The organism is Pantoea sp. BS_8 (genome assembly GCF_041954965.1).
Lineage (GTDB): Bacteria > Pseudomonadota > Gammaproteobacteria > Enterobacterales > Enterobacteriaceae > Pantoea > Pantoea stewartii.
In genome coordinates, this window is the sequence record NZ_JAVAXU010000001.1 from 343,755 (window position 1) to 400,240 (window position 56,486).

Annotated in this window: 55 protein-coding genes and 2 pseudogenes (1 of these 57 only partly in view); 33 read left to right on the forward strand and 24 right to left on the reverse strand. The window is 54.0% G+C overall.

What is annotated here, in order from left to right:
• Positions 1-269, forward strand: partial view of a PfkB family carbohydrate kinase gene (locus RAC65_RS01585; RefSeq protein WP_058708172.1) — the 3' end only. It extends 592 nt beyond the left edge of the window; only the last 269 of its 861 coding nucleotides appear in the window; its start codon lies off the left edge, out of view; it ends in the stop codon at positions 267-269.
• A gap of 53 nt (positions 270-322) precedes the next feature.
• On the opposite strand, the gene RAC65_RS01590 is transcribed toward RAC65_RS01585, so the two are convergent.
• The 6 genes from RAC65_RS01590 to RAC65_RS01615 form a co-directional block, all read right to left on the reverse strand.
• Entirely contained in the window at positions 323-1,354 is a 1,032-nt protein-coding gene (locus tag RAC65_RS01590; RefSeq protein ID WP_033741384.1) for an NADP-dependent oxidoreductase, read from the reverse strand.
• Between the two features lie 361 nt (positions 1,355-1,715).
• On the reverse strand, positions 1,716-2,837 hold the full coding sequence (locus RAC65_RS01595; RefSeq protein ID WP_375096280.1) for an NAD(P)/FAD-dependent oxidoreductase: 1,122 nt from the start codon (positions 2,835-2,837) through the stop codon (positions 1,716-1,718).
• Between the two features lie 28 nt (positions 2,838-2,865).
• Positions 2,866-3,939 carry a Gfo/Idh/MocA family oxidoreductase gene (locus tag RAC65_RS01600; RefSeq protein ID WP_033741388.1) on the reverse strand — a complete coding sequence of 358 codons (1,074 nt, stop codon included), beginning with the start codon at positions 3,937-3,939 and terminating at the stop codon, positions 2,866-2,868.
• On the reverse strand, positions 3,939-4,685 hold the full coding sequence (locus tag RAC65_RS01605) for an amino acid ABC transporter ATP-binding protein (RefSeq protein ID WP_039340407.1): 747 nt from the start codon (positions 4,683-4,685) through the stop codon (positions 3,939-3,941). The genes RAC65_RS01600 and RAC65_RS01605 overlap by 1 nt, the downstream gene beginning before the upstream one ends.
• 1 nt (position 4,686) lies before the next feature.
• A complete protein-coding gene (locus RAC65_RS01610; protein WP_033741390.1) occupies positions 4,687-5,493 on the reverse strand; it encodes an amino acid ABC transporter permease in 807 nt (268 codons plus the stop codon).
• 75 nt (positions 5,494-5,568) lie between these two features.
• A complete protein-coding gene (locus tag RAC65_RS01615) occupies positions 5,569-6,390 on the reverse strand; it encodes an ABC transporter substrate-binding protein (protein WP_039340405.1) in 822 nt (273 codons plus the stop codon).
• 194 nt (positions 6,391-6,584) lie between these two features.
• Here RAC65_RS01615 and RAC65_RS01620 point away from each other — a divergent pair, with 194 nt between their 5' ends.
• The 3 genes from RAC65_RS01620 (at position 6,585) to RAC65_RS01630 (ending at position 11,224) form a co-directional block, all read left to right on the forward strand.
• Positions 6,585-7,694 carry a LacI family DNA-binding transcriptional regulator gene (locus tag RAC65_RS01620; protein WP_262959051.1) on the forward strand — a complete coding sequence of 370 codons (1,110 nt, stop codon included), beginning with the start codon at positions 6,585-6,587 and terminating at the stop codon, positions 7,692-7,694.
• Between the two features lie 294 nt (positions 7,695-7,988).
• Complete coding sequence (locus RAC65_RS01625; protein WP_033741394.1) at positions 7,989-9,311, forward strand: PAS domain-containing methyl-accepting chemotaxis protein; 1,323 nt, start codon at positions 7,989-7,991, stop codon at positions 9,309-9,311.
• A gap of 116 nt (positions 9,312-9,427) precedes the next feature.
• Positions 9,428-11,224, forward strand: a complete 1,797-nt coding sequence (locus RAC65_RS01630; protein ID WP_039340403.1) for an EAL domain-containing protein — start codon at positions 9,428-9,430, stop codon at positions 11,222-11,224.
• Positions 11,225-11,300: 76 nt separating this feature from the next.
• Here the strand turns inward: RAC65_RS01630 and iraP are convergent, their stop codons facing one another.
• Positions 11,301-11,645, reverse strand: coding sequence for an anti-adapter protein IraP (iraP, locus tag RAC65_RS01635; RefSeq protein WP_033741400.1), 345 nt, complete (start codon positions 11,643-11,645; stop codon positions 11,301-11,303).
• 167 nt (positions 11,646-11,812) lie between these two features.
• Entirely contained in the window at positions 11,813-12,307 is a 495-nt protein-coding gene (locus tag RAC65_RS01640) for a MarR family winged helix-turn-helix transcriptional regulator (RefSeq protein WP_039340401.1), read from the reverse strand.
• 250 nt (positions 12,308-12,557) lie between these two features.
• Here RAC65_RS01640 and RAC65_RS01645 point away from each other — a divergent pair, with 250 nt between their 5' ends.
• From RAC65_RS01645 to RAC65_RS01680, 8 genes are all read left to right on the forward strand, one after another.
• Positions 12,558-14,102, forward strand: a complete 1,545-nt coding sequence (locus RAC65_RS01645; protein WP_033741404.1) for a methyl-accepting chemotaxis protein — start codon at positions 12,558-12,560, stop codon at positions 14,100-14,102.
• A gap of 263 nt (positions 14,103-14,365) precedes the next feature.
• Positions 14,366-14,650, forward strand: coding sequence for a hypothetical protein (locus RAC65_RS01650; protein ID WP_375096281.1), 285 nt, complete (start codon positions 14,366-14,368; stop codon positions 14,648-14,650).
• Positions 14,651-14,674: 24 nt separating this feature from the next.
• Positions 14,675-14,875 (forward strand): hypothetical protein, encoded by a 201-nt coding sequence (locus RAC65_RS01655; protein WP_033741409.1) that lies wholly within the window; start codon positions 14,675-14,677, stop codon positions 14,873-14,875.
• Between the two features lie 150 nt (positions 14,876-15,025).
• Positions 15,026-15,301, forward strand: coding sequence for a hypothetical protein (locus RAC65_RS01660; protein ID WP_133745223.1), 276 nt, complete (start codon positions 15,026-15,028; stop codon positions 15,299-15,301).
• A 369-nt stretch (positions 15,302-15,670) separates the two neighbouring features.
• Positions 15,671-15,865: a general stress protein gene (locus RAC65_RS01665; protein WP_058702020.1), complete on the forward strand. Its 195-nt coding sequence runs from the start codon at positions 15,671-15,673 to the stop codon at positions 15,863-15,865.
• Between the two features lie 696 nt (positions 15,866-16,561).
• Positions 16,562-16,696: a hypothetical protein gene (locus tag RAC65_RS01670; RefSeq protein ID WP_375096282.1), complete on the forward strand. Its 135-nt coding sequence runs from the start codon at positions 16,562-16,564 to the stop codon at positions 16,694-16,696.
• A 274-nt stretch (positions 16,697-16,970) separates the two neighbouring features.
• Positions 16,971-18,635 carry a methyl-accepting chemotaxis protein gene (locus RAC65_RS01675; protein ID WP_324028445.1) on the forward strand — a complete coding sequence of 555 codons (1,665 nt, stop codon included), beginning with the start codon at positions 16,971-16,973 and terminating at the stop codon, positions 18,633-18,635.
• Between the two features lie 223 nt (positions 18,636-18,858).
• On the forward strand, positions 18,859-20,916 hold the full coding sequence (locus RAC65_RS01680) for an EAL domain-containing protein (RefSeq protein WP_058708163.1): 2,058 nt from the start codon (positions 18,859-18,861) through the stop codon (positions 20,914-20,916).
• A gap of 97 nt (positions 20,917-21,013) precedes the next feature.
• Here the strand turns inward: RAC65_RS01680 and RAC65_RS01685 are convergent, their stop codons facing one another.
• Positions 21,014-21,577 carry a DUF4142 domain-containing protein gene (locus tag RAC65_RS01685; protein ID WP_033741414.1) on the reverse strand — a complete coding sequence of 188 codons (564 nt, stop codon included), beginning with the start codon at positions 21,575-21,577 and terminating at the stop codon, positions 21,014-21,016.
• Positions 21,578-22,353: 776 nt separating this feature from the next.
• On the opposite strand from RAC65_RS01685, the pseudogene RAC65_RS01690 reads away from it, so the two are divergent.
• Positions 22,354-22,977: pseudogene (locus RAC65_RS01690) on the forward strand (DUF2268 domain-containing putative Zn-dependent protease).
• A gap of 266 nt (positions 22,978-23,243) precedes the next feature.
• A complete protein-coding gene (locus RAC65_RS01695) occupies positions 23,244-23,483 on the forward strand; it encodes an XRE family transcriptional regulator (protein WP_033741417.1) in 240 nt (79 codons plus the stop codon).
• Positions 23,484-23,758: 275 nt separating this feature from the next.
• Here the strand turns inward: RAC65_RS01695 and RAC65_RS01700 are convergent, their stop codons facing one another.
• Both RAC65_RS01700 and RAC65_RS01705 read right to left on the reverse strand, forming a co-directional pair.
• Positions 23,759-24,100 (reverse strand): hypothetical protein, encoded by a 342-nt coding sequence (locus RAC65_RS01700; RefSeq protein WP_235318765.1) that lies wholly within the window; start codon positions 24,098-24,100, stop codon positions 23,759-23,761.
• Positions 24,093-25,637, reverse strand: a complete 1,545-nt coding sequence (locus RAC65_RS01705) for a methyl-accepting chemotaxis protein (protein WP_058701927.1) — start codon at positions 25,635-25,637, stop codon at positions 24,093-24,095. The genes RAC65_RS01700 and RAC65_RS01705 overlap by 8 nt, the downstream gene beginning before the upstream one ends.
• A gap of 313 nt (positions 25,638-25,950) precedes the next feature.
• Between RAC65_RS01705 and RAC65_RS01710 the strand changes: the two genes are divergently transcribed.
• The 3 genes and pseudogenes from RAC65_RS01710 to RAC65_RS01720 all read left to right on the forward strand — a co-directional run bounded on the left by RAC65_RS01710 (position 25,951) and on the right by RAC65_RS01720 (position 28,447).
• A complete protein-coding gene (locus tag RAC65_RS01710; protein ID WP_160289418.1) occupies positions 25,951-26,127 on the forward strand; it encodes a hypothetical protein in 177 nt (58 codons plus the stop codon).
• 348 nt (positions 26,128-26,475) lie between these two features.
• A pseudogene (locus RAC65_RS01715) lies at positions 26,476-27,371 on the forward strand (alpha/beta fold hydrolase).
• Between the two features lie 446 nt (positions 27,372-27,817).
• Positions 27,818-28,447 carry a glutathione S-transferase family protein gene (locus RAC65_RS01720; protein ID WP_375096283.1) on the forward strand — a complete coding sequence of 210 codons (630 nt, stop codon included), beginning with the start codon at positions 27,818-27,820 and terminating at the stop codon, positions 28,445-28,447.
• 52 nt (positions 28,448-28,499) lie between these two features.
• Here the strand turns inward: RAC65_RS01720 and RAC65_RS01725 are convergent, their stop codons facing one another.
• Both RAC65_RS01725 and RAC65_RS01730 read right to left on the reverse strand, forming a co-directional pair.
• Positions 28,500-30,089 carry a rhamnogalacturonan lyase B N-terminal domain-containing protein gene (locus RAC65_RS01725; RefSeq protein WP_375096284.1) on the reverse strand — a complete coding sequence of 530 codons (1,590 nt, stop codon included), beginning with the start codon at positions 30,087-30,089 and terminating at the stop codon, positions 28,500-28,502.
• A gap of 24 nt (positions 30,090-30,113) precedes the next feature.
• The gene (locus tag RAC65_RS01730; RefSeq protein ID WP_058708157.1) at positions 30,114-31,331 is read right to left on the reverse strand and encodes a polysaccharide lyase family 1 protein; all 1,218 of its coding nucleotides are present in this window, start codon (positions 31,329-31,331) and stop codon (positions 30,114-30,116) included.
• 722 nt (positions 31,332-32,053) lie between these two features.
• Between RAC65_RS01730 and RAC65_RS01735 the strand changes: the two genes are divergently transcribed.
• On the forward strand, positions 32,054-33,715 hold the full coding sequence (locus tag RAC65_RS01735) for a methyl-accepting chemotaxis protein (protein ID WP_375096285.1): 1,662 nt from the start codon (positions 32,054-32,056) through the stop codon (positions 33,713-33,715).
• Between the two features lie 169 nt (positions 33,716-33,884).
• Here RAC65_RS01735 and RAC65_RS01740 read toward each other — a convergent pair whose 3' ends face one another.
• Positions 33,885-34,655, reverse strand: a complete 771-nt coding sequence (locus tag RAC65_RS01740; RefSeq protein WP_072193598.1) for a helix-turn-helix domain-containing protein — start codon at positions 34,653-34,655, stop codon at positions 33,885-33,887.
• Between the two features lie 99 nt (positions 34,656-34,754).
• On the opposite strand from RAC65_RS01740, the gene RAC65_RS01745 reads away from it, so the two are divergent.
• The gene (locus RAC65_RS01745) at positions 34,755-35,141 is read left to right on the forward strand and encodes a hypothetical protein (RefSeq protein WP_054687816.1); all 387 of its coding nucleotides are present in this window, start codon (positions 34,755-34,757) and stop codon (positions 35,139-35,141) included.
• A 187-nt stretch (positions 35,142-35,328) separates the two neighbouring features.
• On the opposite strand, the gene RAC65_RS01750 is transcribed toward RAC65_RS01745, so the two are convergent.
• Together RAC65_RS01750 and RAC65_RS01755 are read right to left on the reverse strand one after the other, a co-directional pair.
• A complete protein-coding gene (locus RAC65_RS01750; protein WP_054687746.1) occupies positions 35,329-35,625 on the reverse strand; it encodes an NIPSNAP family protein in 297 nt (98 codons plus the stop codon).
• A gap of 343 nt (positions 35,626-35,968) precedes the next feature.
• Entirely contained in the window at positions 35,969-36,700 is a 732-nt protein-coding gene (locus tag RAC65_RS01755) for an SDR family NAD(P)-dependent oxidoreductase (protein ID WP_058701921.1), read from the reverse strand.
• 99 nt (positions 36,701-36,799) lie between these two features.
• Between RAC65_RS01755 and RAC65_RS01760 the strand changes: the two genes are divergently transcribed.
• Positions 36,800-37,180, forward strand: a complete 381-nt coding sequence (locus RAC65_RS01760) for a winged helix-turn-helix transcriptional regulator (RefSeq protein ID WP_375092488.1) — start codon at positions 36,800-36,802, stop codon at positions 37,178-37,180.
• 291 nt (positions 37,181-37,471) lie between these two features.
• Positions 37,472-38,005, forward strand: a complete 534-nt coding sequence (locus RAC65_RS01765; RefSeq protein ID WP_054633783.1) for a GNAT family N-acetyltransferase — start codon at positions 37,472-37,474, stop codon at positions 38,003-38,005.
• A gap of 167 nt (positions 38,006-38,172) precedes the next feature.
• Here RAC65_RS01765 and RAC65_RS01770 read toward each other — a convergent pair whose 3' ends face one another.
• Positions 38,173-39,150, reverse strand: a complete 978-nt coding sequence (locus RAC65_RS01770) for an alpha/beta hydrolase (protein WP_375096286.1) — start codon at positions 39,148-39,150, stop codon at positions 38,173-38,175.
• Between the two features lie 12 nt (positions 39,151-39,162).
• On the reverse strand, positions 39,163-40,044 hold the full coding sequence (locus RAC65_RS01775) for an MBL fold metallo-hydrolase (protein ID WP_375092487.1): 882 nt from the start codon (positions 40,042-40,044) through the stop codon (positions 39,163-39,165).
• A gap of 116 nt (positions 40,045-40,160) precedes the next feature.
• Here RAC65_RS01775 and RAC65_RS01780 point away from each other — a divergent pair, with 116 nt between their 5' ends.
• The 6 genes from RAC65_RS01780 (at position 40,161) to RAC65_RS01805 (ending at position 46,812) form a co-directional block, all read left to right on the forward strand.
• The gene (locus RAC65_RS01780) at positions 40,161-41,072 is read left to right on the forward strand and encodes a LysR family transcriptional regulator (RefSeq protein WP_375096287.1); all 912 of its coding nucleotides are present in this window, start codon (positions 40,161-40,163) and stop codon (positions 41,070-41,072) included.
• Positions 41,073-41,705: 633 nt separating this feature from the next.
• Complete coding sequence (locus RAC65_RS01785) at positions 41,706-42,161, forward strand: hypothetical protein (protein ID WP_039340368.1); 456 nt, start codon at positions 41,706-41,708, stop codon at positions 42,159-42,161.
• A gap of 304 nt (positions 42,162-42,465) precedes the next feature.
• Positions 42,466-43,488, forward strand: a complete 1,023-nt coding sequence (locus tag RAC65_RS01790; RefSeq protein WP_058701917.1) for a LacI family DNA-binding transcriptional regulator — start codon at positions 42,466-42,468, stop codon at positions 43,486-43,488.
• 213 nt (positions 43,489-43,701) lie between these two features.
• Positions 43,702-44,625 (forward strand): TIM barrel protein, encoded by a 924-nt coding sequence (locus RAC65_RS01795; protein WP_375096288.1) that lies wholly within the window; start codon positions 43,702-43,704, stop codon positions 44,623-44,625.
• A gap of 11 nt (positions 44,626-44,636) precedes the next feature.
• Positions 44,637-45,806 (forward strand): Gfo/Idh/MocA family protein, encoded by a 1,170-nt coding sequence (locus RAC65_RS01800; RefSeq protein WP_375096289.1) that lies wholly within the window; start codon positions 44,637-44,639, stop codon positions 45,804-45,806.
• A gap of 115 nt (positions 45,807-45,921) precedes the next feature.
• Complete coding sequence (locus RAC65_RS01805) at positions 45,922-46,812, forward strand: sugar phosphate isomerase/epimerase family protein (protein WP_205950170.1); 891 nt, start codon at positions 45,922-45,924, stop codon at positions 46,810-46,812.
• Positions 46,813-47,019: 207 nt separating this feature from the next.
• On the opposite strand, the gene RAC65_RS01810 is transcribed toward RAC65_RS01805, so the two are convergent.
• Entirely contained in the window at positions 47,020-47,916 is an 897-nt protein-coding gene (locus RAC65_RS01810; RefSeq protein WP_054687742.1) for a LysR family transcriptional regulator, read from the reverse strand.
• 376 nt (positions 47,917-48,292) lie between these two features.
• On the opposite strand from RAC65_RS01810, the gene RAC65_RS01815 reads away from it, so the two are divergent.
• Genes RAC65_RS01815 through RAC65_RS01825 form a run of 3 tightly spaced genes read left to right on the forward strand, consistent with a single transcriptional unit; the run spans position 48,293 to position 50,557 of the window.
• On the forward strand, positions 48,293-48,976 hold the full coding sequence (locus tag RAC65_RS01815; RefSeq protein ID WP_375096290.1) for a nucleoside recognition domain-containing protein: 684 nt from the start codon (positions 48,293-48,295) through the stop codon (positions 48,974-48,976).
• Positions 48,969-49,436 (forward strand): YjiG family protein, encoded by a 468-nt coding sequence (locus RAC65_RS01820; RefSeq protein ID WP_033741638.1) that lies wholly within the window; start codon positions 48,969-48,971, stop codon positions 49,434-49,436. Before RAC65_RS01815 ends, RAC65_RS01820 begins: the two co-directional genes overlap by 8 nt.
• Before the next feature lie 17 nt (positions 49,437-49,453).
• Positions 49,454-50,557, forward strand: coding sequence for a M20 peptidase aminoacylase family protein (locus RAC65_RS01825; protein ID WP_039340360.1), 1,104 nt, complete (start codon positions 49,454-49,456; stop codon positions 50,555-50,557).
• A 120-nt stretch (positions 50,558-50,677) separates the two neighbouring features.
• Here the strand turns inward: RAC65_RS01825 and RAC65_RS01830 are convergent, their stop codons facing one another.
• Together RAC65_RS01830 and RAC65_RS01835 are read right to left on the reverse strand one after the other, a co-directional pair.
• Entirely contained in the window at positions 50,678-51,361 is a 684-nt protein-coding gene (locus RAC65_RS01830) for a GlxA family transcriptional regulator (RefSeq protein WP_375096291.1), read from the reverse strand.
• Positions 51,304-51,645: a hypothetical protein gene (locus RAC65_RS01835; protein ID WP_375096292.1), complete on the reverse strand. Its 342-nt coding sequence runs from the start codon at positions 51,643-51,645 to the stop codon at positions 51,304-51,306. The genes RAC65_RS01830 and RAC65_RS01835 overlap by 58 nt, the downstream gene beginning before the upstream one ends.
• A 134-nt stretch (positions 51,646-51,779) precedes the next feature.
• Between RAC65_RS01835 and RAC65_RS01840 the strand changes: the two genes are divergently transcribed.
• Positions 51,780-52,448: a cysteine hydrolase family protein gene (locus RAC65_RS01840; RefSeq protein ID WP_375096293.1), complete on the forward strand. Its 669-nt coding sequence runs from the start codon at positions 51,780-51,782 to the stop codon at positions 52,446-52,448.
• 275 nt (positions 52,449-52,723) lie between these two features.
• Here the strand turns inward: RAC65_RS01840 and RAC65_RS01845 are convergent, their stop codons facing one another.
• Positions 52,724-53,278, reverse strand: coding sequence for a GNAT family N-acetyltransferase (locus RAC65_RS01845; RefSeq protein WP_375096294.1), 555 nt, complete (start codon positions 53,276-53,278; stop codon positions 52,724-52,726).
• Positions 53,279-53,348: 70 nt separating this feature from the next.
• Between RAC65_RS01845 and RAC65_RS01850 the strand changes: the two genes are divergently transcribed.
• Complete coding sequence (locus tag RAC65_RS01850; RefSeq protein ID WP_205951871.1) at positions 53,349-53,741, forward strand: VOC family protein; 393 nt, start codon at positions 53,349-53,351, stop codon at positions 53,739-53,741.
• 135 nt (positions 53,742-53,876) lie between these two features.
• The gene (locus RAC65_RS01855) at positions 53,877-54,512 is read left to right on the forward strand and encodes an aspartate/glutamate racemase family protein (protein WP_054687738.1); all 636 of its coding nucleotides are present in this window, start codon (positions 53,877-53,879) and stop codon (positions 54,510-54,512) included.
• 27 nt (positions 54,513-54,539) lie between these two features.
• On the opposite strand, the gene RAC65_RS01860 is transcribed toward RAC65_RS01855, so the two are convergent.
• Both RAC65_RS01860 and RAC65_RS01865 read right to left on the reverse strand, forming a co-directional pair.
• A complete protein-coding gene (locus RAC65_RS01860; RefSeq protein WP_375096295.1) occupies positions 54,540-55,640 on the reverse strand; it encodes an NADH:flavin oxidoreductase/NADH oxidase in 1,101 nt (366 codons plus the stop codon).
• A 283-nt stretch (positions 55,641-55,923) separates the two neighbouring features.
• A complete protein-coding gene (locus tag RAC65_RS01865) occupies positions 55,924-56,235 on the reverse strand; it encodes a DUF1471 domain-containing protein (protein ID WP_058701906.1) in 312 nt (103 codons plus the stop codon).
• Between the last annotated feature and the right edge of the window lie 251 nt (positions 56,236-56,486).

Genomic DNA, 56,486 nt, shown 5'->3' on the forward strand with positions numbered 1-56,486 from the left:
TGTCGTCGGCACAGCAGGCGGCAACCCAACTGGCTGCTCGCTTTCCGTGCGTAGTGGTGACCGCCGGTGAACACGGTGTGGCGTTCAGCGAAGCCGGGAATACGCAAACGTTGCCAGCCCGAAAGGTGACGCTGGTCAGTACGCATGGCGCGGGTGACTGTTTCATGGGCGTATTGTGTCAGGCGCTGGCAGACGGTGAGGCGCTGGCGCTGGCCGTCGCGAAGGCCAATGATGCAGCCGCTACGCATGTTTCGCAGCCCATCCGCTAAAAATAAAAAAAATGCAACGTCAGTGACGTTGCATTATTACGTGATGCGTGGGATTACGAGGCTACTTTCACCACAGTCTTACCGAAGTTTTTACCGTTCAGCATATCAATAAATGCCTTAGGCGCATTTTCCAGACCGTCAATCATGTGCTCGCGATAGTGGATCTTCTTACTCTCTACCAGCGGCGTCATGGCTTTCAAAAACTCAGGATAGCGGTGGCCGTAATCCTGGAAAATGATAAAGCCCTGCATGCGAATGCGCCGGGTCAGAATACCGGCCATGATGCGTGAGGTACGGTCAGGGCCTGGCGGCAGCTCTTTTTGGCTGTAGGCAGAAACCAGTCCGCAAACCGGCACCCGCGCCGCCGGGTTCAGCAGCGGGAAGACCGCATCGAACACCTTACCGCCCACGTTTTCAAAATAGATATCAATGCCATCCGGGCAGGCATTTTTGAGCTGCTCTTCAAAGTCCTGGCTGTGGTGATCGATACAGGCATCAAAGCCCAGATTTTCCACCGCATGACGGCATTTTTCTTCACCACCCGCGACACCTACCACGCGGCAGCCTTTCATTTTTCCTAACTGGCCCACGGTCGCGCCCACCGGGCCGGTTGCCGCCGCGACAACCAGGGTTTCGCCTTCTTTCGGCTGACCGATATCCATTAATCCCATATAGGCCGTAAATCCGGGCATGCCGAGAATTCCCAGCGCCCAGGAGGGATGCGGGAGGTCGCTATTCAGACGGGCAACGTCTTTACCATCAGACACGGCATATTCCTGCCAGCCGCTCTGGCAAAGCACCCAGTCACCCGCTTTAAATTCACTGTTTTTGGATTCGGCGACCTGACAAACCGTGCCGCCAACCATCGGCTTATCCAGCTCTGCCGGTGGCGCGTAAGATTTCCCTTCATCCATACGTCCGCGCATATAAGGGTCGAGTGACAGATAAATCGTACGCAGTAAGATCTCGCCATCTTTGATTTCAGGTGTCGGCTGCGCAACATAACGGAAGTTGTCTTCCGTTGGTTCACCCTTGGGGCGTGAAGCCAAAAGCCAGGCGTGATTTGTTGTCGATTGTTCAGTCATAAAGTCGTCCTTTGCATGGGCAAACCGCTCAGGGTTGCCGGGAATGAATGGCTAAGTGTAGATGACAGAACAAAGCATGCTTAACCGTGCTGGCGGTCAACGGGCAGGGCAAACAGGACTCGCCCGGCGTACCGCTACGCACAGCGCGCGCCACGTGACCCGTTCAGATTGCTCCGAATCCAGCGCGTCGTGACGGTGTCACACGGGGAACAACGTTATACCGGTCGTCACGGAGTCTGAAGGGGGCGGTGACGCTGAAAGTCGCGTCAGGTGGCGGGGAAAAAGGGGGCGAAGATGCCCCAGCGTATAACCATGTCGCAGACGGTTCCCGCGCCGTCGGGCGACGGCGCGGGGGGTGGGCTTAGTTAAATCGTTCTGGCCGGAAGGTCGCGAGCATGGGATGCCGGACATCGTTGAGGATCTCCTCCGTCAGCAATTCGCCCAGAATCAGTGCCAGCGTTGCGCCCGAATGGGTAAAGGCCACAAAGCAACCGGGGACTTTTTTCAGCTCCCCGACAACCGGCTCGCCATCCCCCGGCACGGGTTTCAGGCCAATTTTCCAGCTGTCTGCTTCCAGTGGTGCGCCGTCGCCAAGCAGGTGACCCGCATCCGCCATTAACTGGCGAATAACGGCATGATCGATGCTGTACTGACCATCAGCATGCGCAACGATATCCTCTTCATACCAGTCATGATCGACCGCCAGCGTACGGCCAGGGTTGGGACGTATCGCCGCGCGGGGCGTATTTAATACCACGTTAAGATCGCGTTCCTGTGCGGTAGTGGTAACCAGCATGGACACCGGCGACCCGTTGGGAATGCGCACACCAAGCGGCGCAACGACATCGGGCGTCCAGGGACCACAGGCGACAAGCACCCGATCGGCCATGATGTCGCCCCGTTTCGCGCTGCGAATGCCTGTGGCCCGCCCTCCTGCGGTCAGCACACTGGCTTTGCCTGCCTGTTCAATCACTTCGCCGCCTGCGGCTTTGAAATCCTCAACCAGTTTTGCGGCCAGATGCGGCAGGCTTACCCAGCCCTCACCAGGGTTGGCAATAGCGACGCTGGCCAGCGCGCTGGGGTTAACCTGCGGATCCACCTCATGCACCGTGCGCGGATTAACCAGCCGGGAAGCATAGCCAAGGGCGTTTTCATAATCATGACGCGCTTTGGTGCCCGCCTCGTCATCCGCCGCCCAGAACAGCGCGCCGTCAAAGCGCAGCCAGCTGAGATCGGGATGGCGGGCAAACAGGGTGCGGTAACGGTCAATGCCCGCCATTCTCAGCGCATGGTAAGGCGCGGAACGCTCCCCGGCAGAGTTAAGCCAGGAAAGTGAACGTCCTGATGCGCCAGAACAGAGTTCGGCTTCGGTGACCAGCGTCACTTTCGCGCCAGCCTGTGCCAGATGGCATGCCGTGGAAACGCCTAAAATGCCGCCACCCAGTACAACAACGGTTTTGGCCACAGAGTTGTCAGTCATCATGGATTCCTTCTGTCAGAAAATACCCCATTCAGGCAAGGCGTACGCGACTTTGCCGATGGAGTTGCTCAATAAGTTTCAGCACGCCCAGCGCCTCGCTGGCGTCCACTGGCGGCGGACCGCCGTGTACCAGAGCACGGGCAAGACGGTGATAAAATTCAGGGTAATTGCCGCGCTGCAGCGCCACCGCCTCACTTTGCTCCACGGTGCCCAGTCGGGCTGCGCGTTCAGGCGGCGTTACGCCGTAGGCGCTGTCAGTCGGGGACATGCCCGCGGCCAGCTGCGGCTCCTGGTTATCCAGGCCCCAGTGCGTAAAAGCTCGCTGGCTGCCCAGCAGATGGAAGCGGGGAGCATTAAGCGCGGCCTGGCCATTCATCCACAGCCGCGAACGCACGCCACAGGTATGCAGTAAAGAAACGAAGCAATCCTCATCGCTGTCGGACTGACTGCCGGAATAGCGTGCCAGCTCGGCGCTGGCCTCCTGCACCGGACCAAACAGCTGTATCGCCTGATCGATCAGGTGGCTGCCCAGATCCAGCAGCAGGCCGCCCCCTTGCGCAAGCGAAACGCTGTCGCGCCAGTTACCAAATCCGTCAGGTCGCCACCACTCAAAGCGCGACTCAAAGCTTCTGACGGTGCCAAATGCCTCGTCCTGCACCAGACGTTGCAGCGTCAGAAAATCGCCGTCCCAGCGGCGATTGTGAAAGACCGTTAACAGGGTGCCAGCCTCTCGGGCGGCGTCAATCATCGCTTCCGCCGCGTTGACGTCAGGCGCAAAAGGTTTATCCACCACCAGATGAATACCGCGCAGGCTGGCCTGGACAGCCTGCTCACGGTGCTGAGCGGGCGGCGTCGCCAGCACAATAAGATCCACCGCGATGTCGCCGTTGTCGATCAACTGCAGCAGTGACGGCCAGTCCGGCACAATTCGCGCCTGGGGATAATGCGTTTTTGCCGCGGCGACGCGTTGCGCATTACCGGTCACGATCACCTCAAGACGGTAAGCGGCATCGTGTGAAATCAGTGGGGCATGAAAGACCTTGCCGGCAATGCCAAATCCCACTAGCGCCGTGCGGATGGGACCTGTCACCTTATGCTGTGCCATCAGAGCACCTCCGATAAAAAACGTTGTAAACGGGCAGACTGTGGACGTTCAAATAACTGATCGGGTGGCCCTGCTTCGACAATCTCGCCCTCATCCATAAACACCACCTGGTCGGCCACGCGGCGGGCAAATCCCATCTCATGCGTGACCACCACCATCGTCATGCCGCGCTCACAGAGTTCGGCCATCAGCGTCAGCACGCCTTTCACCAGTTCGGGATCGAGCGCCGACGTGGCCTCGTCAAACAGCATCACCTCGGGCTCCATCGCCAGCGCCCGGGCGATCGCGACACGTTGTTGCTGCCCGCCGGAGAGATCGCGCGGACGATGGTCGGCGCGCTGTGCTAAGCCGACCTCAGCCAGACGTTGCCGGGCAATTGTCTCTGCCTCCGTTTTCGAGCGGCCTTTGACTTTCCAGGGGGCCAGCGCGACGTTTTCCAGCGCACTGTGATCGGGGAACAGATTGAAGTGCTGAAAGACCATGCCAATGCGCAACCGCAGCGCATCGGGTTTGTCCTTCAGTACCGAACGCCCGGCCAGCAAAACGTCGCCGCTTTTGGGTTCATGCAGGCGATTGATACCGCGCAGCAGGGTCGATTTTCCCGATCCGGAAGGGCCGATGATGCAGGTAGTGGTGCCGGGCGCGATGGTCAGTGACACATTGCGCAGCACCTCAATCGGGCCGTACGCCAGGGTCAGATTACGCAGCTCCAGGCTTGCGCCGTGAAATGCAGTGGACGTTGCCATCTCAGTGTCCTCGTTCGCTGGTCAGGGAGGCCGTGGGCGTGACGGCGCGTTTTACCGCCACCTCATCAATTTCTTTCAGTCCGCTCTGCGGCGCCGTTGCCCGGCGGCGTCCGGTGCGGTAACGGACGTCAATATGGTTCACCGCATGGGTTAAGGGCACGGTAATCATCAGGTAGAACAGCCCCGCCAGCATCAGCGGTGACAGATTGCCGCTCAGCACCGCGGCATCCTGGCCAACCCGGAACAGTTCGCGCTGGCTGGACATCAGCCCCAGCAGATAAACCAGCGAAGAGTCTTTAATAATCGCGATGAACTGATTCACGATGGCAGGCAAGACGCGGCGGATGCCCTGAGGAATGATCACCAGCCGCATCGCCCGACCATAGCTCATGCCCAGCGCCCGGCAGGCTTCCATCTGGCCTTGCTCAATGCTCTGGATCCCTGAGCGAAAGATTTCGCCCATATAGGCGCTGGCAATCAGACTCAGGGCAAAAATGCCCAGCGGATAAGGTGAGGGGCCAAACAGCTGATAGCTGAAGCGCGCCAGCCCCTGACCAATCAGCAAAATGGTCAGGATAGAGGGCAGGCCGCGAAACAGATCGGTATACAGCCGGGCCGGTACACGCAGCCAGCGCGAAGGCGAAATCCCCATCAGCGCCAGAATCAGGCCGAAAAAGGTGCCCAGCAGCGTGGCGGCCAACGAGATGATCAACGTGTTGACCAGGCCCGTTGCCAGCAGCTGCGGCAGGACGTCCTTCATTGCAGAAAAATCAAAGAAGGTACGGGAAAGAATAGTGATCAGATCCATAGCCGATTCTCTGTTGCGGGTGACGGACAACGCCCGTCACCGAATGTATTCACTCGCACACCGGTTGCGCGGGGACTAATTGTGCTGAGGCAGATACTGTTCAGGCATAGGCGAGCCCGGAAACCACTTCTCATAAAGCTGTTTCCACGTCCCATCCTGCATCGCCGCTTTGATGGCTTTGTCCAGCGCCGCTTTAAAGGCCGGTTTGTTTTTCGCTATCGCCACGCCCGCCGGGGCGTCGAAAGAGGGGATGTTGGCTGCCGTCACCAGTTTGAAGCGGGTGGCATAATCTTTGGCGGCTTCGTAATCGAGGAACATGGCATCAATAGTGCCGTTGTTCAGCGCGGAAACGGCCGCGTTGTTATCGGGAAAGCGCACCAGATCGGTCTGTTTGAAGTTGGCCAGCGCATAGCTTTCCTGCAGCGTGCCCTGAATGACGCCCAGTCGCTTGTGCGCCAGCGTTGCCACGTTTTTCACGCCGGAATCGCTGCGGGTGAGCACCGTCAGGTAACCCGCCAGATAGCCCGTGGAGAAATCAACGGTTTTTTCACGGGCCGGTGTGATTCCGATCGCGGCCACGCCTGCATCATATTGTCCGTTGGCGACGGCGGGCAGGATGGCGGAAAAATCCTGTCCGACAAAATCCACCTTATCAATGCCCATGCGATGGGCGACATTTTTGAAAAATTCGACGTCAAAGCCGGTGAAATTTCCGTCTTTGTCCGTAAAGGTATAGGGTTTCGCGTCACCCAGGCTGGCGACACGCAGATGGCCCGGTTCAATCAGCCCATAGGGATTGTTGTCGCTGGCTGCCCGTGCACTGACGCTGGTTGAGAGCATTACCGCGAGGCCGAAGACAACGGCGGTTATTTTGGTTAAACGTTTATGCGATGTCATAAAGCTCTTCCATTTTGCAGGTGAAACGTCGAAGGTCACTGAGCCAGTACTGTCTGATTGAGACCGGTCTCAATGCGGGTCAAAATGAAACCGGTAGTTGTTGTGAGACCGGTCTCAAGTGGATACAATGATATTAAGCACACGCTTTCAGCAGCGTCAATTACGATGTTATCAACTTGTGATTCAAAATAATTATGACCAGCAAAAAACAGCAAGTACGCGGACCCACTGTGGCCGATGTGGCACGTCAGGCGGGCGTGTCAAAAGCCCAGGCGGCCAGAGCGTTGGGCGGCTATGGCGCCGTAAGTGAAGAGGTACAAATCCGCGTCACCCAGGCGGCAGAAACCCTGGGTTACCGGCCCAATGAGCTGGCGCGCAGCATGAATACCGGGCGTTCGAACACGATTGGCGTGATCGTGGGCGATATTGAAAACCCGCATTTCGGCCTTGCGCTGCGTGGCATGGCGGATGTGGCGCGCCAGGCGGGGTTTCATTTGCTGCTCAGCAACAGCGATGAAACCGTGGAAGAGGAACGGGAAGCCGTGCGCGTCATGCTGGACAAGCGCGTTGATGGCATCATCGTGGCCCCCTGCAGCTCGCTGGCGTGTGATAACGACCATCTTAAACAGGTGCTGACGGAAGGCCGCGCGCTGATGACCTTTGACCGTTCCGTCGAAGGGCTGGACGTGGAAACCATTCAGGCTGACTTTCTTAACGTGGCGAGGGATGCGACGCAGCTGTTGCTTAACGCCGGTCATCACCGTATCGCATACCTTTCCAGTATGCGCATTGCCGCGCCTTACACTCACGCGATGAGCTTAGGACCCACGCCGGTGGCGCAGCGGGTGAAAGGGATGATTGATGCCCACCACGATGCCGGTATGGCACTCGACCCGAATCTGGTGCGCCTGAATGCCCTTAACGAAGCGTGCATCGAACAGATTCTGACGGAGCTTCTCTCGCTTCCCGAACCGCCCAGTGCGCTGATTGCGTCCGACAATTTGATTGCAATGGGAATTCTACGTGGACTGGCCAGACGTGGGTTGCATGTGCCCGAGGATATTTCGTTTGTTATGTACGATGATTTTCCCTGGACCGAACTGATGACGCCCGCGCTTACGGTCGTGGCCCAGCCGGTTTATGAGATGGGCCGCGAAGCCGCACGCCGGTTAATCTGCCATATCCGGCAGCAGCCCGCCGGCGCGTTACCGGCATTCGACAGCTGGATGGTGGTGCGGGGATCGGTCGGGCCAGTGCGGGCGGGAGGAAAGCCGGTTCCAGCCGCCTGGGCGCTGAGCAAATAGGGGATTGTTCTTACAGCGGTCTTACTGCCGTGTCCCGTCATTATCCTCAGACGAGCAGGCCCGAGCGGTCAGTCAGGCTGCCGAGGTTGCCTGCATGACGCAGTTTGCGCAGCAGCATGCCTTTTGCAGCGGAGTCGTTTACGCATCCTGTTGAAGGTCATACAAAAAATTTATTTTTTATTAGTGAATTAATTTCACCCGGTAATAATCAACGGAAACTATCACAACAATACATAATGCCAGGGTCTTAACAGCCGATAACCAGATTAGTCAACTCAGATTACGGTCGTGGTTATGCGCTTTAATGTATTAAAAAATGTCTTTTCCTTTCTTAACGATCTTCGCAGCGGGCGTAGATCGGCGCCGTTCAGGGCGCTTAACAGCGCGATGCCGGTTATTGAATTCAGTCCTGACGGAACGATTCAGAAAGCCAGCCCGCTTTTCCTGACCGCAATGGGCTACGAGGCGCACGAAATAATTGGGCAACATCACAGCATGTTCTGCCCGTCTTCCCTGACGGATTCACCTGAATACCGCCATTTCTGGCAGCGCCTTGCCGCCGGTGACGTTCGCAGTGGTAAACATCTGCGGCTGGCTAAAGGAAACCGTCCTGTCTGGCTGGAAGCCAGTTATATCCCGGTCAGGAACCGCCGTGGCAGGGTGTGCAAAATCATTAAGATAGCGGCGGACATCTCAGAACGCATAGAGGCAGGGCTGGAACAGGAATCTGTGATCAACGCCATCAACCGGTCAATGGCTGTGATTGAGTTCAGTCCTGACGGTCGTGTCCTGGATGCTAATGACAATTTCCTGAAAACGACCGGTTACAAACGTGAGCAGGTTGTGGGTCAACACCATCGGATGTTCTGTTCAGAACAGCTTTCTGCAAGCGACGAATACCGGCAGTTCTGGAAAAGGCTTAATCAGGGCGAATTTTTTTCGGGGCAGTTTCCCAGACTCAATCATCACGGGAAGCCACTCTGGCTGCGCGCGACGTATAATCCTGTTTTTAACAGCAATGGCGAATTATATAAAATCGTCAAGTTTGCCACGGATGTGACCGAACAGGTTTTGAATAACCAAAAAGAGCACGATGCCGCCGTACAGGCCTGGGAAATGGCTGTACAGACGCTGGGAAATGCGCAGAATGGGGCGAATGTAATTGAGAGTAGTATTGAAGTTGTGGACCGGATCGCGCAGGACATGAACGCGATCTCCGCTGACATCGCGCGCCTCAACAGCCAGTCAGGAAGCATTGACGGCATGGTAGAGACCATCAGACGGTTTGCGACACAAACACGGCTTATTGCCCTTAACGCCGCGATTGAAGCTGCCAGAGCAGGGGCGTCCGGCAGGAGCTTTGCGGTTGTGGCCGCCGAAGTGCGCGCGCTGGCGGCAAGCGTCAGCGGGGCCACAGAAGAAATAGAACAGGTGGTATCAAATAATAATCAGCTGGCCCGGGAAGTGCTGAAAGGTATGGAACTCAACCAGAAAAATACGGAGCAGGGCGTCATACTGATGCGCGAGGCTGGCGAGGTCATCGCCATCATTAAGAAAAACTCGGAACGCGTGGAAGGGGCGGTCAGGGAGTTTACGCATACGGTTGAAACTGAGTAACGAATCCGCTTTAGCCGTTTTATCATTCAGCATTATCCTGCTTTCTGAGCACAGGGATGTCCTTCAGTGCAGCGCCTTGCTTTTTTAACTTTTGCCTTTCAGGGAAAGGATACGCCATGTTGATAAACATTCGTCACGGAGCGCAGTCTTCGCCACGCTCCGCAGACATTCTGCGATTGCCCGATCAGGAGCGTGATGAGGTACTCAACCACTTCGCCGCCCTGACCAGCACGTTGCTGGGCATACCGACCAGCTTTATATCCGTTCTTGATGAGCAGCATCAGACGTTTCGCGCAAAGTACAACACGACGCTGTGTCAGACTGATCGCAAGGATGCATTCTGCCGCTTCGTCGTGGAGAGCGCGATTCCGGTCATTGTGCCAGATACCTTACTGGACGCACGTTTCGCCACGAATCCGCTTGTCACGGGGGAGCCTTACCTCCGCTTCTACGCGGGCGTGCCGTTGATCAACGCGCAAGGAAAGGTTATGGGGACGCTATGCGTCACAGACAGTCAGCCACACGCCTTTCCGGCTGAAAAGGTCAGGTTGCTCAGCCGACTTGCCGCGATGGTGACGGTCTTTCTGAAGGCCTGGCAGGTCGCGGGATTAACGGATGCGGTAACAGGCTTGCCTAACCGTCAGCAACTCATCCGCCATCTGGATCAACTGTCTGAGGCGGGGCATTCCGACGTCCTCAGGCTCACCGTTATCGACTGCATTGATATGCCCCGAGCCTATGAACTGGCCCGGGCACTGGGCATGCCGCCAGTGGAAGCGCTCCTGCGGGACAGCGGGCGTCTGTTGCAAAACAAGCTGGCGCTGGGGCCTGAAAAAATTTTTTACACGGTAGCCACTGGGCGCTTTGCCTTCCTGTCCCGCTCAGATGAGCCGTTTTCGGCCGATGCTGTTCTTGAAGCAATGCGCGACGTGCGGCCTCTCGCGCCCGAAGGTCTTGCTATGGACCTGACATTGTACGCGGGCGATGTCTGCTTTACGCCAGCGGCGCTACCGGCCCAGGAAGCCCTGCGGCGCGCGGTCAGCGCACTTCACGAAGCCATCAGCATCAATGGTGGCGCTCGTTCGTTTAGTGAGGTGAGTGACAGCAGGCGCAATGGCGATTTCATGTTGATGAACGATCTGTCGGCAGCCCTTAAAACCGGTACAGGCGGGCTGTATCTGGTTTATCAGCCCCGGCTTTCCTTATCTGATGTGCAACCGACGGGATTTGAGGCGCTGATACGCTGGTGTCATCCCGAGCGGGGCGAGCTTTCGCCCGCCGAATTTCTGCCCGCAGCGCAGTTAACCAGCCTGATGAGCGATATCACTGACTGGGTGATTACGGAGGTGATCCGTCAGCTGCGCGTCTGGTTATCCGAGGGCATCGGTCTGCCGGTATCCGTTAACGTCAGTGTCAGCGACCTTGCACGAAGTGGCTTTATTGACCACCTTGACGCGAAGATGGCGCAGGCCCAACTGCCACCCGCTCTGCTGGAGTTCGAATGTCTTGAAACGGAGCTGGCCACGGAAAATCCTGCCGCCCTGGCAATGATGGCGCAGTTAAGACAACGAGGATATCGTCTTTCGCTGGACGATTTTGGTGCCGGTTACAGTAATATTGGTTATCTGCGCAGGATGCCGGTGGACGTTATCAAGCTTGACAGGGCGCTGATAGCCGATTTGACCTCGAATGAAGCAAGCCGCATTATCGCATCGAGCGTGATAGGTATGCTGAAATCTCTGAACTATGTTGTTGTGGCTGAAGGCGTTGAAATACCAGAGGCTCTGGATATGCTCGCTTCATGGGGATGCGATCAGGCACAGGGTTTTTACATTTCTCATCCCTTGCTTCCGCAGGCACTAAAAAGCTGGCTCTCCACCTTTAAATACGGTCAGCTGGGCCACGCAACGTAAATAACGTCCGGTTGCTGGCCCGTTGGATAAAGGATGACGGGCGGTAAGGTGTGGCCTGGCGCTTAACCAAGCCGGCTTATTCCACAGAGGGGGATAATCCTTTAAGTTTAGTCATTCCTTCATGATTAATTTCGTCATCCGCGCCATCGACAGCCCTCGAAATGGTGAGCAGGCTCTGAAATTCACTGAGCAGGAGCGCGGCGTCAGACTTCAGCAGATCATCGCATTCAGCAGAGTCGATGACGGTGTTAATGGCTTTGTTAGCACTTTCAATCATTTCAGTCACGCCGCCTTCTTTACTCACCGCCAGCACAAGTGCGCTGATGAGCAGAGACTGCGCCTCAACACGGGCTGTTAACTGCTTCATCCCTGCGTCGATATGCGATATTTTAGCCAGCATGCTAAGTACAACGTTTTTCATTATCGTCCCTCTTAAACTTTCAAACGGAATCGGTCAGCAAGTTGCTCTCAAATTAAAACCGGTCTGTCCGGTTGGCCATAATCAGTGCCATTGTGCTTCAGTGAATAAGATGGGGTACTCTGCCGCCAGCCCCAGCCTGTCATCCCGTCTGAGATAATGACAAAACATCAGGCGTCAGGGTTCCGCTGTTCCGGCAATGCCTGGATAATTTTTTCCTGAACCTGTCTTATCCCGTCGCGCAGGCTGGCCAGGGTTTCAAACGGGATGCCCATTTCACAAATCATCGCTGCAGGTACGCCTGTGGCCCGCCTTTCAAGTTCACGGCCTGCTTCAGTCAGGCGAATAATCACTCTGCGTTCATCATGACCGGTATCGCGCAGGCGACTGATAAAGCCTGCCTGCTCAAGTCGCTTGAGGAGATGGCTGAGCGTGCCGGAGTCCAGTTGCACGCGCTGACCTACCTCAGAGACCGTGATGCCATCCTTTTCCCACAAGACCAGCAGCGCCAGATACTGTGGATAGGTCAGCCCCAGCGGTTTCAGGTGAGGCTGATAAAGCTTTGTCATAGCCAGCGAGGCCGAGTAAAGCGCAAAGCAGAGAAACTCCTCCAGACACTGAGGTTGGGTGTCTTTACTCGCGCTGGCGTCATTATTCTCTTTCATGCCGGGGCTCCAGATAAGGGGGAAGCCGGCAAGCGTTCGTTGAATCGTGTGATGCGACAGACGTCAGGAAGCCGGAAACACAAGATATCACGGACACGTCATGGATGCTTTAAACCGAGGCCAAACTGAACGTGACGGCAATCATATCGACGTCAATTAAGTTGTGTTCAATTTATTTTGTAAAGTCTGTGCAGTTGACGCGTCTGCGGCCGATAGAACCTGACAGTGACATAACATTCGGGAAAATATAATGAAGGTTTCGACGCGTCTTGCTACAGGCTTTGGTTTACTTGTTCTGCTTTTAATTATCTGTACGGGCACTGCGTTACATGCGCTGACCGATGCACAGCGCGGCATGAATGACGCGATAAACAACAAAATGAAACGGTTTGCGATCGTTCTGGATATGCGTGGTGATATCCGCGATATGGCCATCGCCGCACGCAATCTGGCGTTGCTGACGGATGAGAAGGAATCCAGGCCCGAATGGGACCGTATGACGACACAGCGGGAAAAATATATCCACGAGCGGGAGCAACTGGTTGAAAGTATGACACACAGCGTCAGTGCACAGGGTAAAACCGTGCTGGATGAAATACTGGCAGCTGAAGATGACGCCATGCAAACCCTGATGACGGCGGCCAAAATGGGGCTGGAAAACCGTCAGCAGGACGCGACTGTCTACCTGATGAAGACTGCGCGACCGGCTCAGCAAAAGCTTCTGAAACTGCTCAACCAACTGACAGAGATTCAGAAGGCGCAGACCGTTCTTACGGTTGGCGAGACCAGCGAGACCGTTTCCCGTACAAGAGCAATGCTGATCGTGCTGACCCTGCTGTCAGTGCTGACTGCCGTAGCGGGCTGCATGATTGTCAGCCGCAGCCTGATGCGCCAGCTGGGTGGCGAACCAGCTCAGGCTCAGGCGCTCGCCGCCGCCATCGCCGCCGGAGACCTGACGGGACCGGTCGTGCTGCGCCGCAATGACACAACCAGCCTGCTGGCCTCACTGGATGGGATGCAGGCGAACCTGCGTGGCCTGGTGTCAAAAATCAAGGATTCGTCCGCCTCCGTTGCGCTGGCCGCCGATGAGATTTCACAAGGCAATACGGAACTGTCATCCCGCACCGAGCAACAGGCCGCGGCGCTGCAGGAAACCGCGGCCAGCATGGAGCAGCTTTCCGCCACTGTGAAAAGTAACGCGGCGGGTGCCCGGCAGACAGCCGAGTCCGCCCGTGAGACCGCGCAGCTGGCCCGCAGCGGCGAAACGGATGTGAAGCGTATGTCAGACACGATGCACGACATTTCCGTCAGCGCCACCAAAGTGCGTGACATCACCTCCGTCATTGAGAGCATCGCGTTCCAGACCAACATCCTTGCCCTGAACGCCGCTGTCGAAGCGGCGCGGGCAGGCGAGGACGGACGCGGGTTCGCCGTGGTGGCGGGTGAAGTCAGAACGCTCGCACAGCGCAGCGCCACGGCCGCAAAAGACATTAAAACGCTGATCGAGCAGGCCGTTACGCAGGTGGAGAGCGGCGTCACGGTGGCCTCCTCAACCGGTCAAAGCATCCTGAAAATCGTCGGCATGGTCGGCGAACTGGCTGAATCCATGGACGAGCTTTCCCTGGCATCATCTGAACAGATGCAGGGCATCTCGCAGGTAAGTATCGCCGTCAGCCAGATGGACGGTGTGACGCAAAACAACGCGGCGCTGGTGGAGGAATCCTCCTCCGCCTCACAGTCGCTTTCTGAGCAGGCGCATGCCCTGCGCACGATGGTAGAAACCTTTAAGGTATGACACCCGGTAAATCAGACGCCGCGTAACGGCTCAGATGTATCCCTCTGAATGACGGCGTGGGAGGTCAGGGAGAATCAGCGGAGGTGGGGAATAACCCATTCACTTCCGCTTTCGCCAGCAAACTGCGTCATATGGGCCGGGCGTTAAGCCCGGCCCATCCCAGTGCTGTGTTAACGAGCGGCGCCGGGCAGAGGGGCTGCCTGCGGTCAGGATGTGCGACTGCGAGGGTGAACAATATTTTATGCTGTATGACAGGCCATAATGTGATTGGGCAGCTTCCCGTCAATCACGACTTCAACGTTTCTTATTATCTGCTTCATCTGAACCCCGCCTCAGAGCCTGTTCAGGCGCGACAGATCGCCTTCTCCATGGGGACGTTTTGCTTGCCACTGGGTTCGGTTGCGGTGATGAATACGCTGCCGGCGGGAAGGGGCCGGACGGCCATCGAAAACGGAATTCATCCTGTTAACCGGGCCGTTTTTTGCGTCCTGCAGGAAGCGGTCCAGCAGGCGCTGCCGGGCCGCTTCGGTCAGGATGCTATACTGTAAGAACGTTTGCTTTACGGAGGCTTCATGGGGTCCAGAGAAGATACCGAAGAAAAAGCGCTTGAACTGGCGGGTAAAGTTATCTCGCAGTTGCTTAGCGAAAAAGCCAGTGTAAAGAAAGAAGAGATTATCTGCGCGCTACACCGCCTGGGGCAGGAAACCGGAGACTGGCGGGTGCGGGCAGGCTGTGAGAAGGCCGTGCTGATGATGAAACGCAGAGTTCACTGACCTCTGCGACACGCTCTGCCACGTGTATCAGCCGATGCTGTCAGGAAGTTAGTGGCCGTTTCCCGCCCATAACTGGAGATGTCTTTCTCCGAAAAAATTGCTGTCTTCACTGGCTGCGCCGCTTAAAAGTCTGCGGGTCTGGCGCAAAGCGTGATCGATAAGCTGACGCCGGGCATCATCAGTTTCCGTTTCGAGCATCCTGTTCAGCTGCACGCGCAGCGCCTCAGAACTTATGTCTGCATCATCTTCAAGCAGCGTCAGCAGGGCTTCGCCGATAACAATGTTTACCTTTTCTTCTTCACTCCTGAACATATCAACCTTCTTGTTGCTGGCAGTAAAAGTCCGTTGCGGCGGACAAGCGGTATTGCGCTAAAGCATCATTTTTGTATGTTTTTCGAGTGTAGTCCCGGCCACCCGAAACTGTAAAATCAGAACATGCCTTGTCCGCCCGGGAGCCAGCATCGTTAATAAGCATACGCTGCGTCAGGTCCCGCAGGCTGACTCCTGCAAGCGCTGTCTCGTAAAGAAGAAGACAAGCAGCAAACCTGTTCGGGATGGTGGTAAGAATCTTCTTAAAAGACCGGGTGTGGAAACTGTACACGACCCAATCATGGTGTACAAATTTTATTTTGTTAACGCTGTTTTAAATAGATAAAAAATCTGTAGAAAGCGAAGCGGTGAATCTAAAACCCTTTATTCTTCCGACGTAAATCTATGTTTATTCCTGTTTTTATTCAAAATTACAGCCATGCTTATATCCTCATAAACATTTTACACAATCAAAAGGTAATAGATATGAGCAACAGACGTGGTGGCGCGGGAAATTTCGCGGAAAATCCCCAGCGCGCGGCGGAAGCCGGAAGGAAAGGCGGAGCCGCCAGTAGCGGTAATTTTAAAAATAACCCGGAAAGAGCGGTTGAGGCCGGACGAAAAGGGGGTAAGGCAAGCCGCCGGGGCAGCGCACAGGAAACCGCTTCCCGGACTGGTTGAGGGGCCGCCTTTGCGACTTGCGGGCTTGCGGCTTTCCCCGCCTGTTTTAAAGAGGACCTTAGCAGTACTGGATTAACAAGACGAAAGGGCTGTAAATCAGTGGCCCGGTAAGCCTGCCGGGCCGTCTCGTTAACAAGTTTTATACGCTGTTGGCCCTGTTCTTCAGGGCGGGCTCATGATTTTCAGTGAGGATACGCGAAAAGCGCCTGAACGGCTCATCATCCCTGATAATGTTGATTCTTCTCTGTTTTATCGGGATAAAAAAAACCGCCCGTAGGCGGTTAAGTCATCTTCCATGCAACAAGATCTTTCCTTAGAGGGATAGCCTCAATCAGCCTGGTCCTGCAGGCACTTCCCTGCAAGCGTAAACGGCAAAAAACTTCCGCATTGATATTCCATCCTGCCCCCGGTCATCACGCTTTTGTTATCCGTCAGTGTCCGAATGGTTCGGCTTTATGTCATGGTCAGAACTCTGCGCCTGACGGAGGCTGGCGCGAACGGCCGCTTTTTGCGCGTAGCGGAACCGTTACGCGCTCGGCCTGGCTGTGTTTCTCTCCATCGCCGTACATTAAGAGCGAATTAAGATGTGTGTAATAACGCTTTAAAATAATTGATGTATGTCACAGTTAAAGAAAGTAACTACAGTGACGATAACTTTAAAACGGGATAAACGCGCTTTTACCAGAAGGATTTAACATGACCGTTAGCCACATAACCAGGCTGTCATGGGTTACCCAGACTAACCTCACGCTTTCACCGTCTTCACTGCGCAGGGCGATTGTGCGCCTGTCTTCTGTGCTGGCGCAGACCATGCTGTCACGACTGCGTTAATCAATGCGGAGGGACTGCCTGCGATGCCGTTCCTCACGTACTTACGTCATGAGGAAGCCACAAACACGTATTTCTCTGTGCGGCCAGTCCCGTTAAACAGGGTGTTAAAACGGCACCTGATTATAAATTGCGCGCAGCTTGTTCCCGAACAGCTTAATCATCCTGATCGCTGTTTGCTGAAAGAGAGCGGTAAAACGCGCGCGGGATTAGGCTCGTCAGGTCTGAACCCTGGCTCTGAATAATTTTATTTTCATATTTTAACCGAGGAAAGGTAATGAACAACATACGCATCGGCATTCGACTGGGTGCCGCTTTTGGCTTTATTCTGCTTCTTCTTATAGGTATTGCGCTGGCCGGTTTAATTCGTATCGACTCCCTGGGCGACACCGTGGATAAACTGGCTGGCGATCGTTTTGATAAAGCGACCGCTGCCAGTAACCTGCGCTTTTACGTTACGGATATGAGTCGTATGGTCCGCAGTATCGCACTGGTCGATGACCCGGCTCAAAAAGAAAGACTGAAACAAAACTATGAGCAGTCCCGCGCACGGCTTGAAACGGCTTTTAATAAAGTCGATCAGATACTTCATGCGCCCAGAAGCCGTGAGCTCATCGCCGTGATGAAACGGGCCGGTACGCAGTATCTTGCCTACTCTGAACAGGCGGTAAAACTGGGCATGGAAGGTAAGCGGGATGAGGTAACGCGGCTGCTCACCGGACCCGCTTATGAGGCGCAGGACGAATACACAAAGGCTATCACAGACCTTGCGACCTTTCAGGGCCAGCAGATGAAGACCGCCGGTGCCAAAGCAGCGGCAGAGCAGCGCAGCGCTCAGGTTGTTCTTGTCTCCCTCAGCGTGGCGGCTATTGTGCTGGCAGCAACCCTGGCCTGGTTTATTACCCGCAGCATTGTCAGGCCCGTAAACATCGCGCTGCAGGCCGCAGAGCGCATTGCTGACGGCGACCTGACTGCAGAAGTGCCGGTCAAAGGACGTGACGAAACCGGAAAACTCCTTATAGCGATTCGTGGGATGCAGCATTCACTGGTACAAACCGTCAGCGCTGTCCGGGTGAACGCGGAGAGTGTTGCCGCCGCGAGCCTGCAGATAGCTCAGGGAAACACCGATCTGTCACAGCGCACTGAAGAACAGGCCAGCGCGCTGGAACAGACCGCCGCCACAATGGGTGAACTGGGCGTCACGGTCAGGAATAACGCAGACAATGCCAGCCAGGCCGCGATGCTGGCGGTAACGGTGCGTGACGTTGCCCGCCAGGGTAATGACATCACCACAGATATCACCGGTACCATGAAGGGAATTGGTGAGAGCTCAGGACGCATTGCGGATATCACGTCAGTGATTGACAGCATTGCTTTCCAGACCAATATTCTGGCGCTTAATGCCGCTGTCGAAGCCGCGCGGGCAGGCGAGCAGGGGCGTGGCTTTGCCGTGGTGGCTGGTGAGGTCCGTTCGCTGGCGCAACGCAGTGCAACAGCGGCAGGGGAGATTCGTCAGCTCATCGAAGCCAACGCACAGCGCGTCAGCGAAGGGACTTCACTGGTGGCGCGTTCTGCTGACACCATGTCTGCCGTGGTTTCGTCGGTCGGTCAACTGACTGACAGGGTGGAGGAAATCACCGCCGCCACCGCAGAACAGGCTCGCGGAATTGAACAGGTCAGCATTGCCGTGACGGAAATTGATGATGTGACGCAGCAGAATGCTTCCCTGGTGGAAGAGTCCGCTTCAGCGGCAGCAAGTCTGCGCGAACAGGCCGATATATTGCTGCAGTCCGTCTCTGTTTTTACGCTGTCAGAGCCGTTATCGCCCGTCGCTCAAACCGCACTGGTTGAAGCGCCGGTCACGGTTTCCGCCTCAACGACAACGCCTCACTCCAGCCGACCAGCCGGGAAAGATGCGGAAGAAAACTGGAAAACATTCTGAAACCATCCCCCGGATTTGAGGGGGCTGATTTGAGCCAGAAGCGGATAACATTGCGACCGTCTTGCATGCATTATTTTGTGACAGGTAGAAATACCTGTCGCTCTTTTTTCTCTGACTAAATTTTTACAAAATTGTGTCACTGTTTTAGGCCACCGGCGCCGATACTCATCTGTAAAGCAGGATCATCTCCGAACAGGTCGGTGAACTTTTCAAGGACAGCCGCATGAAATCCGTAACCAATGACCAACTGGGGGCCGCCGTGGCCAGAACGTCTCTTTGCGCAATATACCTGCTGTCTTCAACCGGAGAAGTCATGAGCTGGAATCTGGGGTGCCGCGAGATTAAGGGCTGGGACAGCCGTGATATCAGAGGGCAACATATTTCGGTTTTTTATGATGAAGATGAACAGGCCAGGAACATACCTGAGGCAAACCTGAGAGAGGCCCGCGAGCATGGCAAGTTTACAGGCGAAGGCTGGCGGCTGCGGAAAAACGGCAGCGCATTTCGTGCATCCGTAGAAATTGAATTCCTTAATCCCTCCGATCAGGAACATGCGGCATTTATTAAAATCGTGCGCGACGTCACGCATGATTATCAGGAAAGGGCGGCATTACGCATCGCTCAACAGGTTATCCTGAAAAGAGAAACGGAGTTGTCAGACACCAATAAGGTGCTTGACGCGGTTTTCTGTCACACGCCCTGTGCGCTTATCCTGTGTGACGCAAAATCCGGCGACATTATACGTGCGAACCCGACTGCCAGAAATTTGCCCTGTTTGCAGGAACTGGTGCTGAGCGGTAACACTCAAACCTCGCTTCACGCGGATCTGCCAGACGATCTGGCGGGTGTGTTCAGGCAAGCCTTTACGCTTCTTCCCGATGAAGGTTTCAGCGAAACGGTCTCGTCGACGGCGACAGAGTCGGCCTTTTCACTCCGCATCACGGCTGAAAGGCTTAATTCGGGCGGGGGAGAAGACTATCTTCTGTATACCATCCTGGACGTCACCGCGGAGTTTCAGGCTGCGGCAAGGGCGAATCACCTCGCCCTTCATGACCCACTGACAGGGCTCCTCAACCGGCGGGGCCTGATGCCCGAACTGGAGACGCTTCTTAGCGGTGACAGCCCCTTTGCCGTCATGGTGTCCGACATCGATCGTTTCAAAAGTATCAATGACGTGCTGGGACATCCTACCGGAGATGCACTGCTTATTGAGGTTTCCGCGCGGCTGCAATCCGTCCTGCGCCCTGAAGATATACTGGCCCGTACAGGCGGCGACGAGTTTGTTGCCGTCCTGCCAGGTATCAGCTCAGCCTCTGAAGCCAGCGAAACGGCATCACGCCTTACGGCCGTATTGCAGGAGCCGTTCATGCTGAAGGGCCGGAAAGTCACGTCGGGTTGCAGCTTCGGCGTCTGCCTCTTTCCCGGCTATGCGCGGGATGCTGAAAGTATGTTATCGGCGGCGGATATTGCCCTGTATGCGGCCAAGTCAGCCGGACGTAACGGCTGGGTCATCTTTACCGATGAGCTTGCCCGCTCTGCAGCAGAGCGCTTCAGCCTGGAAAACGACCTGCGTGGGGCACTGGAAAACGGTGAGCTACAGCTTTTTTATCAGCCTGTTGTCTGCAGCGTCAGTGAAGAGATTGTGGCTTATGAAGCCCTGCTGCGCTGGCATCATCCTGTGAGAGGAAGTGTGCCGCCAGATATTTTCATTCCTCTTGCTGAAAAAACCGGACTTATCCATGATATCGGTGCCTTCGCGCTTGCGCGCGCCTGTACGGATATGGCGGGCTGGTCAGGACAGGAGCGGATAGCCGTAAACATTTCCCCCCGACAGTTCAGGGACCCGCAACTGTCTGACAGAGTGAAAAACGTTCTCATCCATAGCGGGCTACATCCCAACAGGCTCGAACTGGAAATTACCGAATCGGCCTTGTTCGACAACCCGGATTTCAGTTACGAAGTGATACGGAAGTTTCGGGAGACAGGCATTAATGTCGTTCTGGATGATTTTGGCACGGGGTTTTCTTCACTGAGCCACCTCAGTTCCGGGCTTTTCAGCAGAATAAAGATAGACAGGTCATTCATCAGCGATCTGCACCAGGATGCCGGGGCGGCAGCCATCGTCAGTGCTGTTCTTTCACTGTGCCGTCAACTGAACGTGGAAGTCACTGCAGAGGGCGTGGAAACGTTGGCACAGGCGGCCTGGCTCAGGACATATGAATGTCCTCTAATGCAAGGGTATCTTTTTGGCAGGCCGGGACCGTACTGGATCCAGACGTAAACGCATTACCGTCCTGAAAAGCTGAATAAGAGGTTGCCCGGGCGGCATGACAAAGGTTCACCGGACAACCTGTTTAGTTAATTGCTGGCACAGAGCCTTACATTGACGCGTCCTGGGCGGACTTCAGGTGCTGCTCAACAACCGGAGTATGGGCGTCTGCCAGCGCCTTCACATCGGGATCTTTTATCTTTTTCGCGTCACTTTCCAGCGTCGACAACACCATCTTGTGGTCTTTGACGCCGGCATTTTCCATATACATCTTGTCAAAAGCCTTGCCGCTCTGTTTTTCCAGTTTAGTGGCCATGGCTTTATGTTTAGCATCAGGCGCGGTCGGCAGCGTAACCCCTTTTTGCTGAGCGACGGTCTGCACTTTGGTCAAGGCACTGGTGTGATCATCGATCATCTTCTGCGCGAAGGCTTTGGTTTCGCTGCTTTCAGCCTTACTCAGCGCGATTTTAGCGGCAGCGATTTCATTGATATTTGCCTGCGCCATGTCTTTGATTGCTTTTTCGTCACCGGAACTAAGCTTTGTCCCTGTTTGTCCAGCTGTGGTGCTCTGCGCCGCGCTCGTTGGCGTCTGCGCCTGCACGCTCACGCTGCTGAACATCGCGACGGCAGCTGAAACGGCCAGCAGGCCAGTTAACATCTTACTCTTTTTCATTTCGTTCTCCTGAAGCTTACAGGGAGGCTGACGACAGGGAGTTTTCTGTGTGCAGCCATGTAGGGAGATAACAAGTGCACTGGTCAGTATAGTGGAGTTTCGGATTTATCCAGCAATTTTTTTTATGTTTTAGGCGGTTGCAGAGAAGCGGAGCTGATATCTTTTTTCTTTTTGTTGTGTATTTAAGCCAAGCGAGGCGTTGGGTTAAGCCGCCTTTATACAGCATGGCGACATCCGGGCGGCCTGGAAGGTGAAGTTTATAACATAAATTTAATTAAAGTTTTGGCTGAGAAACCCCCCAGTGATCTTTTCTCGCCGGCTGCATTTTTGCCATAAAGCGTTAAACGCGGCAGCGCGGTAAGCGGGACGTGATGCTGATTGTGTGCTGCCCGTTCTTAACGGGAAACGGAAAATCCCCAGGAGTCAGCCTGTTTTCGCGTTGACCCCGTAAAGGGAAGAGGCGATAAAGTCAGCACCTTTCCACAGTAAAGACACAGGCTGCTGTCCTCCAGACTCAGGATGCATGTAAAGCCGGCTGGCAGCTTATCAACGTCAAAAACACGTTCCCGCACGGGGAGAATAGAATCAAATCCCGCCTCTGGTTGTGACCGTAAACCCGGTGTGAGCGGGGCCCATTAAGCCAGCGGCAGGCACACAAATGAAAACCCACACTGTGCGCGATGCAGGCGCGGGGCGACAGTTTTTTCAGCACAATAAGATCTGACAGAATAGTGTCATTTCCTGACGGGCTGGGGGGTAAGACGATGTCTTATATGATGCTGCACTTTCTGGATGCGCAAAAGACACTCACCGCACACAGTGACAGGATTAAGGACTGCCTGACGGCGACGCACAGACGTGCGGATAGCCTTATGTCTCTCCCGGCACTGGATGTGGTGGTTAAAACGGGAAACAGAGTTGTTCCGGAAAAAGGGCATAGCAGATTTTGCCCCGAACCCGGGATCGTGTATGTGACGGTTGATCCTGACAATCCTGCATTCTGCCAAAATGCGGCACATTCGCTTGAACGGATGTTCGCGCATGAACTTCATCATGCCTAGCGGTGGGCAGGTCCCGGCTATGGCACCACCTTGGGCGAAGCGTGTGTTTCTGAAGGGCTGGCCGGGCATTTCGTGCTTGAGCTTTTTGGCGGAGAACCTGAACTGTGGGAATGCATCAACGCCGAACTGATTCACGCTTATCTTCCACAACTGCATCAGGACTGGCTGTGCACCGATTACGATCACAGCAAATGGTTTTATGGCGCCAGCGATATGCCGCGCTGGCTGGGCTATACCCTGGGTTTTAATCTGGTGGCCAGCTATCTTGCTGCCAGGCCGGAACGTCGGGCTTCGCAGCTGGCCTATACAAAAGCCGATGCGTTCAGCGTCTTTATTTAGCATAACGCCGACATATGTATTGGTCTGTGTTCTGCCGCTGAGGGGGCGGGGCCACAATGAGCCCGTCTTTATAAAGCAAACGCCTTTATCCGGCTAAATCCTGCCGCTTTTTATCAGGCGGTGTGAAGCCTGCGGAGCAGGGGAATCTGCCCGTTTACGCGCCCTCGTTTAGCGTTTCGCTTATCCCAATAAGATATTGCATGCGTATTGAACAGGGCTGATGAGTGTTTTATGCTCGGGGGAAACCATGGAAGAAGTGAGGCTTTATGGACGAGCATTCAGTCGGACGCTTTCTGGCGTCTTTGTTAGCCGAATACAATATGAGCGTAGAGCAGCTCTGCCGCCGTTCCGGGCTGCAGATGCATGAGGCCCGGTTCCTCCTGCGCGGCACGCTGACCGTTACGCCAGCCGTGGCTGAAAAACTCGGTCGGGCGTTTTATTCCCCTGGCTTCTGGCTGGTTCGTCAGGCGATGTCTGAGCTTAATAAACTCAGTCGGGAAACTTAAATAACAGGGCTGCGTAGCCCCAAAAGCCTGGCTGGCTCGTCTGCATCACAATGCCTGCCTGGCGGAGTAGGGTCAGCATAAGGCGTGAAGGAATATTCAGTTGACAGGCTCTTCGCCCGACCAACACGAAAGTGCCGTTGAAAAGGGGATTCACAGCCGAAATCAGCACCTGATTCAGGTAAAAAAAATCCCGCCTGAAAAACGCGGCGGGCCATGCTCTGTTGCATGCAGGCTGAAGGCAATCGCGCGGCCCCCCTGAGCGTCCGCGCCATCGTTTATCCCTGTCGGTCTTTCCCGTCTTTCGCCTGCTGTGCGGCGCAGGCCATGAAATTTTCAATGATTTCTACGGCATAACTGATCGCCATCAGATCTGCCGTCAGCCGCACATCCGTGCGCAGCAACGTTTCGGTGACGCCGGGCCGACTCAGCAGGGGCTTTATGTCCTGAACCCGACGTATCAGATGCGCCCAGTTATTGGCAAAGGTGTCCATACTGGCGTAGCCACCGTGCCTGAGCTGAATAAAAATGACATCAATATCGGCCTTCAGCGCACTTATCTTCGCGATGTTAAGCGGATCGTTCTCTGGCGCATCAGGCTGCGGATGGGGCTCAGACACGGAACGCCTCCACCATGCCGCGCAGGGCATGCGCCTGTTCAGAAAGCGAACGCGAGGCCGTAGAAGACTCTTCAACCAGCGCGGCGTTGCTCTGCGTCACACCGTCCATCTGGCTCACCGCCACGCTGATCTGCGAAATACCCTGCATCTGCTCTGAAGAGGCCAGAGAGATGTTATCCATCGCCTCCGCGAGTTCGCCGACCATTCCCACAATTTTCAAAATGCTTTGTCCGGTGGAAGAGGCTACGTTCACGCCGCTTTCTACCTGTGTTACGGCCTGTTCAATCAGGATTTTAATATCCCGCGCGGCCGTGGCGCTGCGCTGTGCCAGCGTGCGTACTTCGCCTGCAACTACCGCGAAACCGCGCCCTTCCTCACCCGCGCGAGCCGCTTCTACTGCGGCATTGAGGGCCAGGATATTAGTTTGAAAGGCGATGCTCTCGATCACCGAGGTAATATCACGCACTTTGGTGGCGCTGACCGAAATGTCATGCATGGTATGTGTCATGCGTTGCATATCAGATTCCCCCTCGCGCGCCAGTTGCGCCGTCCCCCGTGCCGCGTCGGCTGTCTGCTGCGCACCCGCCGAGTTGCTCTTCACCGTTGCGGTGAGTTGCTCCATGCTGGCGGCGGTTTCCTGCAGGGCGGCTGCCTGTTGCTCGGTGCGGGATGAGAGTTCGGTATTACCCTGGTCAATCTCATCAGCCGCCAGAGAAACGGAAGCCGAGGCATCCTTGATCTGCGAGACCAGCCCGCGCAGGTTCGCCTGCATACTGTCGAGCGAGGCCAGCAGGCTGGTGGTATCATTACGACGAAGCACGACAGGCGAGGTCAGATCGCCAGCCGCAATGGTCGCAGCCAGTGCCTGGGCCTGTGCGGGCTCACCGCCCAGTTGACGCATGAGGATGCGGATCACCACGACGCAGGCACCCACGCCCACCAGCACCGAAGCCCCGGCGAGCAGCAAAAGAAAAAGGGTATCACGGGCGGTAGCCGCGCTGTTTTGCTGCACCTCGGCCAGACTGGTTTTCTGCTGAATGTTAGTGACGACCAGCAGATCTTTCAGCATCTTATCCTGGACAGGTTGTACCTCTTTTGTCAGGCACTCGAAAAATTCTTTATCACGGTTGGCCAGCCCAAGCTGACTGGCTTTGGCGAAGATGCTGAAGAACTCGCTCTCGGTGTCGGTCAGTCGTTTAAAGGCCGCGCGACCCGGCGGAAGCGAGTCGATCTGCAACAGATCGCCCAGCGCCTGACGATTGGCAATGAAGTCAGCTTTATTTTTTTCCATCTGCGCAGCGACGGGTTTCATAGCAACCGGATCGCTAAGCAGGCCAAGCGTTCTGACATCAATAGCCATCTCCCTTAATTCCCCCAGCATATCCTGCGCAAGCTGATATTTTTTCATCTTGATATTCACGACGATATCCATGCTTGCCCGGGCTTTATGAAGGGCATTGAGCGCCGTGCCTGTGCAGATAATAAACAGAAGGATAAGCAGACCGAAACCTGCAGTCAGACGGGTTGAAATTTTCATTTTGTTCTCGTTATAAAAGTGAATTTTGCTGTGTATCTTTCCCCGGCAACATTTAATGATGCCTGTCAAAGCGATTAAATTATAATTCGCCTTGACAATTTCGTATGTTTCCTGGTTATACCGTTCCTAAACAGACCTCAGATAAGGGGGCAGAATAACGGGATGGCCTTGGAACGGCGGAATGCGCCATCCTGACATCCCTGTTACGGCTCGTATTCAGCCCGCCTCGCGTTGTCGCCAGGTATCTCAGCTAGCGTGTTATGAAGTGAAGCATTGAGCTTGACATGATAACCGCTGCAGATTTATATAGGAAATGATCATTTCCAAACTTCAGACCCTGACAGAAGCGGGCGAACAGGACGGCTCTGTGGCGGCAACGGCGAATGAAACCGCTGCGGCAGAGAGCTTTCTGGCGCTTCACCAGGGAATGCGAGGAGTAGGTAAAGCATCGATTCTTACGCACGATACCGATCTATCGGCCGGACGCTGAAAATACTGGCGTACATCCAACGCTCGCGACGAGGTGTTCTTCCGACTGGAAGCCGGCTTCGATCCCGTACTCTGCGGACCTGACAGCGTACTGCCGAGCCGTTTCCCGACGTTGAGTCCGTTGCTGACCGGGTTAATGAACGTGTTCAGGTCACACGAAATGAACAGGCCGATAATGCTGGCCGCTCAGGAAGCTGCGTACGAAAACGGGGCGGTGATCTCGATTGTGCGGGCGACTGCCGGTCAGGTTGGTTCACCAGAAAATCGCACGAGTCCGCCCATCGGATTTATTTTCATTCACGCACCTGTCGGTTGCCGATGAGTGATCGTATGACAAGAGGAAAAGGTTATGTCCGCTTCTGTGATTCCTGATGCGCCCGACGGTTTTCGTCACTGCTTTGCACGTGTGGAAGGGTTGCGTTTTCATTACGTCACCGGTGGCCGACCGGATGGCTTTCCGCTGGTATTGCTGGCCGGTTTCCCTGAAAGCTGGTTTGCCTGGCGAAAGGTTATGCCCGGTCTGATGGCGCACTTTCGCATTGTGGCCGTCGACTTACCCGGCCAGGGGGATACCGATAAACCGCTTGCGGGCTACGATACTCAAACGGTTGCCACCCGACTGCACGCCTTCGTCGTATCGTTAGCATTAGGCCGGTATTTTCTGGCTGGACACGACGTCGGTGCCTGGGTCGCCTTTACTTATGCGATGCTTTACGGCGAGGAGATCCGGGCGCTGACCCTGATGGACGCCGGTATTCCCGGTATATCGCTGCCGGATACGTTGCCCACAGATTCCCTCAATCCTGGAAGACCTGGCACTTCGCCTTCAATGCCGTTGCGGATCTTCCCGAAGCCTTACTGACGGGGCGTGAGCGCATTTATCTGGAATGGTTCTTTCGGGAGAAAGCGGCCGACCACCGTTGTTACGGCGAGACGGAAATTAACGAATATGAACGCCTGCTCAAAGCCCCTGGTGGATTGCGCGCAGGACTGGCGTTTTACCGCGCCCTGTCACAGTCAGCGGCACAGAATGCTGCGCTTGCACAGCAAACGCGTCTGACGATGCCGGTACTGGGGCTGTCAGCCGATCAGGGCTCTATTGCGGATATGGCCGCCACCCTGAAAGCGTATGGGGACGATATTCACAGCCAGCGGCTGGCGGATTGCGGCCATTTTCAGCCGGAAGAGCAACCTGAAGCGACGGCCAGGGCACTGATTCAGTTTTTTGGACATTATGCCCATTAATGCTGACTCCTGCATACAACGTCATTGAGCAAGCAGAAGGGGATTTCTGTCACGGAAGTCCCTGAAGCTGTCTGTAACGAGGAGCGGGGAATTCGCTGTCACTTTCTTTTTATTAAGGAAGTGACAGATAACGCCACGAGAAGAGTGATAAATATGACCGTGTTTCGTCATCAATGGCGTATATGAAGACGCTGAGCAACATCAAAACACGTGCTGTTATTTCAAAAAAGAAACCTGTTTAAGACATGATGTAATTCTTTTCGCGTCGATAACATGCCTGATTTTGTCCGATGCTTATTACGCGATTACTCAATACCGCCTTTATTCTCTTCTGTAGCAGGGAGTGATGCTACTTCTGGTGCCACCCTGATGAACGTCATCACTGCTGGTAATATGTATGCAGGCTCGCCTCAGGGCGCGGGATTAACTCATACAGGGTATCTTATATGTACACACTCTATGGAAGCGCACGTTCGGGCGCTGCCGCGATTGAGATGGCGCTCAGATTGGCCGGGGCGGAATACACAACGGTTGAGGCGAGTTCATGGCACAAAGACAGTGGGTTTGAAACCTTAAAGCGGTTGAATCCGCTGGTCCAGATCCCCACGCTCATCCTGCCTGACGGGTCCGTGCTGACTGAAAGCGCAGCCATCATGATTTATCTTGGTATGGCCTGTCCTGATGCCGGCATCCTTTCAACTGACGCCAACGTTCGTGCTCAGCAATTACGGGGGCTGGTGTATATAAGTGCAAACTGTTATGCCGCCATCGGCATCATTGATTACCCGGAAAGATGGCTGGATATGGGCTCGCCGGATCAGCGTAAGCAGCTGGCCGAGGGGGCGGTCAAAAAACTCTATGACCAGTGGGACATGTTCAGCGATCTCTTTTTTGACACGCGCGCATGGCAGCCTGCTAACCCCGGCGCGCTTGAAATGCTGGCCTGTGTCGTGAGCCGCTGGAGCAATGCGCGTGCGCATCTCAGCCGCACCAGACCCGCTTTCTGTGCTTCGCTGGAAGAGGCAGAAACACATCCTGTCATCAAGGCTGTTGTGCGCCGTCACTGGGGAACCTGACCGCGATGGAGACAGCGTTTTCTCCGCCTTTTCAGGTCTGATAACGCGCCGCTCATCGTACTAACTGAATACTGTCATAGACGAAGCCTGGGCTCAGAAATCCTGTGCCTTTTTGCCCCGAGGCCACATTAATATCCAGTGTGTTAATTCCTGCCTGCAGGGCGGAAGCCGGCAGGACAAAAGTAAAAAGCGCATTATTGCCCCGGAAAGTGCCGCGGGTGATCCCCCGACTCGCAGGCTGGCCAGAAGCCGGCGGAATCGGCGCGGTCCAGCGCTGATTGACGCTGACCTGAGGGCGTCCTCCAGACTGCGCCAGAGTAATAAAAATCCGTAAAGTTAAATCATGCACATCGTGACGGGACAGCATGAAACGGATGCGGGTTGGCGAGTTAATATCCCGCCACTGCGCGGCAGGAAAATCGCTTTCTGATGCGGTTCCCACAAGGTAATCAGCGGCTGTCCAGGGCGACATACGCCGATCGGACGGGTGAGCGGACATCAGCAAACGGGCGTTACGAAACCCCGACGGAGTCCCATCCGGTGAACCCGTCTGCCAAATAACCTGACCCGGTAAGGTCTGTGCGGCTAATGCAATCTGAGTTTGTCTGCCGGCCTGGATTTCTGCTGTACGTTGCGTGACTTCCCGTTCCTTATCGTACAGCGTTATCTGATAGTGCCCCTGACGCACGCCCGTCAGTGTAAAACGCCCCTGGCTGTCCACGCGCGTCCAGTATTCGGCGCTGGCGTTTCGCAGGCCGACAACGGCGGCAGGGCGATCGCTCATTCCTGTCACCACACCTGACAGCGTGCCGCGTTCAGTCTGATCGACAAACTCTTTCAGCCCCAGTGACGCATGAATAAATCCCACATCGGTTAACGTGGCGGAGGGCTTCTCTCCGGTCGTAAACAACAGCCCATAGATACCATGCAACCCCGGTCGAAACGGTTCTGTCTGGGTATGACTGGAATACATATAGTTGTACAGCTCGTGTGTCATCTGCGTTTTTTGCGTCGCGATGTCCTTAAAGAACGGGCCACCTGAACTGAGCTCATGATTGCCCGTCAGCATAAAGATCGCTACGCCCGGGCCGTGGACGCCGTGCAGATCGTCATCAATCATGGGACGGGCGGAGTAAAACTTGGAACTGGTCCGTCCGTCAGGCAACAAAAAGACGTCGTTGCCTTCAATCGCTTTTCCGACGTTTGAATCGTTGCCCCAGTCGGCCTTTGGGAATTTTTTGACATCCAGACGCGTCACGAAACGCAGTTCCCCGACCGGCAGAAGCGCGGGCGCGTAGGTCGCCATATACAGGGCATTACGGCCTTTTTTGGCGAGGTAGTAGTGGATAAGTTCCCCTGCCTGCGCACTGATGACAATGACATCGCCTGCCGTTTTCACTGCAACCTGCGCGTGCCCCAGTCCGGAGGCGACTTGTGAGGCCTTGTGCTCTGATGATGCCAGTTCACTGCCATGAAACCGCATTGATGTCAGATCACCGTTGCGGTCATCGATGCTAAACACCAGATCGGCACCGGTATCCACCACCAGAGTGTTGCCGGAGTGTGTCACGCCGAAGGCACTGGCAACGCCCAGCCTGCTGAACAAACAGAAGACAAAAATGCGCAACAATAAACGTGCCATCGGGGAAACCCTCACATTAAAAACTTACCGCACCGGACTGTGAATATGGCCCACGCCAGCTTCACGGGGCACCTGGACGCTGGCCACCTCTGCGGAAACAGGCGAGACGAGCCAGGCACGATCGTATCTGAAAGCCTCCAGGACCGTGATATCTTGTGGGCGATAGTCGGTGCCGCTCTGGGTTTGCAGATTACTGACACAGCGCCTGCCCAGATTTTTCAGACAGGCGTTTTCCCCAGCGGCGGCGTTCGTATCAAAAAGCGCGAAGGCATTACCGGGCTGCCTGATGTCGTTAAACAGCGGATGAGCCACATTTTCAAAGGCGTTACCTTCCACCAGCAGACGCGAAGAGGGTGTTCTGGACATTATCGCGCCCTGATACGTCAGATTGACAAAGACATTGTTAACCAGCTGCGCCAGGACACTAGCATTGCCCATCCCACCGGCATGCGGGGCACGCCCGGAGGTATCATGAACATAATTGCGCGCGACCGTTAATGTGTCATGGTGTCCCAGAAACAGCCAGACCCAGTAATGGTGGCCGTCGCAGGTCGCGGAATAGGGTGTTCTGCCGTCAAATTCGTTATCGGAAAGCGTGACATGGGACGCGGAGCCCCAGCCCGTGACAATCATCTGTCGGCCAATGCGGGCGAAAGTATTGTGATCAATCCACACACCCTCCGCATTATCAACGGTAAGGGCATCCCCTCCCCAGACCAGCTGCGGATTGATATCTGACAGTGTCAGATTGCGGATAATCACGTTGTGAACGCCGCCACCGACGTAAAGCCCGATGCCCTGAATCCCCGCATGTGCCCCTACACCAATCAGCGTCTTATTTGATCCCACCTTAAGACGGTCTAAACCGGCATTATCATAGGTCACCGAAACCGGCGCTTTGCCCTGACAAAACTGGTTGGCACCGTTGCGCGCCCATTGGCCACCGCCTCCTGGGCAGGCATTTGCCATGCAACCCCTTTCCGTGGTCGTGGCTTTGCCGTTGACCATGACCGTTCCACGAAAATCGACGGTATGATCCAGAGCGATGATCCGGGGACGATCATCCGTACAGTTTCCGTGTCGGTCATAGGTGGCGCACAACGCCTTCACCAGATCATCAGTGCGGATGGGATGAACAACCGCGCCACCGCTACCGCCCGTCACGCCTTTGGCAAAGCCGTCCGGCAGATCGGCAGCGCGCGATAACGCGGACGTCAGGCAAAGAACCGCAAGGAGGAACATCGTGAACAATCCGTAAAAAGGGCGGAAAACAGCCTGTCTACAGAGCGTGTGAACTGAAAACCTGAAGCGACAGTGCGGGCTTTTCATTCCTGTCCTCTCAACGACGCCGTGTTGCGCTGACATACCGGGCCCGCATCGATGTCGAGCGGGGGAAGAGCCTGTCGAACCCACCAGGCCACTCGCATCGTACAGGAAAGTCGAAATGAACGTACAGCCGTGACCCGCAGGTGCGTCACAGGACGATCATGGGCATACAGGCAACGTAAACATGTCCCTGCGCATCAGACCTCGCGCTCAGGGCTGATCGCGTCAGCCGAAAACTGCGCCGTTACCGCGCTGTTCCGCTGCCTGCCAGAAGTGGATGCAAATACAACAGTTTCTAATGTAAATAAGGACGCCATCCTGCCGATGTAAGGTTAAACCTGTCGCAACAACTGGAGCGAACATAAAGACATATGCGTCATATAATTTATACTTCGCGTAGTGTGAAAAGTGCCATTTGTCATGTCTGCCTCAGGCTTTTACTCACCGAATCTGAACCATGTTGAACGTGCTGTTTATGTCCCCGGCCCAACTTTGTTTTCATCACCTGTCACAGTAATAGGTCATTCTCTGATCATTTTTATTAAATGATATTTTTCTCCCGCCGATAAATCGTCTGAATGTTTGAGTTAGTACTGATATTCATCAGTCATCAGAATCCCTTTATGGCAGGAAATAACATGACCATTACACAGCGTCTACTCTTTACCTTTTCACTCCTTTCTGCTGCCCTGGTGACAATGGTTATCGTTGCAGTGCTGGTGGCGGGCGGCTTTCAGTCCCGCTTTAACTATGTTCAGGAAAATACGGTTCCGTCCATTCTGGACATCGGGAAAATGGTCGACAGCAGTAATGCGCTTGTCATCTCACTTTACCGCCACCAGAGTGCGACAGACCCGCGCCGTCAGGCTGTGCTGGAAAAGGAAATCGAGGGGGCGATTAGCCAGATTAAGTCGCTCAATCAGTATTATCTGAAGAATGATATTTCAAGCGATGAGGACCGTCAGTTAACGGAAAATTCGTTTGCCGTTATCAAAAAAGTTGAGGACACTTTACCGGCTTTTCTGGTCGCCTCTCGTGCACAAAATGATGCGGCTTCACTCGGCTCCCTTCAGGGTAACGACGGCATTGGTGCCGCTGCGCGTCAGCTCAATGCCGGTTTTCAGAAACAGCTGAAACTCAACGTAGACATTGGTAATGCGCTGCGCAAACAAAATGATCATACTTATAACGTAACAGTGTGGAGCCTCATCGGCGGTTCTGCCATAGCCATTATCATTCTCGCATTCTTCGCCCTCAGAACCATTTTTGGCATCAAACGTCAGTTGAACGGCATGCGTCATGTAATGGAAACCGCCAGTGAACGCCTTGACCTGACGTTGCGCGCAGATGTGAGTCGCCGGGATGAAATTGGCCTGACCGCCAGCGCCTTTAACCATCTGATTGAGAATGTGTCAGACTCACTTTCTAAGGTTGAAGCGTCGGCTCAGTCTGTCAGTTCAGCATCGGCGCAGATTTCGGCCGGCAACGAAGATCTGTCTTCGCGCACGGAGGAGCAGGCCGCGTCGCTTGAGCAGACAGCAGCAAGCATGTCTGAACTCAGTGAAACCGTCCGTCAGACCGCAGAAAACACACGGCTTGCCAGCCAGCTGGCCAAAAATGCACAGGACATTTCAGAAGACAGCGCAGGCCGTGTCCGCACACTGCTGTCAACGATGGGCGATATCAAAGACAGTTCCGCAAAAATTACTGACATCATTGCGCTGATTGAAGGTATTGCCTTCCAGACCAATATTCTTGCCCTCAACGCCGCTGTTGAAGCGGCTCGGGCAGGGGAGCAGGGGCGCGGATTTGCCGTGGTGGCAGGTGAAGTCCGTAATCTTGCACAGCGGTCATCCTCTTCAGCCCGTGAAATTAAAGAGCTGATCGAATCGTCTATGAGTTTTGTCCAGGCAGGCTCCGAACAGGCTGAGGGCGTTGGCAGTAACATGTCACGCATGAATGATGCCGTTAGGCAGGTTACCGATCTTGTGGATGAAATCTCTGTGGCCGCCAGTGAGCAGTCACAGGGGATCAGCCAGGTGCATCAGGCCGTTAACCAGATGGATGATGTCACTCAGCAGAATGCCGCGCTGGTTGAAGAAGCCTCGGCTGCCTCAAATTCGCTGATGGAGCAGGCCGCATCACTGAACCAGTTGGTCAATAACTTCACCCTTAAACCGGTTTCACACGTCCCTGCTGTGATCCGCAGCAAGGGGGTACCTTCTTCACACGCGCCATCGTCTTTTCGTTCAGGTCCTGCCGTTGCAGCAGCAGATGAAAACAACTGGCAGAGTTTCTGATCTTTACGTTAACAGCGTTTCATTTAATTAAGGGCTGACACCGGCCCTTTTACTTTTTTATGCAGGAAACTTTTTCAGCATAAAAGCCTGAATCTGCTTATTAGTGCGTTTTATCAGAAGCACCGTCTGCTTTGAGCCAGAAGCCGATGCTTAATGCGGGCCTGCATATTTAAATTCTGAATCGTGCAGGAGTGGTGCCAAATACCCTGCGAAACATGGCGATAAAGGCACTCACATTGTCATATCCAAGTTCCAGTGCAACTGTCGTCACTTGCTTGCCTGCGGCAAGAAGCTCAAGAGCTTTGAGTAACCGTATGCGCTGTCGCCATTCATTAAAGCTAAAACCGGTTTCGGATCTGAAACGCCGTGTCAGTGTGCGTGACGATACTCCCGCCCAGAATGCCCATTCTTCAAGTGTGCGACCGTCATCTGGACTCTCAGACAGCACCTGAGCAACTTTTAAGAGCCGTATATCCTGCGGCATTGGCAACCCAAGATTAACGCTGGGAAGCGAACCGATTTCATCAAGGATAACGTCAGATAAACGTTTTTGAGGCGCATTAAGCTCTGCAACCTTCCAGGAGGCTGCTCGTGTTATCGCTTCGCGTAGCAGATTTGTAACTGAGAGCACAGCAGGCTTATCAGATAATGCGCCACATGCCGCAGCAGATATATAAACACTCCATCCTGAATATGGGCCGTGCGAGCGCAGACCATGCGGAATATTTGGAGGTATCCACACGGCATGCGTTGCCGGTACGACCCAGCGACACTCTTCCGCATCGATCGTAAGCAGCCCATGCTCAGCGCCGAGTAACTGTCCACGAATGTGATGGTGACGTGGTGTTTCCCTTATTGCATCCGACTGGCGGGCCGCGACAATCAAAGTGGGTCCATCAGAAGAAAAAGCCCGGGAGAATGGAATTAACGGGTCGGTCATATTGGCTTATTTGAGGTATTTATTGTCTTTTATACCGTACCGAAGCCATCAGGTCGATTGTAGAGTACTGATAACTTATGATGAGGACTGACCATGAAAATGATTTCTATTGCTAACGTATTGGATGAGATTATTAACCAACAGGAAATCCCCCTGGAAGAGATACTTAATCGCCACTTTAGTCCCGGTTATCGGCAGCGCACTGATAATGAGTGGGGAAGTTTAGATAGCTTTGCTTATCATGCTCGTAAACTTCGCGAAATAATTTCTTTCGGCAAAATTGATGTGCATGACGAACTTCGTGAAGGCAATCTCTATGCTACCAGACATCGCGTATTGTGTACTAAGCGCAATGGGGAAGAGGTTGAGATGGAAGTTTATATGTTTGCTGAAACAGATGATTCAGGGCTATTTGTTCGTATTGAAGAAGCCACACTTATGCTTAAAGGTCTGGAAAGTGACCGGGACCTGGGTAGCACCAGGTAACAGGGGTTTAAATGTCCGCTTCTCGCTTATAGCGGACAAAGGAAGAGATTTTAGCGTCCGCTTTGTGCCAGAAGCGGACAGGCCAAATGCGCTTTGTATGACCCCGCCTTAACGGCCGGTTAATTGCTGTGTATCAATTTAAGTGACTGCGACAGGAATGTTCCTGCTGGCTGAGAAAGTCGCAAAGTCAGAAAAGTGTTTCCTTAATAATGATTTCATCCACCCGGAGGATTGAAGACATATCGAAACCTTCCATGTCTGACATGAACTCCTTGCTGGCCATATATTTCTGATTTATAGCTTGTATTTCGGTATCCTCCTGATAGGTAACGGTTGCAATGACCTGACATTCTTTCCCGAGATAAACATGATTTACATATATACCAAAGGCTGGGAGAGAGGCCATATGTCTGGGCCAGTGTCGGTGAAAATAAATTTCTGCTGACTGTTTGTCTTTGAGTGTATAAATTCTGACCTGTTTCATATTTTCAATCCTGCTGTTAAGGCTTTCATACAGAACAAAGTCAAAGCATACCTATTCTATTTCTGAGAAATTAGCAAAAGACCACTTTTCGCGCATGGCGGATCTTCAGCTCAGTCAGCCTGTCCGCTTTGTGCCAGAAGCGGGCCTTGCTGAAATGATGTCGGATTCATTAACGGCGAGCGCGCCAATGCCGCAATAAGCCGCAGCATACCGCCTGCCGGACACCGATACAAATAAACGGGAATTTGAGCACAGCCATTCTGGCTAAAGAAAAACCGGGTCGTCGCCCGGTTCGTTTCTCGTACAGCTTTTCTCTGATCTTAGTGAAACTGAACGCCATGCCTCATACCTGTGTCATGCCACCATCCACACAGATTTCTGCTCCGGCTATATAGCTGCTTTCATCACTTGCAAGGAACAGGACGGCACTGGCAATTTCTTCAGGTTTGCCCATTCTTGATAAGGGAATGGTGCTGATTATCTCATTTCGTAGCTCTTCAGAGGCTGCACGCATCATCTCCGTATCGACAGGGCCGGGGGCGACAACATTAACGCGGATGCCACGGGCGGAGAGTTCACGTGTCCATGTGCGGGCAAAAGAACGAAGTGCCGCTTTACTGGCACCATATACGCCATATCCCGGCGTGCCAATCACATCGGCAACCGAACCTATCAAAACGACGCTCGCTCCCTCCTTCATCAGAGGAAGGGCTGCCTGCAGAGCAAAAAGCGGTGAGCGCACATTCAGGCCAAAAACAGCATCAAAATGTGTCGGCGTGATGTCATCAATCGTCGAGTATTCGGCCATGCCGGCGTTGATGACCAGCACATCTATCTGGCGGGATTCTGTCTTGATTAAATCGACTATTCGCGTCAGTTCACTTATCTGGCTGACGTCAGCACGGACTGGCCTGGCAGTGCCCTTTATGGTCTGACTGGCTGCTTCTAACTCCTCATTACGGCGTGAGGTCAGCCAGGTTGTGGCACCTTCACTGGCAAATCGCTGGCTGATAGCCAGACCAATGCCTTTTGCACCGCCGAGTATCAGGGCAACTTTATTCTCTAATCTACTCATCTGCTCTCTCCTGTCAGGGTGGAAAACAGATGATATAATTTGTAAACTTAATAACAATTACGCACTTTATTTATATCAGGTATCGGGGAATATATCGCCATGTCTCAAACTGATTGTAATGACCTGAAAGAAATAGGGAAAACGCGGCCGGTTCTGGAGAACATAACCAATAAATGGTCAATTTTAATTCTCACTGTGCTTTGTAATGAACCTGTGCGCTTCAACGAACTCCGTCGCCGGCTGGAGGGTATTACGCACAAAGCATTGTCTGATGCGCTGAAGCGGCTTGAGCGCAATGGATTGGTGCTCCGAAAGGTGCTGCCTACTTCACCAGTGAGCGTGCAGTACAGCCTTACACCGCTGGCACAGACGCTTCAGGAGCCATTCAGTGCGCTGTATGGATGGGCGCTAAAACATGGAGCGGAAATGGAACGGGCTCAGTTGATGTATGATACCAGACAGGCGGAAGAGATTTGCTGAAGAGTCGTAATGTTGAATCCTGTTGCGATGCGCGCTCAGTTTTACAGGCCAGCATCGAAAACATGTTGATTACTGAAGCCCCACGTTTCCTGAAAATGCTTTATGTGAATGTCCGCTTTGTATCAGAAGCGGACATTTACGTATGAGGTAAGCACTCTGTCAGCATGAGTTTTCCAGATTCATTTTCATCCTTGCATAAGATGTGATGTATGGTTTGAACCGGGTAAGCTGATTTTCGACTGAATGTGATTTTGCTAACATGAAACGCCATTGCGTTTGTGAGAGGTAACAGTGATTCACTTAAGACAGGCTCAGCGCAGTGATGCCGACGCAATAGCACATCTGCACACCGCCGGATGGAGAGATACCTACACGAAAGTGATGTCTGCGGATTTCCTTGAAAATCAGGCGCAGGAAGATCGTCTTTCACACTGGCGCTCAGCTCTGAATCAGAGCAATGAAAGCGAAACAGTGTTTGTAGCTGAATATGATGGAAAGGTTGAAGGCTTCATATGTATTAAGCTCCACTATGACGCGCAGTGGGGCTGTTATATAGACAGCCTGCATGTAAGCTCTTCACTACGTGGTCACGGTGTAGGAAAACAACTTCTCTGGCGCGCAGCCGAATGGGTCAAGAGCAGGGATGATGAGTCACCGCTCTATTTGTGGGTGTTTGAAGATAACACCCAGGCAACAGCTTTTTATCAGCGCCTCGGGGGCACCATTGTGGAGAGAACATTATCCGATATGCCTTCATCAGATCATGCCCCGGTATTCAGAATCAGCTGGAAAAATGCCGGTCAGCTTCTGATATCTGCTTGCTGAAAGGTTAGCCGAAATGCTTTTTATTTGTATCAACAGCGGGCAGGGCGAAATTCCCCTTTTCGCACCTGACGGACCTTAATCTGTTTCAGAGGTTGCTTTGTGCCTGAAGCGGATGTTGTCTGGCACGATACTTTTCTGAACATGAGGCTTGAGTGATACAGGCCTCATTAAATATCCAGAACCTGACTGATAAAATAGCGGGTAAGCTCAAACACCTGATGTCGGTTTTTCTCCAGCACCATCATGTGTGTGGCTTCACCAATTTCTGCCCAGCGCTTCCAGGGGGTGCCTGTCGCTCGCAGGAACCAGTCCTGGATTGCATTCACAGGTACATCACGATCCCATTCACCATGTAAGAGCAATACGGGGACGCGGATGTCGGCGGGATCGTAGACGCCTTTATTTTTTGCCCAGTAACACCGTGTATCCTGAATCGGACCGGTGCTAACCCGGATTTTGCGCTGGGCTCTCAAAACCGGATCGGGTTCCTCATTCACTGTTTGCCGGGCCCACTGCATAAATCCGCCGGGACAAATAAGGCTGTTCTTTTTATTGTCTGGCGCGGCCTGAAGCCAGCGTGATTCCACTGCATCAATGTCAATATCGCGCCATGCGCCCATTTCGCCGCCGGGATCGAGCGCGTATTTACCGTCCTGAATCCACTGTGGCGCAATAAGCGTCAGACGCCGCACGTTAGCGCTATTCCGTGTGGTGTAAAGCGACGCCACCGTTCCTCCCCATGACATCCCGATGAGGTTCAACTGCGTCAGTCCATGATGTGCAAGAACGTAATCAACCGCACTTCCTAAGTCCCTTACTGCGGTTTCAGCACGCGCTGACGGCGGATTTTCCCGCGCAGGCAAAGAGAAAGAAGGTAGTCTCGATGCGCGGCCGTATCCACGCACATCCACTGCCCAGACATCCAGACCGGCTGCGGCAAGGTAATCAAGGAAAGATTCCCCCTCAAGCGGAGTATCAAACAGACTTCCCGATGAGAAAGTGGCACCGTGCATCAGCAGAACCGTCTGTGCCGCATCAAAGTCGGTGGTATCAGCGCGCCGCCTGTGACGCAGCCACAATGAAATGTCTCTGGTATCGGAGGGGATGGCGAAAGCTTCGCTGAACAGCGGTGGTGTGTTTGTCATGATATTCTCCTGTCAGGCGTGCTGCCAGGTTAACTGGCCGTTTGTATTGAGAACCCGTCCAGCCGAGCTGTCCGGAAAGTGAGAGGTAAAAACCAGCGCTCGGGTCTGAGCAGCAAAATTCATCATCACTGTCCGGGATTTTTTTGCCGTATCGGGAAATTCGCAGTAGCGGCTGTTCCACTCGGGGAGGAATATCTGTAGCGGGCTGTGCACGACGTCACCCCAGAACAGGGCCGTCTCACCGCCGTCTGAGAAACTGAATGCCAGGTGATCAACGCTGTGCCCCGGTGTTCTGTGAATCTGCAGCCCGGCAACGACCTCTGTCTCGGCGCTGTCCAGAAACACGGCCTGCCCTGAAGCGACGACCGGATACACACTGTCATCCATTGCACCTGTGCTTTCCGGCATGACATTAAGTGGGTTCTGATAAAAATGGTATTCATCTGCGGAGAAGTAATAGCGGGCGTTCGGAAAAGTGGTGCGCCACTGACCTTTCTTCAAAACAGTATTCCAGCCGACGTGATCGACATGAAGGTGCGTTAAAACAACCGCATCCACCTGCTCAGGCTCAACGCCTGCCGCTCGCAGCGCATGCAGCCAGTGGCTGTTCATTTCATGAAACTTTGCATTGCCAGGGCGTTTTTTGCCGTTACCCGATGCGGTGTCGAGGATGATGACCTTACCGTCTTTTTCAATCAGCCAGCTGTGTGTGCTGAGCGACACGGTCTCGTCTGTAAAATCCAGATCATGACGTTGAATGTGTTCAGCAAAACGCAAGGCTGACTGACGATCCCACTGTGGAAACAGAGACAACACGGGAATGCCGTTGCTCTGTTGCTCTGGAATCTTTGTGATTTTTGCGCCGGCGACGTGCCAGCTTAACAGCTTGCTCATGTGCTTTTCCGTTGGGGGAATGGACTGGATGGCCTTATATTCAGGGTTGTGGGCGTAATGAACAATCGGGCGCCAGGCAAACTTACATTGCAGATACAGCAACAATAAGGCGGGGCATGGATAAATTTTCTGCGATACGCAGCTTTCTACAGGTCGTTGAAACCGGAGCCTTCACCCGTGCTGCGGAAAGTCTCGGGTTACCCAAGTCAACGGTGACACGGCAGATTCAGGCCCTCGAAAATAAGCTGGGTGTAAAACTCTTACATCGTTCTTCACGACGGCTAAGCCTCACGGAACAGGGTGAGGTTTACCACAAGGGCGCGCAGGCATTACTTATCCAGGCGGAAAAACTGGACAGCAGCGTTTCGGGAGCGGCTGGAACGTGGCGTGGCCAGCTCAGGGTAGACATGCCGGGCGCGCTGGCATACTGCCTGATTATTCCGAGGTTGGGGGATTTCATGGACCGCTATCCGGATTTACAGATCATCACAAGCGTGGGCAACCGAACCAGCGATCTCATTGAAAATCAGTTCGACTGCGTGATACGCATAGGACGACTTCACGATGACTCGCTTGTTGCCCGCTCTCTGGGAGCACTGCCCATGGTGGTATGCGCCGCGCCCGCATACCTTAAAAGACAGGGTAAACCCTCCCATCCCACGCAGTTAGTGCACTTTCATCATATTCAGGTGCGTTCCCCACAGAGCGGCAGACGTTTTGAGCATCAACTGATGAAAGCCAGCGAATCGTTTCCGCTTAGCGGTCCGTTTCAGATATCCGTCAACGACGCTTACGCCGCATTCAGTGCGGCGCGCGCGGGCCTGGGTATCGTAACGACTTATGATTTTCTTGTGGCAGACGCGCTGAGAAAGGGGGACCTTATCAGGCTGTTTGATGACTGGCTGGTTGATGAACTCCCGGTTCATATTGCCTGGCCGGAGAACCGCCAACTGGCTCCCCGTATACGATTATTTGCGGACTGGGTCAGGGAACAGTTTTCAGAAACAGGTATGACAGGACGCTCCTGAGGCAATGGTTGACGCTGACTGGTAGTGTTTTGCTGCTGAGGTAACGTGTTTAGTGACTGTTGCCGCTCCTGAAAATGCTTCCTCTCAGCGAGTGATGCAAAGATCAGGCATGACTTATAAAGCAATAGAACAGTTTTACCTTGTGCCCTACGTCGTTCATGAACCTGGTATTTAGCGCGATCAGTTATAAGGCGGATGTTTACACAACGCCCCCCTGATAAAGGAGCGCGTTTCATCGACCCGTTGAACTCACAGCGCAAACCGGACCTTACGATTTAACCGGACTGGCCTGTGCAGGATTTCAGGCCGAAACATACCTCTTCAGACACAGCCATGGATTTTCCTGATCATAATGGTAAATCATCATTAGGTTTTCCCTTACAGACGTAATACTTACAGAGCCGAACGATAAAGAACTGGCTGAATCTGAACCACAGATATGAACCAGATGAAGAGCAGCGGCTAGCTGGTGAAGCCGTAAGGCAAAAGCAGGGCTCGGCTGTCATCACTCAGTCCCTCTGGTTATGATTAAGCAGACCTTAATTTTCCAGCCCCTGAGAGTCCTGTTCTTATGGAGTTTTGCGCCGGAACCCCATATCATTGATTAACAATGGTCAAGTAAAGGAAGCGCTGATGCAACTGATAAAAACTGAATACACCCTTAGATCCGGTTATCCGATTGTCAGGCGCACGCTGGAGAACAAAAAGAATTTAGTGAAACAGCCTGGTTTCGGTCCTGAGTCCTGCTGTGCAGTAGTCGAGTACCGGCTACGGGGTAATATTCGTTATGCGTTCGGAAACAGTCGGATGCAGGTAAGCGTGCCACCAGGAATCTATACTAATAACTGGGTAAGGCTGCATGGCGAAATGGCTGCACTCGTTGCTGCGATAGAACGCATTGAGCGCTTTTCCAGCGATGATGTCATACCCATCACGGCTGCCTATATTGAATTGCGACCCTGTGAGGCCAACTGCATGCAGGCACTGCATAATATCCTGCCTGAGAACGCTAACGTCTATTACTCTTTTGACCACCCCACTCAGGTTGAGGAATGGAAATTACGTGCTCACGAGCTTTGTGGTGTTTGAAACTTTTCACACATTTCCCGGCTAAAACACAGGACAGCCACTAATACACAGGGGAAAACTTAGGGTGTTTTTCTGGGGTAATGCTGCCTGCCGGGACTGGTGTATGAAACCGCACGGACTGGAATGTTAATCACGCATTCTGCTGAATAACCTACATCCACGTTTTCTCTGCCTACTGTCATGCGGCGGTCACTTTCTGCCAATGCGTCATCCTGTAAAAAACACCGTAAAGCAGCAGAAGTATTTTGCTGCTGCACACTTTTTGTGTTTAAGATGATAGAAATCTATCATCTCGGGCTGTGTAATGAAAAAAATATCCATGTCAGCGGTTGCCAGAGCGGCGGGTGTCGGGGTGGCTACCGTTGATCGTGTTCTAAATAACAGAGCGTCAGTGAAGCAGGAAACCCGGGACCGTGTTCTGCGCGCAGCGGAAGCGCTCGGTTACCGGGAAGATCTGCGTAAGGTGATGACGCCAGAAGCCACGGCGGTTAAAAGCGCGGTGCGCACCGGGTTTATTCTGCTGCCCAGTGATTATTCGTTTTACCAGGTGCTGTCAGAGGAAATCCGCCGGTATGCGGACGGAAAACTGGCGACAGAGCCGGCGTTTGTGTGGGCTGATATACATGACGTGGAGAAAGTCGTGTCGTCTCTTGAAGCTCTGGCAAAACGCGTCGATATCATTGGAGTAGTTGCGCTCGATCATCCTCTTATACGGCACACCATTAAGCAACTATCCGCATCAGGCGTGCAAATTTTCACTTTGTTTTCCGATCTTTCTCCCTGTGGTCAGGCGGGCTATATCGGTCTCGATAATCTGAAAGCAGGGCGTACAGCGGGATGGTTTGCTGAGCGCATGATGGAAAAAGACAGTGTTATTGGTGTGCTGCTCGGCGATCACCGTTTCAACTGCCAGGAAAGCTGTGAAATAAGTTTTCGTTCGTACCTGCGCGAGAACAGACAAGATGCGGTGGTGCTTGAGCCGTTACAGACGCGGGAAAGCATCAGTGGGGGCTATCTGGCTGCCAGCCAACTGCTAAAAAACCATCCCAGTGTGGCCATGATTTATGCGCCGTGCGGTGGCATAGAGGGCGTAATCAAGGCGGTCTGTGAAAGCGCGCGACATGATATAAAAATTCTCTGCCATGGCCCGTTCATCGGCGATGAAATGGCGCTTATCGCGGGGCATGTCGATGTGATGATGCGCCACCGTATCGATGTTGTGGCTGAGAAGATCGTCTCTGTTTTTATCCGCAGATATCAGGAAACCGACCGCAATCCTCTCTCTGTTACCGTTCCCTTCGATCTGGTTACCCGGGAAAATATCTGACGTCTCACGACGTATCACGCAGAGGGTTGCGCTGTCTGGATTTGATGTAAAACTATCAATAATATGATTTAAAAAAATCATGATCTCTATCAAATAATCCACGAAGGAGGGTTGCTGGTATCAAAAAACCGGCGCAATACTGCGCGCACTGAGTCAGGCATTTGTCGCCTGCATGTCAGTGCTTACCTGTGTTGCCGCATCCGGAGAAAAACCATGACCATTTCCATCGCGACTGCACCCTGTAGCTGGGGAGTGGACGACCCGAAAAACCCGTTTCTTCCCCCCTGGCAGAGCGTGCTAAAAGAGGCCGCGCTCGCCGGATACAAAAGTCTGGAGCTGGGACCATGGGGATACTTGCCTGTTGAGCCCGAAGCCCTGACGTCTGCACTTGAGGAACATCAGCTGTCTGTTATTGCCGGCACCCTTTTCGACGATTTAGTCAGTGAAGAAAACTTCCCGGCAATGATCGATCTGACCCATAAGATCTGCCACAACCTGAGCGCAGTTACCCGGCAGGCTGACGCTGTCAATGAGGGGGCATCGCCACCTTATCTTGTCATCATCGACTTTGGTGATCCTGAACGTGCCGCCACAGCCGGTCAGTCAGAAAAGGCCCCGCGACTTAATCCCAGTGACTGGCAGACGATGATAAGACATATCACCATTCTGAGTGAGATTGCCTGGAAAGCGTACGGTGTCAGGCCGGTCATTCATCCCCATGCTGGTGGCTGCATTGAGTTTGCCGATGAACTGGAAAAGCTGGTCCACGATATTCCCCATACCGTAGCCGGGCTTTGCCTGGATACCGGCCATCTGTATTACGCTGACATGGCGCCGGTGGCTACGCTGGAACGTTACTGGGACAGGATTGATTACCTGCACTTCAAGGATGTTAACGAGGCTGTCTGGCGCCGGGCAGTTAAAGAAGGGCTGGATTTTTTCACCGCCTGCGCCCAGGGCGTCATGTGTCCTCTTGGCAGCGGTGCCATCCACTATCCGGACGTTCATGCATTTCTGCGCCAGCGTCGTTACAAGGGCTGGATAACCATTGAACAGGAAAGAGATCCGCGTGATGCGGATACAAGCCTGCGTGATGTCACGGCCAGTCTGCATTATCTGCATTCCGTCGGTTTCTGAGGAGAATAATCATGATTAACGGCATTAAACCGCTCGAAAAATCACTTCGGTGGGGCATGGTCGGCGGTGGCGGAACCAGTCAGATTGGCTACATTCACCGCTCATCGGCACTCCGTGATCATACCTTTACGTTAGTCGCCGGCGCGTTCGATATCGATGCCGCACGTGGGCGCGCCTTTGGTGAGGCACTGGGCCTTTCACCAGACCGGTGCTATGCCGACTACGAAACCCTGTTTGCTACAGAAGGACAACGCGAGGACGGTATTCAGGCCGTCTCCATCGCCACACCAAACAATACGCATTTTGCTGTCTGCTGCGCCGCGCTTGAAGCGGGACTTCATGTGATATGTGAGAAGCCGCTGTGCTTCACGGTCGAAGAGGCTGAGCATCTGGCGAAACTGAGCCGGGAGAAAAACAAGATCATCGGCGTGACCTATGGTTATACCGGTCATCAGCTTATTCTCCAGGCCAGAGAAATGATTGCGGAGGGACTCCTGGGCGACATCCGCATTGTTACGATGCAGTTTGCACACGGTTTTCACAACGAATCCGTTGAGCAAAATAACGCCAGTACCAGCTGGCGCGTTAACCCGCGCTTTGTCGGGCCCAGTTACGTGCTGGGGGACCTGGCAACCCATCCGTTGTGTATCGCTGAAACTATGGCTCCCGGCTTAAAAATCAGGCGACTGCTGTGCTCGCGTCAGAGCTTTGTTAAAAGCCGTGCTCCCCTCGAAGACAACGCGTTTGTCCTGATGGAATATGAGAATGGCGCGGTCGGCAGTCTGTGGGCCTCCGCCGTTAACTGCGGTTCCATGCATGGGCAAAAAGTGCGCATCGTCGGCGCTAAAGCCAGTATCGAGTGGTGGGATGAACAGCCGAACCAGCTCCGGTTTGAAATTCAGGGCGAGCCGGTACGCATCCTGGAAAGGGGCATGGACTATCTTCACCCGGCCGCGCGTGCAGATGACCGTATCGGAGGGGGACATCCTGAAGGTCTTTTCGAGGCCTGGTCAAACCTCTACAGACGTTTCGCGCTGGCTATGGATGCCACCGATCGGGGTGACGACGCCTTCCTGAAGGATTTCTGGTATCCCGATGTGCATGCGGGGCTGGCGGGCGTCAAATGGCTGGAAAACTGTGTCCGTTCAGCCGAATCCGGCTCGACGTGGGTGGAATGCTGATATCGACTGTAGTGGATGAGCGCATCAGTCTGTTGAGGATGAGATTTGCGATGAAGTGACTTTCTCTGCCTGAAACCCGACTCAGGCAGCATGAGATAACGTAAAGGTGGCATCAATGAAAATTGCATTCGACGTAGATGTAATCAAAGATCTGGGTATCACCAAAATGGTCCGTCAGGTGTCGGAATGGGGCTACAAGTACATCGAGCAGTCTCCGCATCCGGAAATTAATCCGTTCTATAAGCATCCCCGCGCAAGCCGCGAAATCATTGCGGAGTATAAGAAGGCCCTGCGCGAAACGGGCGTTGAAATTTCCTCTTTTATTTGTGTTTACCGCTGGTCTGGCCCGGATGAACTGCGCCGACAGGCGGCGGTAAAAAACTGGACACGCCTCGTTGAAATCGCCGTCGAAATGGGGGTTCAGGTTATTAATACCGAACTGGCGGGCGATCCTAATCAACCTGAAATCTGCGATGAGATGTTTTACCGCTCGATGGAAACACTGCTTCCGCTGTTCGAACGTGAAGGCATCCGTGTAGAAATACAGGCGCATCCATGGGACTTCTGCGAAGAAAGCGACGAAACCGTCAATATGGTCAGGTCATTCAGGAGCGATAACGTTAAATACGTTTACAGCGTCCCGCATACCTTTTTTTACGATAAAGGAAAAGGGGACGTAGAGAGGATGCTTCGTCATGCGGGGCACGATCTCTCTCATGTTCTCATTGCCGATACGATGAATCACACCAAACATTGCCGCTACATTGTCAATCCACCCGGTGTCGATGCGACCATTCATCAGCATGTTGGCATCGGAGAAGGCGAGGTGGATTTTGAGACGCTGTTCCGCACCCTGCGGGAAATGAAGTTTGCAGAGCAGACGTTCAAAGTGGGTGGCGAACCTGTCGTGGCCGCTTCGCTGTTCGGTTACCCGGAAAAAATGAAATATCAGGCCGTTGAGACCCGCGAGCGGATAGAACGGGAATTGCTCACGCCACCACGCTGAGTCATCTGCCCGGCATGATGGGGAAGGTATTTCCGCCTTCACGCCGGGCTTTTAAGCGATACCTCTCTCACTGTCACTGCCTCAATACTGCCTGTCTGACTCAACGGTTTATCGCTTCTCCTTGCTCACCGCTGGCTTCAGCCATCTTCGCTGTCCATTTGTTTCTGCATTTGGCATGACATCCAGCCCTTACGGCTGTCTCTGCCTTTATCTGTCGCGAAACGCATTATGCAGCAGTCGCCACATATGATGGGCTGCCGGGGTAAAGCGCCTGTCGGAGTTCCGTAACAGGTGACACTGAGCGCTACTGGCAATCGGGTGATCGATTGGCACGGCGACAAGTGTGCCCTGGCGAATCGGGTCGGCGGCGGCGTGGGCCGTCATAAACGAGACGCCGAGCCCGGCCTGGCTGAGGTTCATGGCGGTCGAGAAGAGGTTACACCGATAAGCCGGATGGAACTGCAGGCCCTGGCTTTTGAACATCGCGTTCATATGCCGCTGCAGGCCGAAGTTCTCTGTGAGGGCGATAAGCGGGTGAGCAGTCAACGCTTCAATGGTGATGCTGGCGAGACTGGCGACAGGATGCTGCGGCGCGACGACGGCACAGATCGGCCCCCACTGGAAACTGTGCCGCTTCAGTTCCGGTGTGCCAATCGGACCAAACGCCAGCGCCATATCCGCTTCGCCGCTGACGATATCGTTCATCATCTCCTGCATGCTGCCGACCACAATATCGACAAACACCTGCGGGTAAGACTGGGCAAATTCGCGCATAACCCCTTCGATAAACGCCGTGATCAGTCCGCCGCCAATGCGCACCGAAAGCGTTCCGCCGCGCATATGGCGCAGATCTTTAAGCTGGCTCTCCAGCTTTTCGCGCCGCATACGGCTGACAAAATAATCCTCTGCCAGCAGGCGTCCCGCTTCGGTCAACACCACGTTACGCCCACGCCGTTCCAGCAAGGGAAGCTGTAGCGCACGCTCAAGTTGTGCGATTTGACGGCTGACGACCGACGCATTAACCCCGAGGATATCTGCCGCGCGGCGAATGCCGCCCTGGTTACCGACTTCATACAGATAGCCCACCTGTTTATCCTGGAACATCTGCCACATTTCCTCGTTACTGTTGACCTTAAGGCAACAATAACATCACTCCACGGCTATTTATCAAGCTGTTTAAATAGTGATAATCAAATTAACCGTTAATTTTCGCTGGTCAGAAAAGAAAAAAAGCGAACAACATCGTACTGCACCAAAAGTGCGCCCAAAAACGGTGAGAAGTTATTTGCCTGCGCCTTTAGGCAGGCAGAGAAAAATACACTTTTCCGAAAAGGGATATGACGTTCTCATGTTTTTTTGGGAAGGGGTTTTACTGCACTAAAAATCTTAATAAAAGAGGTTTATTTCACGGCTGGGCTATTCAGGCATGGATCCTGCTTAGTATCAGGACTTTTCCATTACAGATGTAAAGAGAGATGATATGAGCGAATCAAAAACACTGAAGCAGCCAGATAAAGAAGCGACAGAGGAGTGGAAAGTGGGGCCGGGCGCGTGGATTTCACTGATCATTGTGCTGCTGGTCTTTTCCGGCTTCTTTTTTAAAGTTGACGGTATGGCCTGGCTGGGTGCATTCGATTTTACCACGTTAGGTGGCGCGTTCGGCACCATGAAAACGCCGGAAACCAATACCTTTATCGGCAGCGGCGGCCTGAGCGCCAAAGCCGGCTTCCTCTTTGCACTCTCGCTGGTGCCCACGGTAATGCTGGCACTCGGCCTGCTGGAAATCTTCACTCATTACGGCGCGATTCGCGCGGCACATAAATTACTTACTCCGCTGTTAAAACCACTGCTCGGGATTCCGGGTTATACCGGTCTTGCGTTGATTACCGATCTGCAAAGCACCGATGCCGGCGCGGCATTAACCAAAGAGCTCTATGACAGCAAAAAAATCACCCGTAAAGATGTGGTGATTATGGGCTCGTGGCAATACTCGGGTGCCGGGTTGATTAATAACTATTTCTCTATCGGCTCGGCGATGTTCTCTTCATTAACGCTCCCCATTATTATTCCGCTGATTTTAATGTTTGTTCTTAAATTCGTCGGTGCCGCCGTGGTTCGCCTGGCATTAAATACTGTTTATAAGCGAGATTTCGACAATGAATAATCAGGCAAAAGTCTCCGGTAATCCGTTTGATATTTTCGTTATTGGTGCGCGCAAAGGGTTTAATATCGCCATTAATAATCTGATGCCAAATGTCTTAATGGCCTATGTCATCGCTGAAATGCTCAATTTGCTGGGCGTGATGCAGATTATTGGGCACATTTGCGCACCGCTGATGGGGCTTTTTGGCCTGCCGGGCGAGGCGATCACCGTACTGTTAACCGCCTGGCTCTCTTCCTCTGCGGGCACCGGCGTTGCCGTCAGCCTGCTGAGTAAAGGCCAGCTTGATATGGCCCAGATTACCATTCTCGCGCCCGCCATCTTTTTGATGGGCTCGCAACTCCAGTACATGGGGCGCCTGCTGGGCGTGGCCGATGTGCCGAAGAAGTACTGGCCGTTACTGATGGCGGTCAGCATTCTCAATGCCGTAATCGCCATGCTGATTATGCGCGTTATTGCCTGAGCACTAAGGAGTAAGACGTGTCGCGTACACTTGAGCACTTTAATTACCTGCACCAAATCCCGGAATTGGGGTTCGAAGAGTTTAAAACCTCCGCCTATATCGCGGGCGTACTGGAGGCGGCGGGCTACCGGGTCACTCGCCAGGTAAATAACACCACCGGTATTGTCGCCGTTCTGGACAGCGGTAAGCCTGGCCCGACATTAGCGCTGCGCGCCGATATGGATGCGCTGGGGCATATCATTGACGGCCAACATGTGGCGCGTCACACCTGTGGGCACGATGGCCACTCCACCGTCGTACTGACCACCGCCCAGGAGGTGATGGCTGAAGGATTGGTGAAAAAGGGCCGGTTAAAATTCATCTTCCAGCCTGCGGAAGAGCTGGGCACCGGGGCGATTGCCCTGACCGAAGGCGGCGTGCTTGATGATGTCGACATGTTGCTCGGCTTCCACCTGCGCCCGCTGGAGGAGTGCCCGATGGGCCAGGCCGTACCGGCGATGTACTACTCAGCGTCCGCTACCGTGGAAGTGATGTTCCACGGCAAAGCGGCGCACGCCGCGCGGCCACATTTGGGCGTCAATGCACTGGATGCCGCTGCGCACGCGGTGCAGGCGGTGAACGGCATTCATCTTGCCCCGTCACTGACATGGAGCGCAAAAGCGACACGGTTTCTCTGTGATGCGGGCGTGACTAACTCAATCCCTGATAAAGCGCAGGTGTGCTGGGATCTGCGTGCGGCAGAGAACGAAGCGATGGCTACCCTCAAACCACAGGTGGTACGCGCGATTGAGAGCAGCGCCGCCGCCTATGGCGCACACGCAGAGATCCGCATTCTGAAAGAGATGCCCGCCGCCATTATCCATGACGAGGCCACAGAGGTGATCGCACGCGGTATTCGCAGCGTATTTGGCGAAACCGGCCTCACTGCGCCGAAGTCGACACCCGGCAGTGAAGACTTCTTTCACTATCTGCGTCTTCGTCCACAGATCAAAGGCGGCTTCTGGGGACTGGGGGCTAACCTGACGCCCGGTCTGCATCATCCGGAGATGCATTTTGACCGTGACGCGCTGGCGCTTGGGGTGAAAGTGTTTAAAGCCTGCGTGCAGGATGTGCTTGGCTGATTATCACGGATGCCCGTGGCGCAGGGATGTGCCATGCCCGCCGGACATTAGCGACAGATAAGAGAGCCGACGAGGCTGTCTCACAGTGCCGCCTCAGCAAAAGTGAAGGATAAATATCGTTTACCCTCGATGAGCAAACAGTGCCCGCCATGCGGAGGGTGAGGTATTAAACGCTTTATTAAAATATTGGCGTAGTGATACGGCGCTGCCGAAGCCTGATAACTGCGCCACATATTCTACAGAATGGGGTGTGCTTTCGAGTAAGCGTTGCGCATAGGCCAGCCTTTGTCCCTGTAACCACTGACTGACCGTCATACCTGTCAGGTCGCGAAAACGGCGGGTGAAATTACGTCGGCTCATTGCAACCCGCTGCGCCAGTGAATCCAGAGAGTGCTGCTCTGCAAGATTGGCCACCATCCAGTTCAGCAGGTCTGACAGACGATCGCCTCCCGGCTGGCTATGGAGAGGCTGTTCAATGAACTGGGCCTGTCCTCCCTGGCGATGCGGGGCCGTGACCAACCGGCGCGCAATCTTATTGGCGATATCGGCGCCGTGCCAGCGACGAACCAGGTGCAGGCAGCAATCAAGACCGGCGGCTGTCCCGGCAGAGGTAACCAGCCTGCCGTCATCCGCATCCTGATACAACACATCTGGCATCAGCTTGATTTTGGGAAAATGCTGCGCGAAATACGGTGCTGCGCTCCAGTGTGTAGTCGCTTTGTATCCGTCCAGTACGCCAGCCTCTGCTAACACAAACGCACCCAGGCACAACCCCACGACCGTAGCACCGCGCTGTCTTGCCATTCGTATCGCATGCAGCATACCGACGGACGCTCCTGTGGGCTACGCCAGGAGGGAACAATTAAGACATCCGCGTCTGTTGCATCTTCGAGCGTCAACTCACTTTTCAGCATAAAACCCGCACAGGTACGGATTAAATCACCGCTGGCGGTCTCGGCTGCGCAAACCCGCAGGTTAAAAGCGGGCAGGCCATGTTCGGTACGGTTTTCAAAAACCAGACAGGGCACTGAAAGATGAAAAGGACTGATGTCATGAAAAGCCAGTACAGCGATATTTTTGCACGACATGATCATTCTCCATAACGATGGCCCAATACTTTCGTGCGTTGTCTTTCGGGACGCTGTTGCTGAGATTATCGTCGGGTGAAGATGGTGTCTACGGCTTTACGCTCTGTAGAGCCACTAATCTGAGGAATTTGGCTATGACCGTTTCCGCTTTACCTCAACGCGCGCTTATTGTCATTGATGTACAGAATGAATATTTCAGCGGCGCGTTGCCGATTGAATATCCACATCCGCAACATTCACTGGAAAACATCGCGATTGCCATGGACAGGGCGAGTGCGGCAAACATACCGGTAATCGTGGTACAACATACTGCGCCTGCAGAATCACCGCTTTTTGCGATTAACAGCGATGGCTGGCAGTTGCATCCCATTGTCGCTTCACGTCCCCGAGCGCTTCTTTTGAGTAAAAATCGGGCCAGCGCTTTTACCGGAACGGGACTGGCGCACTGGTTAGCCGATCACGCCATTAACACGCTGACGGTAGTGGGCTATATGACTCACAACTGCAATCTTTCTACCATTAATCATGCGTGGCATAACGGCATTGCTGTGGAATACCTCAGTGATGCTTCAGGTTCAGTTCCTTACCAAAATCAGGCAGGGCGCGTGAGTGCAGAAGAGATTCATCGGGTATGCTGTGTAGTGCTGCAGTCAAACTTTGCGGCCGTGCTGACTACTCAGCAGTGGACAGCCTGCATTGAGAGCGGCACCGTACCGGTGCGCGATAGCATTCTGCGCTCCAACCAGCGCGTCCGGGGGTTGCTGTGTGATGCAGCGCCATGCCTGGACGGAAATGTGGTCTGAAAGCAATACACCGGTGACAGTGGTAAATGCCTTCGACTGTTACTGTGTCAGGGACACCACCTCAGGCGGCCCGTCCAGTAAAAACGTAGAAACCAGCAAATGCACCCTCATGCAGAATCTCATTTACACGGGTTCTGCGTGTGAATCGACAATCATCGCGGGGCGCCTTTCAGCAAGTCGTCTTGACAAATCCTCTGGCGATCACCGTTACGATAAGTACACATCCTGGTGCGTTCTCATTCGTCTGCGCACAGGTTAATTAACAGCTCACCCTGCTAACATTTAGATTCCGCAGTGGTTTGTGCGGCCTGCCACTGCTCACGCGTGATCGCATAACACAGGCTTGGCGGGGCATTTTCGACGTCATAAATCTCTTTGATGTAGCGCAACCCGCTTTTCTCCAGCACGTGAATTGACGCCTGATGATGACGTCGTACCGAGGCGGCCACGGACGCCAGCCCCAGCTCGTTGAAGCCGTAATCCAGGGCAAAACGTGACAGCTCAGTAGCATAACCTTTACCCCATGCCTGGGTATCAAAGCGATAGCCGAGATTATTGGTCAACTCACCGGCAAACTTACGTACGCTCAACCCACCAAAGCCAATCAGCGTATCGGGCGAATCTCGCGTCGATATCGCCCAGCTTTCAAACCCGTACCGTTCAAAAGCGGCCAGCCTCTCGGCCAGCTTCTGCTGCGCGAACGCCAGGCTCGGATACGGGCCTGCCGGGTTAAACGTGTTGGTCGCGGGATCGCCATAAATACGGAACAGATCCTTGTCGTCGGAAGGGCGCATAGCTCTGAGCAACAAACGTGCTGACTGCAGAAACATTATAAACCTCACTGTTATGTCGTTATCCACGCTCACTATTAATAGCCTTTTTACAGAATCAGGAGAAGCAATGGTGATACAACAACTGCGCATTGCGCGCCCGGTTAGTGACCTGACCGCGAGCGCAGACCTGTACTGCACTGGCCTTGGATTGCATAAACTGGGGGAATTCAGGGACCATGACGGATTCAGCGGCATTATGCTGGGCGATAAGACCTTGCCCTGGCATCTGGAGTTTACGTCTTGTCAGCACCATCCTGTCCAGCCCGTGACCACGGTTGACGATCTGCTGGTGCTGTATCTGCCTGACGCGGCGTGCTGGCAGCAACGTTGTCAGGCAATGACGCGTGCCGGGTTTACTGAAGTGACGTCTTTTAACCCGTACTGGGCAAAAAACGGCGCAACCTTTCAGGACAGGGACAGCTATCGGATCGTTATCCAGCATGCCGCATGGCAGGCCTGACGGCATAAGTAATAAGCAGGCGCTACCACACGGGCTGGTGGGTTTATGGCGTGCGGCTCTCTCTTACAGAGGAGACGTTTGAATCTGGCGTCGCCCATGGCATGATGAAAACCTGTTTTTACGCCGAGCCCACACATGATCGCTATTGCCTGTTTACATACTGCGGCCAGCAATATTTGCATCTTTGACGATGCAGCGAGCCAGTTGCCGTCGGGAGATCTGCAACTGAGTCATCTGGTGATGCCGCACCTGCTGGCGGAGGCCGAAGCCAGTGGCGGACTGACGCCTGAACTTCATGCACGGATCGGCGCGTTGCTGGCGAGTCTGCAACCCCATTTTGACGCCATTCTGATGACCTGTTCCACGCTCGGACCGGTGGCTGAAAGCTTTACAAACGCATCTTCGCCGTGCGTGGTCTGGCGCACAGACAGCATGCTGGCAGAGGCGGTCCGCGAAAATCCCAGGCAAACGGTCGTGCTTTGTGCGGCTGAATCCACGCTGGGCGCCACGCGGGCACTGTTTCACGGTGTCAACGGGCGGGCAGAGGTCGTTCTGATTCCGGGGGCCTGGCAGAAGTTTAAAGCGGGGGATCAGGCAGGCTATCTTGCCTGTGTAACAGAAGCGGTTGAAGCGGCCTGGCAGCAGGGCGCGGAGCAGGTTGTGCTGGCGCAGACGTCAATGGCACCGGCGGCGGCGCATTTCGCATCAACACGTCAGCCCCTGACCGGCCCGCATCTGGCGCTACAGCGTTGTCTTCAACACTATCAGTAAGGCCGCACGCCGTGCGGCCATAACGGTTTACTCGTCCGGCGTCAGTGTTCCTTTTGCGCCGTGAGGTTCAGAACGCAGATACTGCGGCGGCGCTTTCACCGTTGCATCGAATGCGGCAGCGGCGTGCCATGGCCAGCGTGGGTTATAGAGCATACCGCGTGCCAGCGCGACCAGATCCGCTTCCCCCTGCTGCAAAATATCTTCGGCTTGCTGCGGCTCGGTAATTAAGCCTACCGCAATCACCGGGATACCGATTTGCTGACGAATATCCCGCGCGAAAGGGACCTGATAGTTCGGGCCGACGCTGATCTGCTGCTGTTCTGACAGGCCCCCACTGGAAACGTGGATATAGGCGCAGTTCAGCGCTTCCAGCTGTTGCGAAAAGGCAATGGACTGGCTTACATCCCAGCCGCCTCCAACCCAGTCGCTGGCAGAAATACGCACGCCCACCGGAATGGCGGCCGGGACGGCCTCACGTACTGCTTTAAAGACCTCAAGCGGATAACGCATTCGGTTCTCCAGTGAGCCGCCGTATTCATCATCGCGGGTATTGGAAAGCGGCGACAGAAACTGGTGCAGCAGATAGCCGTGCGCGGCATGCACCTCAATGAGTTCAAGGCCAAGACGAACGGCCCGCTTTGCCGTAGCGACAAACGCCTCTTTGACACGCGCCAGCGCGCTGGCGTCCATTGCGCTGGGCGGATGATCGCCTTCACTGAACGGCAGGGCGGAAGGGGCCACGGTTTGCCAGCCACCGTTCTGAGGCGAGATGTGTTCGCCGCCTTCCCACGGCACGTCGCAGGATGCTTTGCGCCCGGCATGACCCAACTGAATACCAATCGGCATATCGGAATAGCGACGGATGTCAGCTAATACCGCCGCCAGTGCGGCTTCGGTGTCATCATTCCATAACCCCAGGTCGCCGTAGGTGATACGACCAATATCTTCTACCGCGGTCGCTTCAATGATTAACAGTCCAGCCCCTGAAAAGGCGAGCTGCCCCAGATGGATACGATGCCAGGCGGTTGCGCAACCCTCTTCAGCGGAATACTGACACATTGGCGCAATAACAATTCTGTTATCGAGCGTTAATTCACCGAGTGAAAAAGTGGAAAACAGCGTGCTCATAAAAACCTCATGTCTGAGAATCAATACGTTGAAAAACTATAGTGGCTGAATGCAAAACAGGGGCGACAGGCGGCAAAACAATTTATCCCTTAACTGATATTAGTTACATCATACAGTTAAGTTTATGATTTAGACCGCACGATGAGACACCAGAGAGATATTTAAAAATGCAGACTATGCAGGCGTTAGCAGCAGGAAAAGGATCAAAAAACCCTGCTGTTATATCCGGATAATCAGCAGGGTTCGGAAGGGCTAAAAACGCGTTGCGAAGATGGAGATGTCACTAGTGTGCTCTCTGCAATGCCTTCTCATCCAGCGCATACAGGGTCGCGGTCGCTTCCAGAATATGCTGCTGGTCATTACCGGGTTTGTGAGAATCAACCTGGGTAATGTGGTAACCCACAGCACCGGCCTCAGTGGCTTTGCGCAGCAGCGCATCAGTCACTTCCTGCATTGAGGTCGCCCAGGTCACCGTCGTTACGCCCATCGGGGTGATGGCATTTTTTTCTTTCTGAGATAAGCCGCTACGGATAAACACAGGGCTGACTGTCTGAGGAGAGAAGATAGACAAAAGATCCTGAACAAGTGCTTTCATTTTAATGCTCCTGAATATCGGAATGTATCGCTATCACGGGCAAACGACGCGACAGTGATCGTTACGGGTTTGCGATGTGCTTACGTTTTATTGCCGTGTTAAATACTGTCGGCAGAAGTTATCAAATACCTTTTCAAGTAAATGAATTTGGCTTTTCTTGCTAATCAGATGCTTATGAAAGCTTCCGCCACACTTGAGCTGAAATTTGGCAGGATTTTTGTGTCTGCTTACAGGCTGTGAAATTAAGATAC

Bases quoted from the DNA above. Each gene is read 5' to 3' on its own strand.
- RAC65_RS01680 (WP_058708163.1), top strand. From the start codon at position 18,859: ATGAAATCCGTAACCAATGACCAACTGGGGGCCGCCGTGGCCAGAACG.
- RAC65_RS01695 (WP_033741417.1), top strand. From the start codon at position 23,244: ATGGACGAGCATTCAGTCGGACGCTTTCTGGCGTCTTTGTTAGCCGAA.
- RAC65_RS01760 (WP_375092488.1), top strand. From the start codon at position 36,800: ATGTCTCAAACTGATTGTAATGACCTGAAAGAAATAGGGAAAACGCGG.
- RAC65_RS01590 (WP_033741384.1), bottom strand. From the start codon at position 1,354: ATGACTGAACAATCGACAACAAATCACGCCTGGCTTTTGGCTTCACGC.
- RAC65_RS01750 (WP_054687746.1), bottom strand. From the start codon at position 35,625: ATGAAACAGGTCAGAATTTATACACTCAAAGACAAACAGTCAGCAGAA.
- RAC65_RS01620 (WP_262959051.1), top strand. From the start codon at position 6,585: ATGACCAGCAAAAAACAGCAAGTACGCGGACCCACTGTGGCCGATGTG.
- RAC65_RS01720 (WP_375096283.1), top strand. From the start codon at position 27,818: ATGTACACACTCTATGGAAGCGCACGTTCGGGCGCTGCCGCGATTGAG.
- RAC65_RS01665 (WP_058702020.1), top strand. From the start codon at position 15,671: ATGAGCAACAGACGTGGTGGCGCGGGAAATTTCGCGGAAAATCCCCAG.
- RAC65_RS01610 (WP_033741390.1), bottom strand. From the start codon at position 5,493: ATGGATCTGATCACTATTCTTTCCCGTACCTTCTTTGATTTTTCTGCA.
- RAC65_RS01810 (WP_054687742.1), bottom strand. From the start codon at position 47,916: ATGTTCCAGGATAAACAGGTGGGCTATCTGTATGAAGTCGGTAACCAG.
- RAC65_RS01745 (WP_054687816.1), top strand. From the start codon at position 34,755: ATGATTTCTATTGCTAACGTATTGGATGAGATTATTAACCAACAGGAA.
- RAC65_RS01605 (WP_039340407.1), bottom strand. From the start codon at position 4,685: ATGGCAACGTCCACTGCATTTCACGGCGCAAGCCTGGAGCTGCGTAAT.
- RAC65_RS01865 (WP_058701906.1), bottom strand. From the start codon at position 56,235: ATGAAAGCACTTGTTCAGGATCTTTTGTCTATCTTCTCTCCTCAGACA.
- RAC65_RS01705 (WP_058701927.1), bottom strand. From the start codon at position 25,637: ATGAAAATTTCAACCCGTCTGACTGCAGGTTTCGGTCTGCTTATCCTT.
- RAC65_RS01675 (WP_324028445.1), top strand. From the start codon at position 16,971: ATGAACAACATACGCATCGGCATTCGACTGGGTGCCGCTTTTGGCTTT.
- RAC65_RS01775 (WP_375092487.1), bottom strand. From the start codon at position 40,044: ATGAGCAAGCTGTTAAGCTGGCACGTCGCCGGCGCAAAAATCACAAAG.
- RAC65_RS01840 (WP_375096293.1), top strand. From the start codon at position 51,780: ATGACCGTTTCCGCTTTACCTCAACGCGCGCTTATTGTCATTGATGTA.
- RAC65_RS01835 (WP_375096292.1), bottom strand. From the start codon at position 51,645: ATGTCGTGCAAAAATATCGCTGTACTGGCTTTTCATGACATCAGTCCT.
- RAC65_RS01770 (WP_375096286.1), bottom strand. From the start codon at position 39,150: ATGACAAACACACCACCGCTGTTCAGCGAAGCTTTCGCCATCCCCTCC.
- RAC65_RS01855 (WP_054687738.1), top strand. From the start codon at position 53,877: ATGATCGCTATTGCCTGTTTACATACTGCGGCCAGCAATATTTGCATC.
- RAC65_RS01800 (WP_375096289.1), top strand. From the start codon at position 44,637: ATGATTAACGGCATTAAACCGCTCGAAAAATCACTTCGGTGGGGCATG.
- iraP (WP_033741400.1), bottom strand. From the start codon at position 11,645: ATGAAAAACGTTGTACTTAGCATGCTGGCTAAAATATCGCATATCGAC.
- RAC65_RS01755 (WP_058701921.1), bottom strand. From the start codon at position 36,700: ATGAGTAGATTAGAGAATAAAGTTGCCCTGATACTCGGCGGTGCAAAA.
- RAC65_RS01780 (WP_375096287.1), top strand. From the start codon at position 40,161: ATGGATAAATTTTCTGCGATACGCAGCTTTCTACAGGTCGTTGAAACC.
- RAC65_RS01595 (WP_375096280.1), bottom strand. From the start codon at position 2,837: ATGATGACTGACAACTCTGTGGCCAAAACCGTTGTTGTACTGGGTGGC.
- RAC65_RS01740 (WP_072193598.1), bottom strand. From the start codon at position 34,655: ATGACCGACCCGTTAATTCCATTCTCCCGGGCTTTTTCTTCTGATGGA.
- RAC65_RS01830 (WP_375096291.1), bottom strand. From the start codon at position 51,361: ATGGCAAGACAGCGCGGTGCTACGGTCGTGGGGTTGTGCCTGGGTGCG.
- RAC65_RS01645 (WP_033741404.1), top strand. From the start codon at position 12,558: ATGAAGGTTTCGACGCGTCTTGCTACAGGCTTTGGTTTACTTGTTCTG.
- RAC65_RS01820 (WP_033741638.1), top strand. From the start codon at position 48,969: ATGAATAATCAGGCAAAAGTCTCCGGTAATCCGTTTGATATTTTCGTT.
- RAC65_RS01710 (WP_160289418.1), top strand. From the start codon at position 25,951: ATGATCATTTCCAAACTTCAGACCCTGACAGAAGCGGGCGAACAGGAC.
- RAC65_RS01785 (WP_039340368.1), top strand. From the start codon at position 41,706: ATGCAACTGATAAAAACTGAATACACCCTTAGATCCGGTTATCCGATT.
- RAC65_RS01725 (WP_375096284.1), bottom strand. From the start codon at position 30,089: ATGGCACGTTTATTGTTGCGCATTTTTGTCTTCTGTTTGTTCAGCAGG.
- RAC65_RS01730 (WP_058708157.1), bottom strand. From the start codon at position 31,331: ATGTTCCTCCTTGCGGTTCTTTGCCTGACGTCCGCGTTATCGCGCGCT.
- RAC65_RS01625 (WP_033741394.1), top strand. From the start codon at position 7,989: ATGCGCTTTAATGTATTAAAAAATGTCTTTTCCTTTCTTAACGATCTT.
- RAC65_RS01670 (WP_375096282.1), top strand. From the start codon at position 16,562: ATGACCGTTAGCCACATAACCAGGCTGTCATGGGTTACCCAGACTAAC.
- RAC65_RS01600 (WP_033741388.1), bottom strand. From the start codon at position 3,939: ATGGCACAGCATAAGGTGACAGGTCCCATCCGCACGGCGCTAGTGGGA.
- RAC65_RS01735 (WP_375096285.1), top strand. From the start codon at position 32,054: ATGACCATTACACAGCGTCTACTCTTTACCTTTTCACTCCTTTCTGCT.
- RAC65_RS01655 (WP_033741409.1), top strand. From the start codon at position 14,675: ATGGGGTCCAGAGAAGATACCGAAGAAAAAGCGCTTGAACTGGCGGGT.
- RAC65_RS01630 (WP_039340403.1), top strand. From the start codon at position 9,428: ATGTTGATAAACATTCGTCACGGAGCGCAGTCTTCGCCACGCTCCGCA.
- RAC65_RS01615 (WP_039340405.1), bottom strand. From the start codon at position 6,390: ATGACATCGCATAAACGTTTAACCAAAATAACCGCCGTTGTCTTCGGC.
- RAC65_RS01795 (WP_375096288.1), top strand. From the start codon at position 43,702: ATGACCATTTCCATCGCGACTGCACCCTGTAGCTGGGGAGTGGACGAC.
- RAC65_RS01805 (WP_205950170.1), top strand. From the start codon at position 45,922: ATGAAAATTGCATTCGACGTAGATGTAATCAAAGATCTGGGTATCACC.
- RAC65_RS01845 (WP_375096294.1), bottom strand. From the start codon at position 53,278: ATGTTTCTGCAGTCAGCACGTTTGTTGCTCAGAGCTATGCGCCCTTCC.
- RAC65_RS01685 (WP_033741414.1), bottom strand. From the start codon at position 21,577: ATGAAAAAGAGTAAGATGTTAACTGGCCTGCTGGCCGTTTCAGCTGCC.
- RAC65_RS01790 (WP_058701917.1), top strand. From the start codon at position 42,466: ATGAAAAAAATATCCATGTCAGCGGTTGCCAGAGCGGCGGGTGTCGGG.
- RAC65_RS01850 (WP_205951871.1), top strand. From the start codon at position 53,349: ATGGTGATACAACAACTGCGCATTGCGCGCCCGGTTAGTGACCTGACC.
- RAC65_RS01815 (WP_375096290.1), top strand. From the start codon at position 48,293: ATGAGCGAATCAAAAACACTGAAGCAGCCAGATAAAGAAGCGACAGAG.
- RAC65_RS01860 (WP_375096295.1), bottom strand. From the start codon at position 55,640: ATGAGCACGCTGTTTTCCACTTTTTCACTCGGTGAATTAACGCTCGAT.
- RAC65_RS01640 (WP_039340401.1), bottom strand. From the start codon at position 12,307: ATGAAAGAGAATAATGACGCCAGCGCGAGTAAAGACACCCAACCTCAG.